Here is a 55,296-nt window from a genome sequence, read left to right as displayed (position 1 = left end):
AGCATATGCATATTCGCCTGCCTGAAAAGAAGCCGCTCCTACGTTTGGTCTGCCATATCGCAGATAATGAGCCTCAATGCCGCCATCCATTTCACGAGCAAGCGCGTCAAAGTCTTCTTGCAGATAGCGTCGATCCGCAGGCAACAGGCACCCGGCCTGCGCCAAAGGCGTCCCGTATTCATCCATTGCCGCCCCACGCCAGCAGTCCCCACGCATTGGAAGCGGCGCGGCGGGCCAGACGTGGGGTTCCGGCGTTCGGCGGCCAGACCTAGCCGCGCCATCGACCAGAATGGAAAACATAGGCAGAACTGGCAATAGGAATCGGGGCGAGGATAGCTGCATCATGCGAGCGCCCTGACATCACGGGCTAGGGAGAGAGCGAGTTGAATCTCGGGATCGTCGCCCTTGCCCTCATGAACCTTGAGATAATGCTCCAAATGAGGCTGCACTATCTTGGCTTTGGCCATGATCTCATATGGCGTTTTCGCCTCTACCGCAGCGAGATCGCGGATAACCGCATACTTGCAGTCAAAAAGCTTCCTAAACTCGCGGTCCGAGGCAAACGGCAATCCCTCTATGGAACGGGAAACCTCGTGATAGGCGTAGCAAAGACCTAGGATGCCCATGGTTTTGACCGCAGCCGAAGCAGCGAGCGCTGAAGCGCAGATTACGGACGCAGGAGCCAAACGATGTTCGTGTGACCGCGCCTCACGCAACGCACTGGAGAATTCTGAATCTTGGGGCATTCGAAAGTGGCCTTCTTGAATACTGCATAGGGATTTCGCAGCCGATAGCTGCATCAGCCTAGGGCTCTTGCATCGCGGGCAAGGGAAACGGCGAGCCGTATCGGGGCTGAATTGCTATCCAGATCGAAGCTATCGACTTCGCGCGGCAGGACTCGCTCCACGATGGCGGCCTTTAGGCTAAGGGCGGCATGAGTCTGTGCGGGGATACTCGCAAGACGCGCCAGCGCAGCTTCCTGCGCCGCAGTCAGAGCATCCCGCTGGGCTTCATGACGCTGATTGACCTCACTTCCGAACGGTCCATCAGGGACGCGCTCCAACGCCTCCAATCTCGCCTCGCAGTCCCAGAATACAGCACTGGCGTGATGCAAAGCGTCATCTGGGCGCATGACACCCTCACCGCCTAATGCCGTGCCAACGGCCAAACCGGAGAGCATAAAGGCGCCAGCAAGAGCCCCGCGTCGGGTCAGGCCAGACGATGGCGTACTCATGGCACACCTGCCGTCATCGCGAGAAGGTCACGGCACAAGGACCAGACGACAGCCTCAGGGCTCTCCGGATCAGCCAGGAGCGTCGGTTGTTGGCGCTCCCCGATAAGTGCCAGACGCGCCTTTGCCTGCACCCCCGCCATCGTGTTTGCTGGCATGAGCGCAGCCTCAGACCTTAGCCGCATAAACTGTCGCAGATGCGTGCCTGAAGCCTCCCACACCTCATCCGGTTCCGCTCCCGCGCTACCATCCTGCCACGGGGCCATGAGGGCATCGCTCCGAGCCATCTCACGCATCGCCTCGGCTACAACACCCAGGAGAGCGGTATCATCGGCAGGAGGGGAGGCTAGAGTATCAGCACGAGTCCCTGTGATAAGCGGCAGAGCCACGAGACCAGTCAGGGCTCTCCGGCGCGTTAGATCGAGCGGTTTCGCACTCATGCCACACCTCCCGTCTCGACCGCGTGGGCCATACCAGTGCAGGCACCGAAACGCGCAACATCGTTGAGCAGGGAGAGAAGCGCCCTATACTCAGGGCTCGCCTCATTCAGTTCCATGTCCGCAAGATGACGTGGCAGGTAGCCCTTTATCGTCACGGCCTTTTCGGCCAGCCCGCGTTCTGTCATGGCAGGCAGACTGGCGAACTCTTCAAGGAGCACCTGCTCTCTATCCATTAGCAGACCGATCTGCGCCTCACGGGATCGGTTTTCAGGAGACCCGGAGATATGCGCGGGGATGGCATCAAGGGCAGCTATAGACGCCCATATGGCTCGATGCTCCTGGCAGACCTCTATGAGGCGACTGTCGGCAGATCGCCCGGCAGCGAGAGAGGGCGCGACCGCAAGCGCAGCGATGGGCAGTAGCCCTGTGAGCGCCAAACGGCGCGTGACACCGGCATTCATCGCACGGCCTCCACTGCGTAAGCATGGCCGGACGTGACTGGATCGGGCGTTTCCAAGCCGATGACCGCGATGGCCAGCAGAAATGAGAGTGCGATCCCGGCCACAAACTGGACGCAGATCGACGCTGCCCGCGATGGCGCGGACATGCTATGGGCGTGTTCAGCCATTGCCGAAATTCTCCTTCGGGTTTGGTTAGGCCGAGTGTGGAAGGTGCAATCTCCGCACTCGGTCGCCTGACATTGTAATGATGTCAGAACACGGTTACGATAATACCGCACTCATAACAGTGCAAGGGTATCGTAACGGGGTAACGATGATTTTGCCTGTGCAATGTAAAATGGCACGAGTCGCTATTGGCTGGGGAGTGCGGGAGTTAGCCGCTAATGCGGGGGTCTCTCCTGACACGGTTTCACGGCTTGAGCGCGGCGAGAACCTCAACCTCCGTACCATTGAAGCCATACGCGCCGCCCTAGAAGCCGCTGGCGTCGAATTCATCGCGGAGAATGGTGGGGGTCCAGGGGTTCGCCTCAGGGAGCGGCTACATGATGGACTTTGACGACCAGGACGATGAGCGAACGCTCAAGGAGAAGGTCGAAAAGTTTCAGATGGGCCTCATATGCCGGGCAACAGGCGAGACACCATTGGACGACTTTGTCTTCATCCGTCTCCGACAGGAACTCTTGGAAGAGCCCACTATCGCAAGCCGTTTGCCCGACTTTGTGCGCCTCAATCGAAACAACAGCCAATTCTGGCAGTTTATCAAAGCCAAGTTTTCGACCTACGCAGAGCGACGAAAATATATCTGGGATAGCTTTGCGCCAACGTTTGAGCATCTTGAAGCACAGCATCGCGGAGTGGCAATCCCGCCAATCTCAGAGGCGCTTCAGACCTTCGATCCGGCGCATGTGACCGACATCTGGCAAAAGGCCCTTGATCGTCGCCTATCCGATCCCGATGGCGCGATCACCGCCGCGCGCACCCTTCTCGAAACCGTATGCAAGCATATCCTCGATGATGCGGGTGAGGCTTACCCCTCGAACGCAGACCTTCCAAAGCTTTGGTTGTTAGCCGCAACGCGCCTGAACCTTGCCCCCAGCCAACATCAGGAAGAGACCTTCAAAGCGATCCTGGGCGGCTGTCAGACTATCGTGAATGGGCTTGGAACCATAAGAAACAAGATTGGCGATGCTCACGGGCAGGGTAGAAACCCCATAAGGCCGCAGCCCAGGCACGCGGAACTCGCAGTCAATCTTGCCGGCACGATGGCGTCCTTCCTCGTTTCGACTTGGAAGGAAAAGTATGAGGGTCAGAAGTGAAGGCTACCCTCACTTACCCGTCAACGCACCCTTAACAGTATCCACCAGGTCCTTGGCAGAATCGAGCACCTTGGACAGAGAGCCCAGAACCGGCGCGTCTCCCGCCAGATCACGTTCCTGCTCCTTTTGCACCAGGCGCGCCAATGTCCAGAATATTGAGAGCGGGATAAACGCAAGCAGGACGAAAATCGCATCTGCCGCCAGAAGTGCATGCCAGTCAGCTTGCTCTGCCAAATCCAAGAGGAAGCGGCCTCGGATATAGTAGAGCGCCAGGCATACTATGATCAGTATGAAAAGGACGGCGACCAGACCAGAGCCAACAAAAAGGACAAACCGGTACCTTATGAGCTGCTCTTTCTCCTTTGTCAGAGTGGCGAGCGCATCGGCTCTCAGCTTGGCGAGAGCCTGATCCTGCTCGGCAATCTCACCATCTCCTATTCCGGAAAAATCCGCGTCTTCTGGCCGTTCAGACATCAATCGTGCGATATCCGAGGTTTTTCAAACGATACCCCATCGCTTCTTCGGATACGCCAAACTGCCTCGCCATCTGGTAAACTGGGGTGGCACTGCGAACTGCCTCCCTCACATGATCTTCAGGCATCAACAACTCGGCTGCGAAGCGATTTGCCGAAAACTCTACAGGGTCACGCTTCTGTAGCTGCGCCTTAGTATCTCGGGCGCGCGGCCCATGCCCCATGAAAAAGTGTCCCAATTCATGAGCAAAGGTGAACCTCTGATGGCTTGGCGCGCGCAACGGATTGATCAGGATAACAGGACGATCATTCCTTAACAGGAACTGCCCACTTGCCCCATCCCGGATTGCGTCGTCCTCGTCCATGTAATGAACCTGAACGCCCCATCTTTCGGCTATGGCATCAAGGTCTATCGCTGGCACGTCAGGCAGACCTGCCTGGCTACGAACGAGATCGGCAACTTTCTGCTCGTATGTGCTCATGACATGCTCCCCTGAACGGGAACGCGATTCATCATGGCGTGCATGGTCAATTCCTTCATTCCGTGGTTGCAGGGGGCCCCATGAATCAAAAAAGCATCACCCGAAGAATGACGCTTGACTCGTGAGGCATGTCTCTAAACGCAATATGCGTGGTAGATTTACGATTCGCAAGATACGTAGATGGAAACAAGAAGCTAAATCGGGAACGCCCGTTACGGCTCAAGCGGTGAGGGATAGGACTATCGCTGATCTATCGAGACACATCTGAACCTGAAGGCTCTGGCAGATCGGCGGGAGTGCTATCCATGTAACGCAGCCAGTTCTCCCAGACCTCGTGAGTGCGCTCGACCGTCAAACGATCAAGACAGGACAAAGCCATTGTGTTGGCGATTGAGCCGGGTTGCCATGAGAGAGCGACGGCATTGCATTCCTGATTGCGAAAGTTCGTCCAGGCCGCTTGAGAAGCCAAAAAACTTTGTAGCGTCTTATCACCACCCTCACGCTTAGCGCGTGTAACCGCGGCACTCACATACCGCTTTAAGACATCTTCGCTCGACCCAAGCCTCAAGCTCTTACATGCCTCAACCTCAGGCGTCGTCGTGCCGGGACAGGGTTGAGCGATGGCGGGCGGTATAAGGCATAAGCCAGCCATGAAGCCGCTAACTGAGATGATCACGAAACACCGCATGGCTTGCTCTCGCTGCCCCTCTTGGAGGTCACCTATAGTTCGTCCGGTAATAGGCATACGCTCAGAGTACATACACTCCGACAACTCCTGCGCAGCTTTCTCGAAAACATGCTTTCCACCGGGAGTGAGCCCAAGCCAGGCATTCCGGCAACATAAGCGCCCGTCTTGCGGATGGCAGGAATGACCTCGCCGGTAAGCCATCTTTTGAAGCGCTTCGCCTCAGGCTTGCGGCTGGTCAATACGGGCAACCAAAGGCCGGACTTGCTTATAGCGACTGCCTCTTGCGCGCGCCCAAGGGGGGCCACTACTCGCGACCCCTTTTGTCATCATCCAGTCGAGTAGCGGCGTCGCGCAGCTTGCTGATTTCAAGCACTGCGCCGATGTCGGACATGACCCACCGACACCGCGAACAGTGTCATCCGATGTCGATGTAACGAGACGCTCGTCAACCCGCGCCTGCAAATCGCAGACCCGATATGCGACCTTCTTGCTCGTCGTCCGGATGAAGTGTGGCCCCCAGCCATCAAGGCGCAGGCGCTGCAATGTGCGGCTGCTCAACCCCGTGTAAAGCTTGGCGTCGTGTTCACTCACAATCAGGGCCTTCGGGTCGATAGTCGCCTGCGATAGCGACACAGACCCCCTATTTGATCGACGGCCTACCGCGCTTGCGAAGTGAGATACCTCGCTCCTCGGCCTTGACCCTCAAATTTCGCCAAAACTCACCTTCGAAGCGACTGCTTGACAGGCTAGGGCGCATATCACGAGCAATCTTGCCGATGGCTGATTTTGTCATGTCGCCTATATCGGAGCGACGAAGAAGCGCCTCAATGACGCCGCCTTCGCTCGGACAGCTTACTCGACTCTCTGCCTCCGCAGGATTGACGGGCCTTATCGCTGTCGACCCCTCAAAAACATCAGCCACATGTCCGCTGGCCGATTTACACGCAGTATCCGTCACCCGCGTCATACCACTGTTACTCAGCAAAGCATGAGACGCCGACTCGCTTACCGTTGTCAGCAAGCGTACATCATACCAGACCACGTTTTCCACCTTGCACTCCGAACGCGCGAATGCTTTCTCATCGATGAGCTTGATATAAGGAATTATGTGCTTTTTAATTAATATTGGTTCGGTATAAATGGATCTCGGCCTACCTATTAGGCATAGGTTAGAATTTATCAACATATCTAAAATGGCGTTGAACATTTTAAAAAGAGATAACTTATAGTCGTGCCTCATTCTCGCAAGACCAAGATTTCTTATGCCGGTCCGGCCTAACCTTTCCTGCTTGAGATTGAATATATAGAAATGATTGAACAAAACCCGCAGATCGTCAAACTCTCTCTGAAGATGACGTTTATCTTCCTCTAGTAGGCATCCAGCCTGCGCTAAAGGCACCCCGATTTCATCCATTGCCGCCCCATGCCAGCAGTCCCCACGCACTGAAAATGGCGCGGCGGGCCAGACGTGGGGCTCCGGCGTTCGGCGGCCAGACCTAGCCGCGCCATCGACTAGAATGGGAAACATAGGTGGAACAGGCAATAGGAATCGGGCGGAGGATAAGTGCATCATCTCAGCGCCCTCACGTCGCGGGCGAGAGAAACGGAAAGCCGTATCGGGGCTGAATAGCTATCCAGATCAAAGCTATCGACCTTACGCGGTAGGATATGTTCCACGATGGCGGCCTTGAAAGCATGGGCCGCGTGATTGTGCGGGGATGCTCGCAAAATGCGCTAGCGCAGCTTCCTGCTTCGCAGTCAGGGCAGAGAATGGCATGCTCATGGCACACCTGCCGTCATCGCGAGAAGGTCACGGCACAAGGACCAGACGACAGCTTCAGGGCTCTCCGGATCGGTCAGGAGCGTTGGTTGTTGTGGCTTTCCGACAAGTGCCAGACGCGCCTTTGCCTGCACCGCCGCCATCGTATTTGCTGGCATGGAAGCAGCCTCAGACCTTAGCCGCATAAAGCGTCGCAGATGCGTGCCCGAGGCCTACCACGCTTCATCCGGCTCCGCTCCCGCGCTGCCATCCTGCCACGGGGCCATGAGGGCCTCGCTCGGACCCATCTCACGCATTGCCTAGGCTACAACATCATGGCACGAGTCGCTATTGGCTGGGGAGTACAGGAGTTAGCCGCTAGCACCAGCGTCTCTCCTGACACGGCTCCATGGCTGGAGCCGGGCAAGAACGCTTACCCCCTGTACCATTGGAGCCATACGCACCGCCCTAGAGGCCGCTGGCGTCGAATTCATCGCTGAGAATGGCGATGGTCCAGGAGTGCGGTTAAAAAAGGACCGAGAGGCATGAATTCAGGACAAATCATTCTCTATACGACCGAAAACGGCGAGATTGACATCCAGCTCCAATCCGTTGGCGGTACTGTTTGGCTCAGCCAGAAAGATATGGCGGACCTTTTTGACAAGGATGTCCGAACGATCAATGAGCATGTCCGAAACGTCTATGCCGATGCAGAATGCGACCCTGCGTCAACTATCCGGAAATTCCGGATAGTTCAAACTGAAGGCTCCCGTGATGTCGAACGCGAGATTGATTTTTACAATCTCGACGTGATCCTGGCTGTAGGCTTTCGTGTGAAATCGCCTCGTGGGGTGCAGTTCCGCCGCTGGGCAAACACTACGCTGAAAGAGTATCTGATCAAGGGCTTCGTCATGGATGACGCCCGACTGAAAGACCCGAAATTCGACTATTTTGATGAGCTTCTTGAGCGCATTCGGGATATCAGGGCATCCGAGGCGCAGTTCTACCGCAAGCTTCGAGATATCCTTGCGCTAAGCGAGGATTATGAGACGGGCACAAGAATCGTCGATCAGTTCTACGCCACAATTCAGAACAAGATGCTCTACGCCGTCACGAACCATACAGCGGCTGAACTGATCGCGGCACGATCCGATGCGTCAGCCCCGAACATGGGCCTCACCACATGGAAACATGGGCGAGTGCGCAAATCAGACGTGACCGTCGCCAAGAACTATCTTGGCGATCTTGAAATTCGAGAACTGAACCTGATCGTCACCATGTTCCTCGACACGGCCGATCTCCGAGCCAGCCGCCGCCAGACAATCCGCCTTGCTGAATGGGAGGGCATTCTTGATCGCTTTCTGGTGAGCAATGAATTGCCGGTACTGCACGGGCACGGCAATCGCTCCAAAATCTCTGCCGAAAACATCGCCCACGAGCGCTACGCTGAGTTCGATACGTCACGACGCGATGCAGAGCGCGCGCGCGCGGTGCAGGAACCGGATATCGATGTGAGCGCCGCTTTAGCTCAGGTCGAGCGCGGCGCACGACAGGCACGCCCTGCGCGCAAGCTCAAGACTTAAACGCCATCGTCGCGAAGGGGGTGGCTGTAACAGCCACACCCTTGCGTGCAGGTCTCATCTGAATCTCCTTTACGGAGATACAGAGACGGGCCCGTTGCTTTCCCATTCTGGAAAGCAAACCGACGCAGATGCAGCCGCCTTGCTTGCTCGCCAAGTGCTGCGAGCGCACTTGGTTGATTTCCTTGCTCTTCCTAATCGGCCATCAGAGTGAAATCGATTTATTCTCTGGGGGCGTACCCCTATCTCAAATCGATAAGCTGCAAGGCTTTTGCTTCAATATGAAGCAAAAACCATCCTTCTCTTGGTTCGCCTTATAATCCTCAAAGGGACCTTCATAAAAGAGGTCCCTTTGACTGTTTATGCCCCCAGCCGTAAGGTATCTCCGTCAAGGAGATACCTGCCCCCACCATTCAGGGGGGCAGAGTTGCTGCCGAGCCCACATACCCATTGCTGTAACAGCAATACCCTTTTCATCAGGGGGGTATCCCTCGTAATCCGATGCTCTGCATGGCTATAACAGCCTTTCAGGCGCCAGAGGCCGCACTTGCTCTTCCTTTACCGCGCGCAGTCAGTGCGCAGGCAACATCTGAATTGCTCTCACAGCAATTCAGAACAAACGCGACCGGCACACAGGCTTAAAGCTTGAGTAGAGGTATGGTCATGATGACCACACCTTTAGAACAGACCGGCCCATGACATATCTGCACCTCCATTATGGAGGCTGAGATCAAGCATTACACCGAAAAAAGGGTGCCACCATTACGGTGATACCCCCACGAAAAAGCTTGTGAACGAAAAGCCGTTTACACACCCACCATCGTAAACTCAGGACTACCATCCCATTCGAGGTCCCATTGCGCACCAGGTCGCACATTCTGGATTGCAGAGGGACTGAACACGACCAGACATTGCCCGTCTGGATGCCGAACCGAAGGATAAATCAGGCCTCTCGCACCCTCCCTCTGCAAGTCGAGGGCAAGCTTTTGACCGGCAGGGTAGCCTATATTCGCGTCAGGCGAGAGACAGGGACTATCTGCCTCGTCGGTGATATCAGGAAACTCACCAATGAAGTCAGCCAGAAGCTCGACGTAGCGTGTCTTGTCCTTGAACACGTTGACATAGGCGAGTTCCCTGACCTTGTGAAAGGCCACCTCGTCGATGGCGGTCGGTAGTGTCCAGGCACAATACCAGGCACCACGGGCCTCGGAATTAAATCTGCTTCCGCCCGCTCGTGTGTAGGTAAACGCTGCGTTGATGTGGCTGACACCATAAACCCGAAGATCGTTATTCCGCCGTTGCCAGGCAAGCTCACGACTATCCAGATGCCGATTGCGGCCAGCCTCAGCAACCAACCTACCACTGGTCATAGCCTCGACCTCAGCTAACAGTGCTGCTTCCGCATCGGTATCGACCAATCCCCGAAGAGTAGGCGGCTTGTGATGGGTGGCCGGTATCAGACGAATCAGACCGCGTTCACAGATCGTGGTCGTTTTCACACGCCACCCCTTAGGGCATCGAGATAGCCCCGTACGCTCAGGAAATGAGGCAGGCCATATTCGATCAATGAGTCAACTGGCGCACTGCCACCAAATAGCGGCCCTGCGTTGGGAAGTTTGATCCATGATAAGGCCAGATCGTCATCGAAATAGAGCTTAAGGGATTTGTAGATACCTATGAGGGCGCTCAGTCTGAGCATCTGATCTTGCGTAAGCTCACCTGCGAAGCCAGGCTTGCGCGCGCGCTTCCATGTGCTGTCGGACATGTCGCACAAGAGTGCGGCTTTAGAAGCGGGCACAGCCCACTCTGTCAGAATGCGGTTGACTGCTTTGAGAGCGACGCTGGTCAGGTCTCCAGCAGGCGCACGAATGGACGGGGCCGTCTGCATGGTAGCTCCTTGTATCATGAGCGTATATATCGGACCATATGAACCACTTAGCAAGGCCATATGATCCAATGCGCTAACTCATTTTTGTTATAAGTGTTTCAGGGGACGATACCCTTATTTCGTCTTCGCCGAACAACAGGACTATTGTTGATCTGAACGAGTCTCGCGAGCGTGGAAAACTCGACGCCGCGAGAAGGACGAAGGCCGGTAAGCCTACTCAAGTTCATAGCACAAAATAGCGTTTTGGACACGTTCGATCATGCTCTTGGGTGTTCGCCTTCAGCGTCGGAATGGCACCACGTTTCCGTGAACCTCGACCAGCCCGGACGCGATGGCCGTCCTTTCAATGTGGGATGCCCAGACGTTCAACGCCTGCGCCCGCTCATCCATGAACTGATGCCTTTGATAGATCGCGGCAACACCTTTGAGCGACGCCGGAACGTGATTGAGGGTCAGGTCCGCAACATGCGGCGGAATGCCCAGCCGCGCCATCGTCGTCACGCCGGTTCGACGCAAGTCATGCAGGGTCCAGCTTGGGGCTGGGGCAGGCCCATTCTTTCCCGCCATATTTTGCTCTTGAGGAGCCCGCTCGGCTATGTCCGCAGCCATCAAACGCCCCAGGCGTTCGGTAGCATCTGAGAAGCCGGAAATTGGGCTGTGGCCGGTTGTCGTGAATACCAGAGGCGAGAGAGTGCCATCAGCAAGCTCACGTCGAGGCACGTCCGCCAGTTCGCGCCGTGCTGCCTCCGACAGATGAACGATATGAGCCTTCCCGTTCTTGGATCGGCCAGCGGGCACGGTCCAGGTCGAGCGGTCTGGAGCGATTTCATCCCACCTCATCCCGGCAACCTCACGCAGCCTCTGCAATGTCAGAGCCAAAACCCGGAAATACGGCCCAAACGGATAGCCCATGGCCCCAGAAGCGCGCCAGAATGCGCCTAGCTCAGCATCGTCCAGAACGCGGTCTCGGCTGGTATCTCGACTATCGAGCACGACTTCTGCAAAGGGGTTGTCGCTCACCAAACGTCTCTTGACCGCCCAGCCGAACATGGCCCGCCCGTAAGCATGGACACGCCGCGCTGTAGTAGGGTGCGCTTCACTGATGTCATCAAGCCGGGCCTGAACGTCACCCACGGTAAGCTGGCGAGCAGGTAGGCCGAGGCTTGGCCCGAACGCATAGCGCAGACGGTGCGGGGCCTCTCGCCTGTAGTTCTGGCTCCGGTCACGCAACGCGCCGTCCTGCCAACGGCCAATCAGAACGTCGAGCGTGAGGGCATCAGCGATGGCGTCGCGCGCCTCCTGCACCTCAGCCGCAAGGGTGGCCTGTGCCCTGACCTTACGCTCACCCACCGGGTCACCACCCGCCAGGACACGCCCACGCGCTTCCTGCGCCATACGCCTTGCCTGCGCAAGCGTGATCTGCCCGTAGGTCCCGAGGCCAAGACGGCGGCTCTTTCCGCCATACCGGTATTCGAACAGGAAGGTTTTCGATCCTGTGGCGTTCACCCTGACCCGAAGGCCCTTTACCTCATCATCGGCATACATCACGTCCCGCTTGTCGGGCGGACATGTGAGGCCATCGAGAACGGGCTTGGTGAGCTTCATTGCGATCGGTTCCGGGGCTCCCCACACCTCCCACACCTTGGAAAATCAGAGGTGTGGGAATTGTGTCAGACGGCGGGAAAGGGAGGGATAGGAAAAAAGATAAGGAAAACAGGTATATATGTGTGTTTGTGTTAAACACATATATATTTCCCACACCTCCCACACCTCCCACACCTCAAAAACATAGCCTCCCGGATTTTTGACCCCTTTTACCCCCGGAGTAACCAGCCTTTCACCCACTGACCGAGTTTTCCGGAGTCAATCCGGAGTCATTCAAAAAGGTAATACGGGCACCTTCTGGCACCTCGCGGCACTAGAGCCCCGCATAGGGAGCGTCCTAAGTCATTGATTTGGCAGGATGTGGCATTTCTTGGCACGTTTAAGGTATGATACCTGACGTGTTTCGTAATCAGTAGGTCCTCGGTTCAATTCCGAGTGTCGGCACCATCTCCCCCTCTCTGCATTTTGCGCTCGATCAGTTTGATGCATGACCAGACTTGGTTTGCCTGCGCCCAAGCAACCAGCCAGCGACGCAATACAACGCGAGAAACCCTAGAGGGATCCACTCGCCGCGCAGGGTTTGCGCGGTCAGGTCGGTCAGCACTGTCGCCAGATTGATCAGGCAGGCCAGTATGGCCAGAACCGGCACAATCCCGATCCAGAGCCCACCGAAACGCATACCGCCCAGCGGCACCCGGAACCGTGCCTGAGGCAGGCCTTCATCACCACGTAGCTTCATGACGGCGAAGGCGATCACCAGAAAACCGATCATCGTGCCGATACTGACGAGATCGGCCAGCAAGGTAATGGGGAGGAGCGCGGCCGTAAGCGCGGTCAGACCTGTGGTCAGCGCAATGGCGAGCACTGGCGCACCCGTCCTGGCATCGACCAGACTGAGGCGCGGGCTGATAAGGCGATCATGGGAAAGGATGTGGCAAAGGCGGGACTGACCATAAAGACTGACAAACAGCACCGAGCCCAGACCGATGACGGAACCGAATTGGAGCACGAGCGCCAGAGCAGGCATGGCGAGTGCCTGTACCGCCAGCGCAACAGGGCTTGCCGTGCCAAGCTCGCGAAACGGCACAAGCCCGGTCATCACCAGTGAGACCATGACGTAGAGCACCGCGCTGATCGCCAAAGCGCCAATAAGCCCGAACGGCACATCCCGCCCCGGTTGCCGCGCTTCAGAAGCCGCAATCGAAATCGAATCGAAGCCAAGATAGGCAAAAGAGACGACAGCAACCGCACGCAGCAGCCCGGCAATGCCAAAATGGAATCCGCCTTCTGAGGCGGGCAGGAAGGGGTGCCAGAGAGCCGGCTTCACCTGCGAACAACCCACCCCGACAAAAACCACCAGCACAGCGAGCTTCAGCAATACAAAGGCGACATTGGCCCTGCTTGCCTGGCGGATGCCGCGTGACAGGACCAGGCCAAGAACAAGCACCAGAAAGAACGCCACCGCATTGATCTGCGCCACGAGATGGAAACCGCCATCCTGCCAGATGACGGTCGACGCGCTGAGAGAGGCAGGAAGCGTGATGCCACAGCCCGACAGGAATTTGGCGAGATAGCCCGTCAGCCCAACCGAGACAGCTGATCCGGCCAGCGCATATTCCAGCACCAGCATCCAGGCGACCCACCAGGCAGGCCCCACGCCCAGCACCGATCGTGCATAACCGTAAGCCCCGCCCATGGAACGCGGAAGCGCCGAGGCAAGCTCGGCATAGCAGAGCCCGATGAAGCCGCAGCTGATGGCCGCAAGAACAAAGGAAAGGGAGACAGCCGGACCGGCATATTGCGAGGCGGCGACACCGGGGAGAACATAGATGCCCGCACCCACGACGCTACCGATCCCCATCATGAGCAGACTGAATGGACCGAGCTGGCGATGAAGAGTGCGAGACGGGCCGTCTGTCGCCATGAAAGAGTTCCTTGAAGCGGGATAAGCGCCAAGCTGTGGCGTGGTCTCGCATCCAAGGCAAGCCCCTGTTCGGGCGGCTGCACTCCTGCCGGAAGGCGCCTGCCTTCCATTTCGCAATCAGAACATCATGTTAACTGCGATCTGCGGTGCAACATTCATGTTGGTATTATGGCCGGCATAGAAAACCGAAGCGCCTGCAATGACGCCGAAACGGGGCGACCAGCTGAATTCGAGTGCCGGTGCCACCATCCAGTCGCCTGATGACCCATTGATTCGATCGATACGCCGCCCCCTCGCGTCAGAGCCCCAGATGCGCGCGCCATTGGCCCAGTCGCGCACCATATCGACAGCAAGCACCCAGCGCTGGTTGAAGCCATATTCGAGTGAGAAGCCAGTCTGGCCACTCATGCCAGGGCGCCCACGCCCCACGAAACCCTTGGTGGTGCCATAGCTCGTCACGTTATCAAGGCGGGCCGAGGTGACAGCGCGCCGAAATGTCGCCCACATACGCAGCCGCAACGTGTGATCATGCGGCAAATCATAGGTTGATTGCTCTACCAGTGCCGTGCGGAAAACATAGGCGCCATTGCCCACGCCGTCCTGACTTCGGCCCAGATTGGAATAATCACCCGTCGGCATGAGCATGCCGACAAACAGGCTCAGTGACGGAATATACCGTTTGGGGTTGGGGTCCAGAAAGCGCCAGAGAAAGTCGACCGGCATATCGCCGAATTTCAGACTGCTGGTCGTGCCATCTCCGCGCTTCCAGCCATAGGAGATGGCAGGGAATATCTGGATACTGACATTATCGGTCAGCCCGTATTTGACCATCGTTGAATTGCTGATGGTTCTCTGGCCCGGTCCGGACGACATGGAGCGCCCATTGGACCCGAGATAATCCACGGGCTGATTATAGGTCAGATAGGGTTCGATCCCGAGCACACCTGCCTTGAACTGCGGGCCAGACGGCGAAATGAGAGAGCCAGTGTACCATTGCTCGCGCTTTGGCTGAGGCTCGGCATCAGATGCCCAGACCTTGCTGCCCATGCCGCAGGGAAATGACAGGGCGGACATCAGGCCCGCAATAGCCGGAACTGATCGCAAAAAGCGCTTTATAGTGGGAAAATGTCTCAAAATCTCGCCGCGTTATTTTTTTGTTACCCTGAGACGGTTAAAAACCTTCCGAGGGTGACGCAACCTGTCCAAAGCGAGATTTTACTGATCAAAGAGTCAGGTTCATTGGTATGCAAAGCGTTTGAGCGCAGAAGATCACAAAGAATTCAGGGAAGTAATTCCCGATCTTTGTAGAGTTCTCATGATTTGCTTTGATATTTCGGAAGCGCCGCTCCAGATAAATCAGAAGATTATCTGGAGCGGGCGATGGGATTCGAACCCACGACCCCAACCTTGGCAAGGTTGCATATACTCTACCATCCCACACTCTACCTTTCGCTTCCATACGATAATATCGTTTTATAACAGAGTATTATTTGGCGGCGCTTTGTAAGGCGTTCGCTCCAATTTGCCAGAGTTTCTCTCTACGGTGGACACCATGTGGACACCATTTTATGGTGGTGTCCACCCGAGAACTCAATACGAGGCGTGCGATGAAACGATCGTCCAGCGTACGTTTGACCAAGCCCGTCGTCGACAAGGCCGAGGTCCGAGATAGTCGATATGACTTGTGGGATCTCGATCTCGCTGGCTTTGGACTACGCATCGAGAAAAGCGGCACGAAAACTTTCATCATACGCTATCGCATTGAGGGCGGTGGCCGATCGGCACCAAGGCGATTCCTGGCGCTTGGACGATTCGGAGCACTTACCGTCGAACAGGCGAGAAGGAAGGCTAGGGGCCTGCTGGGCGCGGTCGCACACGGCGAAGACCCAGCGGGTGACGTGCAGGAGAAGCGGCGCGAAAAAACGATTCGGGACTTACTCGACTTCTACGAGGAGCATGGATGCATCGTGCAAAGGGGTATTCATAAGGGCAAGCCCATGAAACCTCTCACCAAGCAATACACCATGTCACGGCTTCGTCACCATGTTGAACCACTTCTAGGGGGACGTCGTGCGAGCGAGATCACTTCGGGCGATGTCGAGCGATTTGTGGCCGACGTAACAACTGGCAAGACCGCGAAAGACATAAAGATTGGGCCGCGCAAACGTCTTATCGTTCGGGGCGGTGAGGGCGCAGCACGGAAGGTCGTTCGTGATCTTTCGGCCGTATTCAGTTTCGGCAGGCGGCACGGCTTTATCGCCCAAAATCCCGTCGAAGGGGCTTCCGTCAGAAAGACGGATAATCGTCGCATGCGCTTTTTGACGTTGGAGGAAGTAGCCCGACTAGGCGACGCGTTCAACAAGGTCGAGACACGAGGGGCAAATCCTAAAGGGGTCGCAATCGCCCGGCTTTGGGCGCTTACCGGATGTCGTCGAAACGAAATTGCGGCGCTCAAGGTTGAGGAAGTCAATCTAGAGGATAACCTCTTCGAGTTCGAGGATAGCAAGACTGGGAGATCGATTCGCCCCATCGGCCCCACGGCGAGAGCAATGCTCGAGAATCTCCTGAAGGACCGCAAGAAAGGCTATCTTTTTCCGGCGGAGAGAGGCGAGGAAGGACATTACCAAGGCACGCGCAATATCTGGTCGGAAGTTATCAAACTTGCCGATCTACCGGGCGTAACGCCTCACACCCTTCGGCACACTCTTGGCTCTACTGCGACGTCAAGCGGCGAAGCATTGGCCCTGACCGGTGCTCTTTTAGGACACGCCAACCTCAAATCGACCGCCATTTACGCCCATGTCCAACGCGATACTTCGCTCGAGGCTGCCAAGCGTGTAGAAAAATTACTTGCAATGGCACTAGAGGGAAATGTTATTGGGGAAACAAATTCCGCGCAGGAGATAAAACCTAAAGAATTGGATGCAGATTTGATCCGAGAGCTATCTAAAAGGTTGTCAAAAGAAAATGCAGATACAGCAAGACTTCTAGGAATTATAGCTGACAGCATTTCTAGTACTCTATGAATCTCCGAGTTATTTTGCTCTTTAATCTCCGTACACTAGTTCCACATACCGATGATGCCGCACCGTATTCTCTTCGCGTCTGTCAGACTGGGATCAAGATGAAGTTCCTCCAGATAACGGCCGCCTCGCAGATCGCGGCGAGGTCGTTCAGTTCCAGAACGGGAACGGTGCAGGCTGGATTAAAGGCACAGAACGCAGGCGCATACACGCGCGACATTAGGAGCGGTCGGACAATCATAAAGCTTCATGGCAATGCTGGGCGCGGGTGGTGAGAGGGCGGAGACTCCGACTGTTCCCGGATAGCCGTGAGCATGCGACGGCGGATCAGGCCGCTGACCGGGCGGATCAGATACCAATAGGGGGCGAAGCGACGCCTGGCCCGGTCCGTGACGCAAAACACGCGGGTTTCCGTCACCAGCCGCTGGGTGCCGTGTGGTCCCCGCTGGATGGAGAAGCCCAGAGCGAGCTTGCAGACGTCATCTTGGCGAGGGATGAGAAAAGCGCCGGTCGTAGGAATGTCGCACAATCCGTAATCCGTCCGCCAGAACGCGCCGATGAGGCCATAGACCAGGGCGGCATCGCCCCGCCGTTCCAGCACCGTGAAGTCGGTGAGGTCCAGATGCCGTTGCCGCGCATGGCCTAACAGCCGGGCGGGCATTTCGCGCAGGCAGATGGCGGCACGAACCAGCGGATCGTCCTGATTCCGCCATGCAGCCACCGCGTTCATGATGCGACTGGCCGGGGCGGAGATATCGACACTGTGTCGCTCGCTGAAATCGAAGCGCGGGATGAATTCGTCCAATAGGTTCATCATGCTTCCATTTCTCTCCGGCGAGGTGGTACATTAGCGCACTATGCCACAAGAGCATTTCGCACCGTAGTGCGGATACTGCGATGGCTTCATGGCGAAGCCAGACAGTAATTCCATAATATATTGTGAACGAAATATGATTGCAGACTTGAAAGCACGATGACTGGATTTTGGCACGTCATGCCGAAGGTCTTCAAAAAATCGGGATAGACAGAAAATGTCGGTTCGGCGACCACCTCTCGATCTGCGGGAATTGCTGTTCGTGCGTGTCATCGCGAGGGAGGGAAGTATCCACGGAGCCGCACGGGCGTTGGGAGGCAAACAATCTGCCGTAAGCCGGTCTTTGCGATTACTGGAAGAGCGACTTGGCGTCTCCCTCTTTCGACGCACGTCGAGCGGTGCCAGACTGACCCCGGCGGGAGTTGCCTTTCTGCGAGAGGCTGAGAAGCTGCTCGATGGAACTGTCGGACTGTACGAGCGCACGCGGCGTTGGAGCCGGGGCGAGACCGGCGTCATCTCCGTGGGCGTCCAGGGCAGCATCCCACCCGGCCGGATCTCGGCGATACTGGAGTCGTACAGCCGTGCGCAACCCGGTATCTCCTTCATTTATCGGGATAATGCGAAAAAAGAACTGCTCCAGGCCCTGGAACAGGAAGAGATCGACCTCGCGATAATGACGCTGCCCTTGCCCGGCAGCATGGCGGCCACGATCCCGCTCTGGAGCGATCGTGTCGTTGCGATCATGCCGGTCGAACATCCGATCGCACAGGTCGGAACCGCGTCATGGGCCGAGTTGCACGACGGAATCTTTCTGATCGGGAAGGATGATACCGGCGACGAACTGCTCGCGCTCCTGATGCGCAAGATGCGGCAGGCGGGATTTGTTCCTGTGACACGTCAGGAGGCGGTCAGAAGCCTGCGGGTCGTCGCATTGGCAGCAAATGGAAGTGGCATTGCCCTATTGCCGGATGCCTGGCTGGGCTTTCTGCCCGCTGCCATCCGGGAGCGGATCGCTGTAGTGGAAGTCATCGACGGGGACGGGTTTTCCCACTTCGCGTATGGCGCGGCCTGGCACCGTGAGCGCTGCCCACCGGCCGCGAGAACAGTCATTCGTTTTCTGGAGCAGCAGGCGGCTGCGTTTTAACGGCTGCCCGCCGTGGCCCCTGCCGGAGCTTTCGGAACGCGCGGTCGGATGTGATAAAGCCACGGATCATGTGCGGCACGAGACGGGCAGGCTCGACGGGCTGGCCGTTCTGGCTGACCAGGGCAGCATAAGTGACGAGATCGCGATGAAGGTCCGCAGGCAGGTCCACGGTGACGCGGACCGGCTTTTCGTCGGGAATTTCGGTGATGCGCAGCTTCGTCATGGAGCCGGTTCCTTTGGGTGCCAGGGGTTCAAGATCAGGTCGCGATTCAGGATAAGCATGAACGGCAGGCCCGGCCGGTCTGTCAGCGTCGGCTGAATATTCAGGCTGCGATCAATCAGCCGGTTGCCGACCATGGAAAACCCGTTGCTCGCGCCGGAGCGGATGGCCTGCATCAGGTTGTTCTCGTTCCATGACGTGCCCGCTTCGGAGCCCACGCTGAGGAGGGTCGTGACGAGCGCCGCCCTGAAGAGCTGGCCCCAATGATTGTTCACCTCGTCGGACAGGCCGGACTGGCCGATGGCGTCGCCGCCGGGCAGCTTTTCCAGGACGAGGCTTTCGCCGTTCGGATAGATCAGCCGGGTCCAGATGATCTGGGTGCGCTGCTGCCCGAAGGAAATGCCGCTGTTATAGGCCCCGAACAGGGTGCTTCCCTGCGGGATAAGCAAGGACCGTCCGGTCGGGCTGTCATAGACGTTCTGGGTGACATGCCCTACGATCTGTCCGGGCAGATCGGAACTGATCTTCGTATTGAGTGCGCCGGCAATGACGGTCCCAGCCTGGAGGATATAAGGCGAGGCGGGAGATACGATCCGATCCGGGCTGACGGTCATGCGGTCCGGCTGACCCGCCAGGAAGGCGCGATTGCCGGTCTGCTGGTCGGGGCCGGTCGGTGATGCCTGTGCTCCGGGAGCGGTGGCCATGACCGGAATCGTCTGCGCAGTCTGGCCGTCCCGCGCCTCGATCTGGGCGAAGAGCCTGCTGGTGCGGGCCGCCTCGATTTCCTGATCGCCACGGCGGTCTCCCATGCCCGAGACCGGTCCCGCGCGACCGTTCCGCTGTGCGTCGAGGATCGGCTTGCCGAGATCGCCGGGCAAAGGCGGCCCGAGTTTTGGAGTGGCGGTATAATCACTGGGGAGAGCGGCCAGCCCGTCGGCCGAAGGACGGGTGTCGGTGTCCTGTGCCCCCTGGACCGACCCCTTCTGTGTACCATTTTGCAGCGCGTAGCCCAGCGCAAGACCGATCGCGAGCATCCCCGCACCACCCAGCGTCCAGATGACGGGGCGCGAGAGCCGGACCACCGGCGGACGCTGCACGCGCAGCCGCAAATCGGGAGAGGGCGGCGGGGATGATGGTCCTGTTCCGCTTCCGCTTGTGGTGGCTCCCGTATTCCCTTCCGGGCGCTCTTCCGCGCCGCTCATGACTTCCTGCCATCCGTGCGGACGATCCGTACTCGCTGCTCGGAATGTTTATCCCCAAGCCGCAATTCGGCCGCCGCAAACAGGCGATCGACGATCATCCAGTTCTGCCTCACCCGGTAGTTCACCAGTTCCGGGCCGCCATCGGCCCCCAGCACGAACAGCGGCGGCAGTTCGCCCTGCCCGATACCGGACGGAAACGCGAGATAGACTTTGTGGCCATCGTCGAACGCCCGGCTGGGCAGCCAGGGCGGTGTTCCGCCTTTCACACTCTCGATCGCGTATCGGAAATTCAGCGCGTCGAGATTCAGCCCCGCATCCACGGGCGCCGCTTCGTCGGCGTTACTGTCCTGCCGATGCAGGGCAATCAGCTCATCCTCGGGATAGTCCCAGGAGACGGACGCCATATAGGTCGCGGGTGTCGCCCGCAGTTCGGCAAGGTAGGTCCGCCGGTCGGTATTGACGATCAGATTGGTGGTCAGGTCCGGTCGCGTCGGCTTGACCAGGATATGCACCCTTCTGGTCGTACCCGCGCCACTGGTGGTATCGCCGACAATCCAGCGCACGGTGTCCCCCACCGCGACCGGGCCAGTACCGACCAGCTTCTCGCCCTGCTGGAGCATGATGTCGGTGATCTCGCCGGGCGCGGCATAGACCTGATAGAGCGCGCCCGCGCTGTAGGGATAGACCTGCACCGCATTCACATAACCGGCCCGCGTCGGCTGGATGCGGGCGGCAAGATTGGCCTGGGTCACGCGCACGGTAGGGTCAGCCGCCTCGGGCACGACATGGGCACGCCGCAAGGGTGGAAGCGGCTTGAGTTGACCCGGCAGGGGAAGCAGCCGCGGGACTTCCACCACCCGCACAGGCTTCGGCGGATCAGGCAGGAGCATGGCCTGGGCCGCGTCGTCATATCGTATGACGGGTGGATGGTACTGTTGCGCGCAACCCGCCAGGGGCAGGGTCAGCAACGGCAAAGCACGAAGAGCACGACGGATCATTGGCCAAGCTCCTTCGACCAGTTAATGGCGGAGACGTAGATTCCGAGCGGGTTTTTCCGCAGATGATCCGCGTCGCGCGGGGTGCGCAGAACAACCGAGACGATGGCGGTCCAGCGTTCGGTGCCGGTGAACGCGCCGTCACGGTAATGGCGCTCCGTCCAGGCCACCCGGAAACTTCCGGGAGAGGCCCGGATCACCGAGGCGATGTCCACCTCGACCTGCTCGTGCCCGATCCGCGAAAACGGATCATTCAGGCGGGCATAATCATTGAGGGCCACAGCGCCGGACGTGGTGGTGAAATCATAGGCGCGCAGCCAGTTCTGCCGGACAACCACGGCATCCGAAGACAGGGACCGCACGTCATGGACGAACTGCGCCAGATACCAGGCGATCTGCGGATCGGCGGGCATGTAGCCGGACGTGGCCGGGGCAACGACCTGCGCCTGCCCCAGCCGGTCCACCTGCACGACCCACGGCGTGATGGTGCCGCGCGCGGACTGCCAGACCAGCCCGCCCCCGAGACCGGCGGACAGGAACAGGGAGCCAAAGGCCATGAGACGCCAGTTGCGGGCTTGCACGCGGGCCGAGCCGATGCGCTCATCCCAGATCTGCGCTGCCTTCTGGTATGGGGTGACGGGCTCGGGCGTGGTCCCGTAGCGTGTTGTGGAGCGACGGAACATCATTCTTTCTCCGAGAGATCGATGGACGTGGACCCGCCCCCGCCATCGGCGGAGCGGATGATATGGGCGGCCTCGGCGGCATGGGTGGCGGCGTTGCGGCGCTTCATGTTCCGCGCCCAGCGGGGCGGCTTGCCGTCGGAGCCGTCGCCGCTATCGGGGTCGCCTCCCGAGGGGCCGCCACCAGGGTTACCGCTACCGGCAGGCCCGGTACCGGGATCACCTCCGCCGCCGGACGGGCCTGAAGACCCACCGTCACCCGATGGCCTATCGCCTTCTCCGGCGCCGCCCATCGCACCGGCGGCCCAGCGTCCGCCAGCAGAGTAGCTTTCCTTCAACGAGGATGTTGCCGCGCCGACCTTGCTCTTCACGGCGTTCATCGCAGCACCCCCAGCGGCGCGACCGACATTGCCAGCCGCCGATGCCATGCCCGCCGCACCAGTCTGTCCGGCCGCCCCCATGGAGTAGGCTGTCGTGGCGGCACCTGCGACGGCAGCCCCTCCGCGCGCTGCCGCTGCCGTCGCACCGAGGGCCGCCGCTCCGCCAGACGCCACGGCGGCGGGCGCGGCAACAGCCGCAGCCCCCATCGCGCCCACCGCCATCGCGGTTCCCGCTGCTGCCCCGGCACCAAGCTGCGGGGCACCGGAAATCAGCCCATTGGCGAGCGAGCCGCCGAAAATGGCGAGACCCACGATGCAGAGTGACGCCAGCACGACGGACAGCGCCTGGCCGATGGTGGGCGCACTATCACCGTAGGACGTCGTGAACTGCCTGAAGAGCACGGAAGCTATGGCGGAAATAACCGCCAGCACCATGATCTTCACGCCGGACGACACGACATTGCCCAGTACCTTCTCGGCGAGGAACGCCGTGCGGTTGAACAGGGCAAACGGGATCAGCACGAAGCCCGCGAGTGAGGTCAGCTTGAACTCGACGATCGCCACGAAGAGCTGCACCGCGAGGATGAAGAAGGCCGCCAGCACGATGAACCAGCACAGGAGCAGGACGAGGATCTGCACGATGCTGGCCAGCGCACCGAAGGAAAACGCCAGTTTACTCGCCGCATCCAGCAGCGGCTGCGCGGCATCGAGCCCGGTCGCCGCCAGTCGGCCGGGATGCATGAAATCCCCAAGCGCCAGCGTGCCGCCCCCGGCTTTGAGCCCGAGGGCCGCGAAACTGTTGAAAACGATCCCCGACAGGCCGCTGAAATGGTCAATGACGAAGGCAAAGAAGCCGATATACAGCGTCCTCTTCACCAGACGCTGGATGATGTCCTCATCGGCGGCCCAAGCCCAGAACAGGCCGGCCAGCACGATGTCCAGCACCGAGAGCGAGCCGGCCAGCGACACCACACTTCCCTTCACCAGACCGAAACCGCTGTCGATCGTAGTCTCGAAGGTATTCAGGAAACCGTCGATGATGCCGACATTGTCGCTCGCCATTGCTCAATATCCAGAACTTGGGATGGCGACGGCCTGGGGAACATAGGCGTCATACTGCGAAAAATGCTGATATTGGGCTTCCGCCCCTGCCTCGTTCGCCGCCTGTCGCGCCCGTTCGAGGTCCGCAGCCCGGCCATTGGCGGCCAGTTCCGCCTGGATGTCGAACAGTTGCCGGGATTGCAGGGCCATAAGCTGGTTGCCGGCCTGCGCGGCCTGCAACGCCCCGGTTGACGTCTGGCTGGCCGAAACCAGTTGCGTCATGGCCGAACTGTCGCTCGGGATGTTTCCTACCACCCGCGCCTGAAGCTTCAGGGCGTCCTCGAACCCACCCACAGAATTCTGCCAGCGTGTCTGTGCCTGGCTGAACAGGGCACCGTCGGACATGCCAGAGGACACGGACGTGTACGCCTGCTGGTACTGCTGCTCGACGGACTGGACGCTGTAGGCAATATTCTGCGCCTGCGCGAGCAACGCTGTGGTTTGGGAAATCGTCGATTGCAGCGTCGACAGTGTCGAAAGTGGTAGGCTCGCCAGATTGCGACCTTGGTTGACCAGCATCTGCGCCTGATTGGCCAGTGACGTGATCTGGTTGTCGATCTGCTGGAGCGTGCGGGCCGCGATCAGCACGTTCTGGACGTGGTTGGCGCCGTCATAGACCGCCCATTGGGCATGGGCTGACACGACTGGCATGACAAAAGCCAGAGCAGCGCCGAAGACCACGGCACATCCGGGGCGGAAATCTTTTGCCCGAATACGGAAAGGTTCTTCCGTCATGGCATCGCTCCTTCCCGAAGAAGATCGGCCGCCCACATGACGCCACGCGCCTCGAACCAGGCTGGGAGAAAGCCGGCCCGCCCATGTTCCACCAGCATCGCGTCGATCAGCCGGTGGTCGTCCTTGCCGGAGGCGGCGCACAGGGCGAGTGCCACCGGCCCGAGCCCCAGTTCGAAGAGGCGATTTCCCCGCTGGGTCTGGCAGTAATATTCCCGCTTCGACGCCGCGCGGGCGATAATGGCGATCTGTCGGTCGTTCAGCCCAAAATCGCGGTAGATGGCCGCGATCTGCGGCTCAATGGCCCGTTCATTGGGCAGGAAGATCCGCGTCGGGCAACTTTCCACCACAGCCGGGGCAATGCGGGAATTGGCGATGTCCGACAGGGACTGGGTGGCGAAAATCACCGACGCATTCTTCTTGCGCAGGGTTTTCAGCCACTCCCGAAGCTGGCCAGCAAAGTCCCCGTCATCCAGAACCAGCCAGCCCTCATCAATGACCAGCAGGGTCGGACGGCCATCCAGCCGTCCTTCGATCCGATGAAACAGGTAGGACAACACGGACGATGCCGCCCCGGACCCGATCAGCCCTTCCGTTTCAAACACCACGACATCGGCGTCACCCAGCCGCTCGGTGTCCGCATCCAGCAGGCGGCCATAGGGACCACCCAGGCAATATGCCGCCATTGCCTGCTTCAGGGCGTTGGACTGGAGAAGTGCTACCATACCTGACAGGGTCCGCTCCTGAACGGGCGACGACGCCAGGGAGTTCAGCGCCGACCAGAGGTGAGACTTCACCTCGGGGGTCAGCGTTACCCCTTCACCGACAAGGATCTGCCCCAGCCATTCCGTGGCCCATTTGCGCTCGTCGGGATCGTCAATCCTTGCCAGCGGCTGAAGGGAGACGGCGGAATGCCCATCGCCCTCGTCCGTCAGCCCGCCTCCAAGATCGTGCCAGTCCCCGTCCATCGCCATCGTCGCCGCACGCATGGACCCGCCGAAATCGAAGGCGAAAATCTGCGATCCCGCATAACGCCGAAACTGGAGCGCCATCAGCGCCAGCAGCACGGATTTGCCCGCCCCTGTTGGTCCTGCGATCAGCGTGTGGCCAACATCGCCGACATGAAGGCTGAACCGGAATGGTGTGGCGCCCGCCGTCCTGCCGTAGAACAGCGGTGCTGCCTTGAAATGCCCGTCCTGCTCCGGCCCTGCCCAGACGGCCGACAGCGGAATCATATGCGCCAGATTCAGCGTCGAGACCGGGGGCTGACGAACATTGGCGTAGACATGGCCGGGCAGCGAACCCAGCCATGCCTCCACCGCGTTGAGGCTTTCCGTCATGCAGGTGAAATCGCGGCCCTGGATGATCTTCTCAACCAGCCGAAGCTTTTCGGCCGCGATGGAGGCGGAACCGTCCCAGACCGTGATGGTCGCGGTAAGATACGCCTGTCCGACATCGTCGGCACCGAGGGACTGCAAGGCCAAGTCAGCATCGGCAGCCTTATTGGCAGCGTCGTTGTCCACGAGAACGGATGCCTCGTTGGTCATCACCTCCCGGACAATGGCTGCGATGCTCTTACGCTTTGCAAACCACTGCCGGCGGATCTTCGTCAGCACCTTGGTGGCGTCGGTCTTGTCGAGCAGGATGGCACGGGTTGACCAGCGATAGGGCATCGCCAGCCGGTTCAGGTCATCCAGGATTCCGGGAAAGGTCCGCGACGGGAAACCGGTGATCGTCAGCGTTTTCAGGAAGGCATCGCCGAGTTTCGGCTCCAACCCGCCCGAAAGCGGCTGATCGACCAGCAGCGCGTCAAGATGCATCGGGATTTCCGGCACCCGGACACGCTGGTTCCGCGTCGAAATGGTCGAATGTAAATAGGTCAGCGTTTCACCGTCATTGAGCCAGGTGGCCTCGGGCATGAAACCGTCCAGCAACGCCAGCATCCGGTCGGAGCGATCCACGAACGCATGGAGTATGCCGTGTGGGTCCGGCCCTTCGCGCTCCCTGCCCTCGAACAGGAACCGGGCAGCCCGGTCGGACGATTCCGCCGGTGGCAGCCAGACCAGGGTCAGGAAATACCGGCTCTCGAAATGCGCGCCCTCATCCTCGAACTGCTCACGCCGTTCCAGATCGACCATGTGCGAGGCGGCATCCGGGAAATCGCTCTCGGGATAGAGTGTGGCCGGGACGCGCTGCGCCTCGACGAACACCGCCCATCCGGAGCCCAGACGGCGGAGATTACTGTTGAGCCGTGCGGTGACACCGACCAGTTCGGCAGGCGTGGCGCTATCCATATCGGGACCACGGATGCGCGCCGTGCGCTGGAAGCTGCCGTCCTTGTTCAGGACGACGCCTTTCTCCACGAGCGCGGCCCATGGGAGAAAATCCGACAGGAGGGCGGCGCGATTGCGATATTCGCCAAGGGACATCATCGCCCTGCCCTCCCTACGCCCGCAGCCAGGCGGGGTAACGGAGATGTCGCCGCCCGACCTCGATGAACAGCGGATCACGCTTCGCCCCCCAGACCGCGAGCCCGTGGCCCACGATCCAGAATGCGGCTCCGATCAGCCAGAGCCGCAGGCCCAGCGCGATCGCGGCGGCCAGCGTGCCATTGGCGATGGCGACGGCACGGGGCGCACCACCCAGCAGGATGGGATCGGTCAGCGAGCGATGCACCGGGACATGGAACCCCGGCAACGCGTCATCGTCATATCCCGCCATCAGATCAGTGCTCCGCCGGAGAACGAGAAGAACGACAGGAAGAACGAGCTGGCGGCGAAAGCGATGGACAGGCCGAAGACGATCTGGATCAGGCGGCGGAACCCACCCGATGTTTCCCCGAACGCCAGGGTCAGACCCGTGACCGTGATGATGATCACCGAGATGATCTTGGCGACCGGTCCCTGCACGGATTCCAGAATCTGGTTGAGCGGCTCCTCCCACGGCATGTCGGAGCCCGACGCCAGGGCCGAGGAGCACCATGCGATGGACAGCAGCAGCATGGTGGAGAGGACAGGCGCGTGCCGACGCACACGGAACAGCGTGAGGTTCATTTCTAATCTCCATCGGTATCGATTGAATGAATGCGATAGGCACCAGTGCCGGGATCAATCCCGTCCACGGTGGCGAGTTCGGACAGGCGACGGGCCGTCCCGCGTCCAGACAGGACAGCGATCACGTCAATGGTTTCCGCGATCATGGCGCGTGGCACCGTGACCACCGCTTCCTGGATCAGTTGTTCCAGACGATACAGGGCAGCCAGCACCGATCCGGCGTGCAGCGTGCCGATACCGCCCGGATGGCCAGTACCCCATGCCTTGACCAGATCAAGGGCCTCGGCCCCACGTACCTCACCGATGGGGATACGGTCGGGACGCAGGCGGAGACCGGACCGGACGAGATCCGACAGGGTGATGACGCCCTCACGGGTGCGCAGGGCGATGAGATTGGGCGCCGTGCATTGCAGTTCGCGCGTGTCCTCGATCAGCACGATGCGATCGCCGGTTTTCGCAACCTCGGCCAGGAGGGCATTGACCAGCGTGGTCTTGCCCGTCGATGTGCCGCCCGCGACCAGAATGTTCCTCCGTTCCGTGACAGCGCGGCGCAGGAATGCCGCCTCGTCCGTTGTCATGATCGCGGCCTCGACATAGTCGTCGAGGGTGAACACGGCGACAGCGGGCTTGCGGATCGCGAAACTTGGGGCGGTCACAACGGGCGGCAGCAATCCCTCAAACCGTTCGCCAGTCGGCAATTCCGCCGATACGCGCGGGGCTGCCTCATGCACCTCCGCCCCGACATGGTGTGCGACCAGGCGGACGATGCGCTCGGCATCGGCTGGTGCAATCACATCACCCGTATCAGCCAGCCCCTCAGACAGACGGTCGACCCACAGCCGCCCATCGGGGTTGAGCATCAGCTCGACCACAGCCGCATCGGCAAGGTGCCCGGCGATCGCAGGCCCCATCGCCGTACGCAGCATGGAAATGCTCCGTACCCTTGCCCCTTGGTTGATGGCGGAAACCGACATGATCTTCCCCGGTATAAGCCGAGCGCGATGGGCGCACGGCGACGGGGATCATTAGGAAAGGCAGGAAACGGGGCGGTTCAACAAGAATTCAGGCGTCGTAGAAACGCAGCGAGACGGAGGGCAAAAATACTTGCGGGGTGCGAAAATTACGACTCCGGATCATCCTGTGCGGCGGGGTCCGAAACGTCCTCCGGAATTTCCTGCTGGAGTCGTGGTCCCTGAGCCAGCCTGCGGCCGAGGGCCGCGACGAAATTATCGTAGCGCGCTCCGGCTTGTGCCCGCGCTGCCTTGGCGGCCGGTTCGGGAAGTGGCGGGGTCGTGGTCAGCCAAAAGCGGATGAACAGCGCCAGGGTCTCCACCGTGATGCCAATATCACGCTCCAGCCGCGCGAGGCGCCGGTCCTGCCGGTCGAGACGCTTCGATGTGGCAGCCTCGCGGCGCTCCTCGCCATCGGGCGAAAGGAAGGAGGCGACAGCGGCCTCGACGATCAGCGACATCGGCTGCGCGCGTCGCGCGGCATAGGCGGACAGAGTCTTCATCACCTCGGGATCGAGATAGACGGAGATCTGGGCCTTCTTTTTCGGCATTGCCATTGCGGCCTCACAACTCAAGCTCATCGCCACGGTCGAGCGACGCCTGCCGGGCGACACCGCGCATGAGATCATTCATCCGGTTGTTGCGGGGCGCGATGTCGTCGAATTCATCGACCGGATCGGGCGTGAACTCGTTCTCCATCGGCTCCTTTTTCTCGACAGTGCCTTCGTCCAGTTCGGGCTGATGGCGCCGGGCGGACTGCTTCGGGTCTTCTTCCTCGTCCTCCACTGTCCGCGTTTCGGCCGCCGCATCGGGTGCCGGCGGCCTGGGTGGGAGGGGGCGGCGGCTCCAGTCGTCCGGGCACCCGTCCTTCGGGGGCGTAGGCTTTGGCGGTGGCAGAATGCGTTCCTGGAAGCGCGCATCCTCGAAGTAACGGGCCTTCTTCGCACGGATCGGATACAGCCCGGAGACCATGACGATCTCGTCCGCTGGCGGGAGCTGCATGACTTCTCCCGCCGTCAGCAGCGGGCGTGCCGTCTCCGAGCGCGAAACCATCAGATGGCCCAGCCAAGGCGAAAGACGGTGGCCCGCGTAGTTCTTCATCGCCTTCATCTCGGTGGCGGTTCCGAGCGCGTCGGAGACACGTTTGGCCGTCCGTTCGTCGTTGGTGGCGAAGCTCACGCGGACATGGCAGTTGTCGAGGATCGAATTGTTCGGCCCGTAGGCCCGCTCGATCTGGTTGAGGGACTGGGCGATCAGGAAGCTCTTGATCCGGTAGCCCGCCATGAAGGCCAGCGCCGATTCAAAGAAATCCAGACGCCCGAGGGCCGGGAATTCGTCGAGCATCAGCAGCACACGCCGCCGCCGCGCCGCAGCATCAAGATCTTCTGTCAGCCTCCGGCCGATCTGGTTCAGCACCAGACGGATCAGCGGCTTGGTGCGGCTGATGTCAGACGGTGGCACGGTAAGGTAGAGCGTCACCGGGCGATCGGCGCCGACGATGTCGGCGATCCGCCATTCGCAGCGCCGCGTCACCTCCGCGACCACCGGGTCGCGATAGAGGCCGAGGAAGGACATGGCTGTGGACAACACGCCCGAGCGCTCGTTGGGGGACTTGTTCAGCAGTTCGCGCGCGGCCGAGGCCACGACGGGATGCGGGCCGGCATCGCCAAGATGCTTCGTCCGCATCATCGCTGACAGCGTGGTGGCGATCGGGCGCTTCGGGTCCGACAGGAAATTGGCGACACCGGCCAGAGTCTTGTCGGGCTCGGCATAGAGGACATGCAGGATGGCGCCGACGAGAAGGGAGTGCGAAGTCTTCTCCCAGTGGTTGCGCTTCTCCAGGCTGCCTTCCGGGTCTACGAGGATATCGGCGACGTTCTGGGCATCACGGACTTCCCACTCCCCGCGCCGAATCTCCAGCAAAGGATTATAGGCGGACGAGGCTGCGTTGGTGGGATCGAACAACACGACACGTCCGAAACGGGCGCGGAATCCCGCCGTCAGCTCCCAGTTCTCACCCTTGATGTCGTGGACGATGGCCGAACCGGGCCAGGTCAGGAGCGTGGGGATGACCATGCCGACACCCTTGCCGCTGCGCGTTGGTGCGAAGGTCAGGACGTGCTCTGGCCCGTCATGCCGCAGGTACTCTTGACGATAGCGGCCTAGTACCACGCCGTCGGGGTCAAGTAGGCCGGCCTGGGCGATCTCCTTGGCGTCAGCCCAACGGGCCGAGCCATATGTCTCGATCCGCTTCGCCTCGCGCGCGCGCCAGACCGATAGCCCGATCGCAGTGACCGCAGCCAGGATGCCGCCCGACGCGGCGATATAGGCACCCCGTACGAAGACCTCCGGCGCATAGGCGTCATACGCATACCACCACCAGAAGAACGCGGGCGGAAAGTAGAATGGGAACCGCAGGATTACGAACCAGGGTCGCCCGAGTTCAGCCTGGAAGGCCAGCTTCCAAGCGATCCATTCGGTCGCAGTCCACATGGTCAGCAGGACGATCGCCAAGACGACGATGATCTGCCCCCAAAGAATCTTGGTGCCCGACATCGGGAGCCCTCCCTTTTAGAGGAGGAAGGAACGGCGGATTCCTGCGTTCAAGTGCTTTTAAGCGTTGTTCGCAGCCGGGCAAACCAGAGCGAAAAAATACTTGCGCTGTGCGGACAAGGTCCGCCCAGCCGATCCTGGGACACACCGGTAGCAGGCGATTCGGAGATAGGGCTGAGCTTCAAAATTACGGTGACGGCAATGACAATGAGGAATGGACGATCGGCAGCGCAGCCTGCATCGGATGGAAAATATGTTAAAAAGAATAGGAATTATTGGAAATATAGAGACATGGAATTTCTTTTTAGAAGAATGGCAGAGTATAGGAACTTCTGAATACAGTGTTGGTCAAAGCAGAGAATGCTACGACTTCATTAATCAATACTCGCTTCATCTCCAAACTTTTTGCCGAGTTGACGGATATGCATCGCGAAGGTGCAGCGCGCACGCGCGCTTACGTAAGGGTGACATGGGGATATCCCATGTGCTATCCTGAAATCAGCGTGTCGAAACGCTTTTTTGCAACTGGGCGGCCTCCTATGTCGGGTGGCCTGCCGAATAGAACACCCGGACCTACGGTCCTGCGGTGAACAGCTTTGGCTGTTCTCAGCAGGGGAATAGGCAGGAGGTGGCTACGCCCAGTGCAAAACACCTTTCGACCCGCCCGACGCCAGGCGGGTACGGGGAGTCACGCCCTCAATTCGCTTCCGTCGTCGTCATGTCGTGCGAGACGGAGAGCGGATTTGGCGATAGAAAACGATGACGAAACTTCCGATAAGTGTTCTGCGTCAGACATGGCAGACGCCTTGATCCGATCCTTCGGATGGAGTGGAGCGCGGAACAAAGCGCATACGCATGTCTTGCGATGTGTTGACGCGGGTCAGAGCGACAGCGCGCAATTCTGGATGAATGTACGAAATATCGTGGATCACCTCATGACGTTGGGGCCGCAGGACCGTGACTTAATTCACTGATCGGTCATGGAAGGTATTCGGAGATGGACATCGAGTCTGAGGACCAGATCGTCAAATTCTGGATAAAACAGCATTTTCGTGCGCGGTTTGGTAGCATTATCAATGAGCCCGTTCCTGATGCACTTCTAGGTCTTCTTCGTGAATCGAACGAGTGTACAGACTTTGAAATTCCTGATGATCGGCCGCATCCTAACCGACCGACATCCACCGCACAGGAAGGTTAGTGTGGGATGCAAACGCCATGGTTGGCGGCAACGGTGAAATGAAGTAGTCACAAAAGGCTCGTATGTCCTCTGAATTCAGCGCTTCCGAAACAGGCTAGCATAAAGGGTTGGTAGAACAAGCAAAGTGAGCAGGGTCGATGTCACAAGACCTCCAATCACAACAGTCGCAAGCGGCCGCTCGACCTCCGCGCCCATGCTTCCCGAAAACGCCATCGGGAAGAAGCCCAGACTAGCGACGCTTGCGGTCGCGATGACAGGCCGGAATCGGGCGCGTGCTGCCTCGAATGCCGCCGTTGCCGCATCAATGCCGGCTTCCTGAAGCGCGCGGATCTGACTTACAAGAACGACGCCATTGAGAATGGCCACACCAAACAGCGCAATGAAACCGATGCTGGCAGCAATACTAAACGGCAACCCACGCAAGGTCAGTGCGAAAATTCCTCCCGTCGCTGCTATAGGGAGATTGATGAATACCAGGGAGGCCGCCCTGAATGATCCTAATGCTGCAATCAGGAGCGCAAATATCAACAAGAGAGCGATGGGTAGAACCAGACCCAGACGTTGCATTGCCGATTTCAGGTTCTCGAACTGTCCGGCCCATTCAAGACGATAGCCTGACGGGAGTCTGACCTTCTCCGCAACCGCTTTTTGCGCCGCTGCGACAAAGGAACTGACGTCCCGCCCCCGGACATTGGCCTGAACAATGACGCGCCTATGAATACGGTCCCGATCAATCCGGGAAGGGCCGTCTATCACCTGTAGTTTCGCAATATCCGACAGCAAGACCCACCCTTGTCCGTCCAACCTGCGCACGGGCAGATTTCCGATCATCGAAACTGACAGGGTCGAAGTCGGATCAAGGCGGATCTGAGTTGGTATGATCGCGTTGCCCACAACAACAGGTTTTCCGATCAATCCACCGATAGCCGTGATCTGGGCAAGAGCGTCGGACACGGCCACCCCACGTCTGGCTGCGGCATCCCGATTGATGTCGATATGCATGAAGGGCACTGTTCCGTCGCCCTGTGGGGCAACATCCGCAGCCCCCGGAACCGCCGCCACGGCTGAGGTCACTTCATCGGCCAGTTTCGCCAGTTCCTCCAAGTCATCGCCATAAACGGAGATAGCTATTTGAGTGCGAACACCTGAGAGCAATTCATCCATTCGCATCTGGATCGGCTGTGACCATTCGTAATTGGCACTGGGGAGCTTCGCCTTGAGGGTGTCGGCCATCGCCTGAACCAACTGATCCTGGGTCCGCCCGGTCTTCCACTGCGAGAGGGGCTTCAGAATGATGAAACTGTCTGACTCGTTGGGGCCCATAGGATCTGTCGGAACAGCCGGTGTGCCAATATTTGTTACCACCGTCTGAACTTCAGGGAACGAACGGATGATTCGTTCCTGTTTCCCGATTTCATCAATGACGGTAGGCAGTGAGGCGCTCGGCCAGCGCGTGACCGTTGTCGTCAGGGAGCCTTCTTCCAGCGTCGGTATAAACTCCCCACCCAACCGCGTGGCCAGGCCAACCGAAACGAGGAACACAGAGATCGTGACGATGATCACTGTCCTGCTATGCTTTTCGCTCCAGGCCAGCATCGGCTCGTAATAGCGTCGCACAAACTGCACGAACCTCGTCTCCTGGTGAGACTTCGGATCACGCAGGAGTACTGCTGCAAGGACGGGGATGCAAATGAAGCAGTAAATCAGTGATGCCAGCAACGCCATGGCGACGGTCTGCGCCATGGGGCGGAACATCTTGCCCTCGATATCTTCCAGAGTGAGGATCGGCAGGTAGACCATAGTGATCACGAAAATCGAAAATGTCACCGGCCTGACGACAGACTTCGCCGCTTCAATAGCTGTGTCCCGCATGGAACGCTTTGTGCCTTCAGCCTCCCTCAACGTCATGAAGTGCTCGACGACAACGAGAGAGCTGTCGACAATCATACCGAAATCAATTGCGCCGAGGCTCAGCAGGTTGGCCGAGACCCCGAAAACCCTCATGCCGATGAAGGCTGACAACAGCGCGGCGGGGATGGCGGAGGCAATGACCAGCGACGCGCGCCAGTCACCCAGAACCACGATAAGAACGACAAGCACCAGAGCCGCGCCGATCAGGAGATTTTCCTTGACGGTGGAAATGGTTTCTCCCGTTAGCGTCGAGCGCATATAGTAGGGGTCAAGCGTCACGCCGGCTGGCAACAACTTCTGGATACCAGGAAGTGCTTTGCGGATATTTGCAAGAACGGCATTCGAGCTTGCTCCGTCCTGCATCATTACCGCGCCCTGGACGATCTCTCCGTTTCCGTCCCGGGTCGCCGCGCCGAGGCGCGTCCGCGGACCCAGTGCGATACTCCCCACGTCCTGGACCCGGATGACATGCCCGTTCCGGCCGATTCTGACCGGGATCAGACCGAAATCATTCAGGTCGCCGACCAGGGCACGGCCAACAATCACCTGCTGCTCGGCCTGGTGGGCAATCCAGCCACCACCAGCCGAGGCGTTATTACGGTCAACTGCCTGATAGACGTCTGTCACCGTGACTCCGTAGGTACGCAGCCGAAGCGGGTCGAGCGTGACCTGAAAGGTCTGTTCCGCGCCACCATTGATATTGACCTCGGCCACGCCCGCTAGAAGTCTCAGTTCAGGCGCGACCGTCCAGTGCATGATGCGGTTGAGGTCCATGAGCGAATAGCCAGGTCCGCGGATCTGGAACTGCATGATCTCGCCCATGCCGGTCGTCCGCGGCCCCATCTGAACGCTGACACCCGGAACGGCGACACTCTCACGAGCGGCCGGCAGACGTTCGGCGACACGTGCGCGGTCCAAGTCGATGTCTGTCGCATCGTCGAATTGTAGATAGACCGCAGATACACCCGTCCTTGATACCGAGCGCAAATCAATGAGACCCGGAAGAGCAGTCAGACTGGTCTCGACCGGAAAGGTAATCAACTTTTCGACTTCCTCGGTCGCAAGCCCGGGAGCAGTAACCGTCACCATGACCTGGCGGGGTGAAATGTCGGGAACAGGCTCGACAGGAAGCCCTTCGACACAGGCCAGTCCGGTTATCAGGAGGGCAAAAATCAGACCGAAAACAAAAAAGCGTTGCTTCTGGAAGAATTCAAAGAGCATTTTCAGTCTCCATCGAGACCGGACAGAAGCGCCATCGCCTTGAGCGTAAAGCTCCCCTTTGCGACGATAGTGTCATCAGGCTTGAGATCTCCGGACACCACGCTCTGCTCTGGCCCTTCGAGGAGCACACGAACGGGAACAGGTTGAAACGTATCGGCGCCGGTCTGCCGGTACACCACCATATGCCCGTCGACATTCTGCGGGGCGGCGGACGGCACGATCAGACCGCTGGCCTGCTCCTGCGCAGGAAGCCAGGCATTGAGCTGGGTGCCGGGCCGGAATCTCCGACGCGGATCCGAAAATGTCGCGACAACCTTCACCAGCCCAGTTTCGGGATCGGCAGTACCTTCAATGGTCTGAACCTTTGCCATCGCGGCTTGCGCGGGATCGGCTCCCACGGGCATGAACGTCATCTCAGTGCCAATTGAAATGTCTGATGCATCTTCGGGGCGGACGTTAGCCACGACCCATACGGTTTCCAGACTCGTAATCCTGATTACGACGTCTGTGGGCGAAATATCATTATCGACAGCCGTACCGACCTGTTCGACCATGCCATCAACCGGCGCGATCAGGACCGAATTTTCGAAGTCCACGATCCGTTCCGTTGGCGAGGTGAATTCTTCCTCAAGACGATGGGTCAGGGTTTTGACCGCAGCGTCCTGAAAGTGGACAGCGTTCTGCGCCTCGTGCATCACGGCAAGGCGACGCGACACTTCGCCCGCGGAGACTGTGGCCCCGGCCAATGACTTACCACGACGGTACGCCAGTGCAGTATCAGCGAGGTTGGCCTGGGCGCTGGCCAGACTAGCTTTCGCCTGGGCAAGCTGGAGATCGACGACATGCAATGAGTGATCAATATAGGAGACGAGCGTCTGGCCGACGGTGACTTGCTGGCCGGGCAGGACGTAGACCGCGCGGACTTTGCCATCGCCTGCCGGCCGTATGGACACGGAACGCGCGATGTTCTCCGTTACACTCGCCATCGCCTGAATTCGGGGTCTTACGGAGCCTTTTTTAACCTTGACGGTTTCAAGACCCTCGGCCTGCCGGGCTTCTGCATCCATGGTCACGGTCTGCTGCCACCCCTCTGTTTCTTCCGCCAAAGCCAGGTGAGGTAAAGCCACGAATAGGGCTGCGACAACGAGGATACAGGTCGATCTCATGGTATGTACCCCAAGGCGATAACAGTTCTGACGATCGCAATGCGATGATCGATTTCGGCCTGGCTGAAGGTCAGCAGGGCGTTATAGGCATCCATGCGGGCACGAAGCGCCTCTATGAGTGATGTTTCACCGGATCGCCACGACCGCTCCATGGCGTCCGCGCGCGCAAGCATCTCGTGCGCGGCCTGAGCCGTACTGACGATCGAGGCCGATGTGTTTTTCAGATGTGCCTGGACGCGCGCCATCTCGGCCCTGACGGTCCTCTGGGTGGCGATCTCCTGCCGGATGGCGGTGGAAAGCGCACTCTGAGCGGCCGTTCTCACGGGAACCGATGTGACGTCACTTGGGATCGGCATCCTGAGACTGACCCCAACCTGCGTGTCCCATGGCGAACCGTACTGGCCCTGATTGATCACGCCGACGCCGATTTCCGGATTGGGCATATAACTGTGAGCGGCAAGATGATCCTGTTCCGTGGCGACCGTGACGCTCTGGTGAGCCGCACGCACGCGCGGGTCGTTCGCCTCGCTCCATGGCCGCGCGGTCGCTCGCAGGAATAGCGGCCAGTGCGTGTCGATTTCCGACAGACCGGCTTTCGTCGGATGGCCGGTCAGAATATCCAGATTGGCCTGGCTGGCCTCGACTTCCTCGTCGATGGCATTGCGATCGCTTTCCGAAAGAGCGATCCGCGCATCCACCGCCTGCTGTTCCGCCGATGTGCTTTCTCCTGCATGGCTCGATGCCCGCACGGCCCTGGCCATGCGTCGCAACGCAGCCAGTGTGGAATCCATGGCAGATCGCCGTCGCTCGGCGAGCAGGACAGCCCCGATGGCATCCGTGGCACGAATGGCCACCGCCATATGGGCGACATCCTTCTGTACTACAGCGGCCTGTGCATCGGCTTCAGCCACATGCTCAGTTGCCGTTCCTTGTCCTGGCAGCCAGAGAGGAACGGAGAGACCCACCTGTGTCGTGCGGTACGCATAGTTACGGCCGCTGGGTCTGTCGTCATAATATTGAGCATCGACCGATGGCCCACCTGCGAACCAGGATTTCGCGGCACGCTGGCGTTTCTTTGCCCCAGCTTCCTGAGTCGCGAGATCATTCTGGGCAGGATCATTCGTCCATGCTGCTGCGATGACATCATGCAAGGTGGCGGGAATCGCTGTCGTATCGTCGGCTGTGGCCACGCCACCCGACACCAAAGCCATTGCGAGGCTCGCCGCCACAGATTTCCACCGACACCGAACACAACACACGGACATTCGACTGAAAATTCTCATAATATTTTACGATGTTGCATCGAGGCTGCGGGAGCGCAGCAGCCTCAGCGCGTTGAGGGTGACGAGAACGGTTGCCCCGGTATCGGCCGCAATGGCGATCCAGAGCCCTGTCAGCCCCGCGATGGTGGCAATCAGGAACACTCCTTTCAGCCCAAGAGCGATCGAGACATTTTGACGAACATTTCGCATGGTCGAACGGGCGAGGCGGATCAGCGCTGGAATATCGGAGACTCTGTTCCGCAGGATGGCGGCGTCGGCTGCCTCCAGGGCAACATCGGTCCCCGAGCCGATTGCGACCCCGACAGTTGCCTGTTTGAGTGCAGGCGCGTCGTTGATGCCATCTCCGACCATCATAACACCGCCCTGCGCGGCCAGAGCCCGTATTTCGGCCAACTTCTGCTCCGGCAGCAGTTCGGCCTTGTAATGCGCCCCCAGCATTGAGGCGATCGCGGCGGCTGTCCGGCTATTGTCGCCCGTCAGGATGACCGGCGTAATACCGAGGTTGCGTAACTGGCGCATGGCTTCTGCCGCGTCCGCGCGCGGCTCGTCACGGAGGGCAATCAACGCGAGTGCCTTGTCACCATACAAGACGGCAACGGTTTTTCCTTCCGCCTCAAGTTCGGTGGCACGTGCGGTGTCAGTAGCTGACAACGCGCCGTCGCGTACCGCCTGAAGGGGGCTGGAGATCGTGAAATCCATTCCGTCAATGCGGCCTGTCACCCCTCTTCCGGGAATTGCCCTGCTCTCCTGTGCAACGGGAATGTCGATACCCGGCCCGTTACTCTGGGCTCGGCGCAGGATAGCCTGGGCCAATGGATGGCTGGACGCGCCTTCAACGGCGGCGGCGACAGCAAGAACCTGAGTTTCGGGCAAGCTGTCCAGCACGATGATGTCGGTGACGTCAGGCCGTCCCAGTGTGAGGGTTCCAGTCTTGTCGAGTGCGACTGTCTTCACCCGCGCAGTGGCCTCGATGACCGCTCCTCCCTTGATGAGCAGCCCGTTATGTGCCCCCAGGGCCAGCGCGGACGCTATGGCTGCGGGAACCGATATGACGAGCGCGCAGGGGCAACCAATCAGCAGAAGGGACAACCCGCGATAAACCCAGACCGACCAAGCCTGAGCAAACGCCAGTGGGGGAAGGCATACGACGACCGCCGAAAGCACGACGATCGTCGGCATGTACCAACGGCTGAAGCGGTCGATGAACCGTTGAGTCGGTGCGCGTGCCTCCTCGGCCTGCTCTACAAGATGGATGATGCGGGAGATGGTGTTGTCCGCCGCAGTGCGGGTCACGCGAACCCGCAACGCAGCTTCCGTGTTGACCGAGCCGGCGAAGACGGCATCCGTCGGCCCACGCGACACTGGCACGCTCTCACCAGTGACCGGACTTTCATCAATGCCACTTACGCCGGAAATAATCTCTCCATCCGCCGGAATGCGGTCTCCCGGCCGGACCAGGACCACATCGCCTAGTCGGAGTTCGACAGCAGGAACCTCCCGGATACCGGCAGTGTCTTCGCGCAAGGCGATTTTCGGTACCAACGCTCCGAGCGCGCGGATACCATCACGGGCATGACTGACGGCAACGCCCTCAAGGAGTTCCCCGACCGCGAAGAGGAAGACGACGAGTGCAGCCTCCTGGGCCGCGCCGATAAATAGCGCACCGATCGCCGCGATCATCATCAGGGCTTCGATGGAAAACGGCTGAGCAACCCGGAGCGAGGCTAAGGCGCGGCGGGCAACCGGAAAAAGCCCTACCAGGCAGGCCCCGACAAATGGCCAGGGTTTCATCTCGTTTGGTGCGATCAGGCTGATACCCCAGGCCAGCACCAACAAAATACCGGTCGTGACAACAAGTCGTCCCTTTCCGGTTTTATACCAGGGCGTATCAGGCGCGCCGGCGTCATTCGTCGCATCCTGAGCAAATACAATGTCAGCTACAGTGGCAGGATTGAGGCGCCGGATACCATATCCCAGGCTCCTGACCATCTCTTCGACTTTGGTCACGGAAATCGCATTCTCATCCATGGTCAGTCGCAGTTTCTGAGACACCAGGGAAATCTCTACATTCTGGACGCCTGCGATTTGACCAAGCGCGCCCTTCACCTTGCTGACACAAGCAGCACAGTCCATGCCCGTGACATCCCACTCGCGCCTGTCCGGCATCCGGATTCTCCTGTTCACCCAGCAGCGAATCCGTTATCTACTTCCTCTAGTCGCTAGAGGTTCAAGGGGGCTTTTATGTTCAGTATCGGAAAATTATCCGGGTCAACTGGCGTCAAGGTGCCGACCATCCGCTATTACGAGCAGATCGGCATCCTTGAGGAGCCCGACCGAAGTGAAGGAGGGCAGCGTGTCTATGGAGAGGAAGCAAAAGAGCGCCTGAGTTTTATTCGCCATGCGCGGGAACTTGGATTTTCACTAGATGAAATCCGTAAATTACTAGATCTTGCTGACGATCCCAATCAAAACTGTATGGCCGCATATGAGATAGCAAAACGCCAATTGATCGAGGTCAGGAACCGTATTGCCCGCCTGACGGCTCTCCAGGGCGAATTGCAACGCATGTTGGATCAGTGTTCATGCAACACAATCGGGACCTGTCGGATCATTCAGGTCCTGAGCGATCATTCTTTATGCACGTCAGAACATCTCGGCACGGAGGCAGGGTGCAAAGCGTCGTAAACAAATCATCGAGTATCGCAAACGGGTCGCAGCATGCAGGAGTAGTCCCCATGAACCGCACCATAAAGACCGCATGGGGCACACTTGCCGTCAGTCTGGTCGTTCTGGCCCTGAAGCTTGCCGCCTACTGGATGACGGGCAGCATCGCGCTTTACTCGGATGCGCTGGAAACAATCGTCAATGTAGCGGCCGCCGTCGGCGCGCTTATCGCCCTGTGGGTCAGCGCACAACCCGCAGACGCAAACCATCCCTATGGCCACCAGAAAGCGGAATATCTGAGCGCGATCATCGAGGGTGGCCTCGTGCTCGCAACGGCAATTCTGATCTTCCAGGAAGCCTGGATCGGCTGGCAGCACCCGAAAGCACCGGACACGCCGCTTCTGGGCTTGGCCCTGAATGGCAGCGCCGGGGTTATAAACCTGTTCTGGGCGCTGCTACTGATCCGCAATGGCAAGCAGTGGAAGTCGCCCGCGCTCGTCGCGGGCGGCCGGCACATCCTGACGGACGTCTGGACGACCATTGCGGTCCTGATCGCTTTTGCGCTGATCCCGGTGACTGGTTGGCTCCGGCTTGACCCGGCCATCGGCGGCCTGGTCGCAGTCAATATCCTTTGGGCAGGTTATGGTGTCGTGCGGGAAGCCGTCGCCGGGCTGATGGATGAAGTCTCCGATCCCGAATTGATTTCACGCCTGGACCGGACGATCGCAGGGAATGCATCAGGGGCGATCGAAGCCCACGACGTGCGGGCGCGTGTCGCGGGCAACACGACATTCATTGAATTTCATCTCGTGGTCCCGACGGGGATGACCGTCGGCAGGGCGCATGAGATCTGCGACCACATCGAGCACGCACTCAGGACACAGCTCGGGCAGGCTGTGATCAACATTCACATCGAGCCCGAGGAGAAGGCGAAGCATGGCGACGTCATCATTCTGGACCGACACGCACACGTCAAAAATCGCGAAGAACTGATTTAGCCGCAGCAGGACTTTCGCTCGGCCTGAACCGCCGGGCGCGGAGCCGCTCCGTAATCCGCAGCGTATCCACTCCAAAGCCGCGTTTGCCAAACCTTGTGGTGTCTGCCCCGTGGCGGCATCGAACTGGCCACCTCTAAATGGGTCAATTGGATCAATAATCGTTGCCTTCTGTCATCCATTGGAAACATCCCGCCAGAAGTGGCTGAGGCACGTTTCCATGCACAACAGAAATCGCATGCATTGGCCGCTTAAACCGGATAGAAAACGTCTCCGAAAACCCGGGGCCATTCAAATGGCGGGATATGGTGATCGTGGAGTGGCTGCTTCACGATCCTGACTGGAAAGTATGTAACAGTGGGGTTTGTGCTACCTTTCATCATCTATGTCGTCGCGGGTTTTGCAGAGATCGGCGGATGCTTCGCCTTCTGGAGCTGGCTCCGGCTGGGGCGTTCGCCGCTGGTTCTCGTTCCGGGCATGGTGTCGCTGGTCCTGTTCGCCTTTCTGCTGACCCGTATCGATACGGATACGGCGGGGCGGGCCTATGCAGCCTATGGCGGCGTCTACATCACCGCCTCGCTCATGTGGATGCGACTGGTCGAGGGGCGCACCCCGGACCGGTGGGAGATTGTTGGTGCCCTAGTGTGCCTCGGCGGGGCCAGCCTGATCCTGTTCGCGCCCCGGACGTAAATTGAGGGGGCTATGCTGCCGCGCGGTGCTCATTGCGCGCGGCCTGCCAGACTTCGCGGGCGGCGTCGGCGTTCATCGCGGCGATACCGAGCCCGACAAGTAGGTCCGGCCATGCGGCGTGCCACAGAAAGGCCGTGACCAGGCCTGCGACGATGATCGCGATATTGGCCAGCACGTCGTTGCGCGCCGACAGGAAGGCAGCGCGCGTCAGACTGCCTGCATGATAGCGATAGCGGGTCAGCATGAGCGCACAGGAGAAATTTACCACAAGCGCCCCCAATCCTGTCACCGACAGGACGAGCGGCTGGGGCGGTGTCGGAAGATTGAATTTTTGCCATGCGGTCCAGAGCGTCGCGAGCGCCGGAACCAGCAGGATAGCGGCAAGGGCCATTCCGACCCGCGCCCGGCTGCGCGCCGTCCAGCCGAGTGCCGCTACGATCAGGAAATTGACGGAGGCGTCTTCCAGGAAATCGACGCTATCCGCGAACAGGGAGACCGAGCCGATGGCAAGCGCTACCGTGAATTCGATGCCAAAATAGGCAAGATTCAGAAGTCCCACGAGAGAGATGACCCGTCGCAGGGTGCCGGCCATGTCGTTCGGTGGTGTGGAATTCATCGTTTTTATCTCTTTCGTTCTATCAGGTTTCTCCCATCCGAAGATGGATTATAGGCGAAGATCAGACCGCACTTTCGCAGCATGCGCGGTTCCCCGCCGGCTCGATGGTGGCAAGTTCGTCAAGAATCACGCACTCGGAGCCGGGACCGCCGGCGCATTGTGCGTCGCAGGTCGCGACGAACCCGGCGATGCTTTTCTCGAGCGCCTTCAATTCGCGCAACTTCGCCCGGACGTCCATCAGGTGAGTATGCGCGAGGTCGCGGGCTTCCGCACAGGATCGCGTACGGTCCTGTACCAATTCGACCAATGCCCGAACCTGATCGATCGAAAAGCCAAACGCCCGGCAGCGCCGAATGAAGGTAAGCCGTCGAACATCGTCTTCAGCATAACGCCGCTGATTGCCTTCCTGTCGTTCCGGACGTGGAAGCAGGCCGATCTCTTCATAATAGCGGATCGTGGGGGCATTGGTACGGGTGCGCTCGGCCAACTCGCCGATCTTGTATCCGGGCATGGGGGGAAACTCGCGTAAAAAATATCTTGAACCTCAAGTTACTTGAACTCGTAAACAAGCGCCAGACCGTCACGCGAACGGGCGGAACGGCATCGAAGTAGTATCGTGACGAAGCCAAACGAGCCTGCCCCACTTGCCTGCACACTGGAGAACAGCGATCTGGCGAGGCGGCTGGAGTGGATCGCCAGTCTCAACGCCAGGGCGCTTCGGTCAGCGCACCGAGATGGTCTTCATCTCGTGCTGGATTATGATCCTGCCGCACGGGACGATATCGCGCGTATGGTCGAAGGCGAACGAACCTGTTGCGCGTTCCTCGCGTTTGACATCGCTGAACGTATGGATGCGCTGACTCTGACGATTACTGCCCCGGAGTATGCGCGTGAGGCTGCGGAAACGCTGCTTGAGCAGTTTGCGTCGCGCAGTCAGCCAGCAACCGCGCCGATGAAAAAGACCTGCGGGTGCGCGGCGGAGTGCGGCGCATGAGCGAGGCGAGCGCATCGGGAAACAAGGCGGCCAGCGCGGTTGCCATGACGGCGTCCAGTGCGGCGCTGGCCTGCGGCGTGTGCTGCGTCGTGCCGCTCGCGCTGCCGGCCGCGATCCTCGGGTCAGTAGGCGGTATTCTCGCCTGGTTCGCCAACGCCTATCGCTGGCTGACGCCGGTCGCGATCCTGGCGGTTGCTGTCGGTTGGTTCTGGGTGGGTTATCAGGCGTACCAGACAGGACACAGGCCTGGCTGGCAGACGCTCGGCATCATGGGGTTCGCCACGATCATGGGGTGTCTTGCATGGCTCTGGCCACGGATCGAGCCGGTGGCGATTGGGTTCTTGCGCGGGTAGCCTGCCGCGGATCGGACGCCATTATTGGACCCACGCCAAGACCTTAACCGCCTCCCGGAACGATACGTCACGGGTTGGGCGTGCTTCCGATCGCAGAGGCACCCAGCATATCGAGCACCGGGCAAGTCAGGGCCTCCGACTCACGGCATTGTTCGATGCTTGTTGTCAGGAGCGATGCGAGCCGTTGCAGGTCGGAGATCTTGCTCTGGATGTCGCCCAGATGAGCTATGGCGAGTGTTCTGACCTCGTCGCAGGAGGGTAGGCCGGGTTCTGCCAAGGCGAGCAGGGTTCTGATTTCCTCGATGTCGAAACCAAGATCCCGCGCGCGTCGGACGAATGACAGGCGCCTGACATCCTCGGCCCGATAATGGCGATAGCCATTACGCGCCCTTCGCGGCGCGGGAATGAGGCCGATGCGCTCATAGTAGCGCACCGTCTCCAGATGAACGCCGGTTTCCGATGCCAGCTTGCCGATCGTGATGGCGACCATGCGTCACTCCTGCTCTTGAGTCCGTAGCCACTACGGGGTGTAGCATGAAGCGCGACGCAATGGGAAAGTGACGATCATGGATGAGACGGCGGACCTGCCTCAACGAACATCACGTAGCCGCATGGGCATGGAAAGAGGTGGAGTCCTGTGTGTCGCGGGCGGTATGGCCGCCGGTGTGGGTGCGCTGATCGCGTCGTCCTGCTGCCTCATTCCGCTCGCCTTCGCTTCTCTGGGCGCCGGTGCGGGGGTTTTCAGTGTTCTGTCGAGACTTGCGCCATGGCGCGTGCCATTGATTGCGCTGGCGGTCGCGGCGCTGGTCAGCGCCTGGGCGCTCAATCGGCGGCAGGCCAGGGTCTGTTGTGCGGGTGTGGAAAGTGGGTCTATCCGGCGACGCATCGGGGTTATCCAGATGCTATCCTTTGCCACCGCGCTCATCGTGCTGGCGGCATTGGTGTGGCCACGCCTGGAACCCGTCCTGCTCAGGAGCCTGTCTGTAAGATGATTCGGCCTGCCTCGCTTCTGACCTGTCCCGCATGTGGCCAGCAATCACTGGAAACCATGCCGACCGATGCCTGCCAGTTCTTTTACGATTGCCCGCATTGTGGCGTCGTCTTGAAACCGAAGCCGGGGGATTGCTGCGTCTTCTGCTCCTATGGCGACGTTCCTTGCCCGCCGGTTCAGGAACATGGGCGACTGGCATGCTGCGGAGACGGTTCGACATAGACCTGGGGCGGCAGCGGCGATGAAGTAATGGTGTCGTCCTGGCCAGTAATGTGACGATCGCCGTTTGACGGTGCGGTCCATGCATCGTGTATCCATTTGGAAAACCGGCACGTTATCATCAAAATCGAAGCGTAGAGCGCGGGCGGTAGTCTGCTCATCGCTTGCAGCGGGGCCCATTCTCGATTGAGCCACCGTGCGGTAGGATCGGGCCATGAACCGCATTGGCATCCTTTTCGCATTATTGTCCGCGATCCTGTTTGGAGCCAGCACACCGTTCGCCAAGCTTCTCCTTGGCTCCGTCGATCCGTGGATGATGGCCGGGCTGCTCTATCTCGGTTCCGGGATCGGTCTGGCGGCGGTGCATCTGTTGCGCTGGATGCGTGGACGCCCCGTTGCGGAAGCGCCGTTGCGGCGTGGGGACTTGCCCTGGTTGGCGTTGGTGATCCTGGCGGGTGGGATTGCCGGCCCATTGCTGTTGATGCTGGGGCTGGCGCGCACCGACGCGGCCAGCGCGTCGCTGTTGCTCAATCTCGAAGGGCTGGCGACGATGGGGATTGCCTGGATCGTATTCCGCGAGAACGTGGACCGGCGGCTTCTGCTGGGCGCCTTCGCCATTCTCTCGGGCGCCGCGTTATTATCATGGCAGGGGCATGCGATGCTTGACCAGGGCGCCCTGTTCATCGCAGCGGCCTGCCTGTGCTGGGGGATCGACAACAACTTGACCGGCAAACTTTCTGCGGCCGATCCGATGCAGATCGCAATGCTCAAGGGGCTGGTCGCAGGGACGGTCAATCTTCTGCTGGCGTTCGGGAGGGGCGGTGTCCTGCCGACTGTCGGGGGACTCGGCGCCGCTGGAGCCGTGGGGTTCATGGGTTACGGGGTGAGCCTTGTCCTGTTCGTGCTGGCCCTGCGCCATCTCGGTGCCGCGCGCACGGGGGCCTATTTCTCGCTTGCGCCGTTCGTCGGCGCGCTGCTGGCGGTTGTGGTGCTCCACGATCCCTTGTCGCTGAGGTTGCTGATCGCCGGCGGCCTGATGGGTTTCGGGTTGTGGCTCCACCTGTCGGAGCGCCACGATCACGAGCATGCGCACGAGGCCATGGAACATGAGCACCGGCATCGCCATGACGAACACCATCAGCATGCGCACGGGCCTGGCGATCCGACGGGCGAACCGCACACGCATCGGCACCGGCACATGCCGATGGTCCATCGGCATCCGCATTATCCCGACCTGCATCATCGGCACGGCCACGCTCACTGACGCGGTGCCAACGCCTCAATGATACGGCAGTCGGCGACGGTGCCATGGTGGCATTGCCCGATCATCGCGACCAGTTCCCGACGCAGGGCCTGCAAGTCACGCATCTTGCCGTCGATCTCCGCCAGATGCGTGCGGGCGATGACGTCGTTCTTCGCGACGTGCGGGGAACGCATCCGGGAATGCCCTTCTTGGCATTGAAAACAGTCGGGACAATGCCAACGTCGTCATGGTTCGTGCGGATCGCCATGGCGGGCCGCATCATTGCCTCATGGGAGGCCGTCATGATGACAAACTGCATGCAGGGCATGGGATGGGGCATGGGCCTGTTCGGCCTGCTCACGCTGATCGTGCTCGTGCTCGCGATCGCGGCACTGGTCAAGTATCTGTGGTGCGCGGAGGGATGGAGGACGCGGATCGGCCGAGTCCCTTCCGCAGATCGGACATTCAAGTGAGTTGCCCGGCCTCGCGTGGCGAGGGATGTCCCAGCCCAAACGACCGGCCCAAGAGCGCGGCATGACTTCCGCTCCGTGCATAAGAGATTGCCCCCTTTGCCTGTTTGCGAGATGATGGCCGGTATGCGGTGGTGCTTTCTCCGACGTCTGGTATTCGTTATCGTTGGTCTTGCCTTTATGGGCGCGGCCACCGTGCAGGCTATGCCGCCGCAGAATGCCGAGCAGGCCACGAGCCTGGATGCGGCCATGCCATGCTGTGATGGGTCGGTCTCGATGCATCCCGCCGGAACGACCGCACCGTTCAAGGGCATGACGCCGGAGTGCCTGAAAACCATGCAGTGCCTCGGCGTGCCTGATCGCCCAACGCAGGCCGCGGCGATCGGAAGCCCGGTCCGCTACAGCATGATCGCCTATAGCCTTGCCGAACGTGTTCCTGTCGGCCGCTCGCCCGAGCCGCTTTCCTTCCCTCCCAGAACCGCCTGATCCCACCGGCGCCGTGACGGCGTTGGTTTCCGCACGTCCTGCGTTCAGGAGCGCGCGTATTCGCGCGTCCTGACCGCAACCGGACGTCGATCAGCGCTCTATCCCCGGATTTCCGGGGCGGGAAGGATTCCATTATCATGCGTACATATCTGATCGCGGGTGCGTTGGCGCTCGCCTCCTGCGTCGTCGTGACCGGTGCCTTTGTGTCACCGACATTCGCGGCAGCGACGGATTATCGTTTCGAGGCTGCCGGCAAGCAGGCACATCTGAGCGGTGACAAGGCTGTCATGATCGTGCGGCTTGTGCATGTGCCCGACGGCAAGCCGGTCATGGACGCCGTCATCTTCGAGAGCAAGGCCGACATGAGCCCCATGGGCATGGCGACGATGACCTCGCCCACGACCATCGAGCCGGCGTCAGGCGATGGGCTCTATCGTATCGACCTCGATGCCGGTGCTCCCGGCCCGTGGGCGATCACGCTCGCGGCCAAGGTGCAGGGTGAAACCGAGACGGTGCGCGGTTCCGTTGTTGTCACGCTGGAGAAATAGCATGGCAACCCGGCGGAACCGTGACGCGGCGGGGCGCCTGCTCCTGGCTGCGGCTGCTCTTATCGTTTCATCCGGGGCTGCTCGTGCGGCTGAAGGGCCGCCGGGTGCCACCGTAGAGAGCCTGCTCGCGCTCGGCGAGCGCCTGAACCCCGCGGTGCGGGCCGCCGGACTCGATACGACCGCCGCTGCGGCCCAGGCGGAAGCGGCCGGTGCGCTGGACGATCCGGTGCTGACGGAGAATTACCAGAATTATCACTCCGGCGGCCTGTTCAGCATGAACTTCATCACGATCTCGCAAACTTTCCCGCTCTGGGGAAAGCGGGATCTGCGTCATCGTGCGGCGCTGTCCGAGGTGGACGCGGCGCGCGGCCGGGAGCGGGCCGCCCAGGACGAACTCGACGCGCAGATCAAAATTGCCTTCGCGCGCTATTACGCTTTTACCCGCGCGCTGGTGGTCAACCGGCAGATCCAGACGCTCGCCCGCAAGATGCGGCAGGCGACCATGGTGCGCTACGGCCAGGGCGACGGTGCCCAATCGGGCGTGATCCAGGCCCAGGAGGAGGAGACGAACACCGTCATCGAGGCGAGCCGGCTGGAGGCCGAGCGAGAGTCCGCCGCCGCCCAACTGAATGCGCTGCTGGCCCGCCCCCCGGGCGCCCCATTGGCCGAGCCCATGCGGCTACGTCCGATCCCAGCGGTTCTGCCGCGCGTGGAGAGCTTGCTCGACCGGGCGCGCAGCGGGAATGGCGCCGTCCATGCGAACAGCGCGGCAATCGACGAGGCGGAAAGCCGGAGACGGCTGGCCGAGCGGGCCTGGTATCCCGATGTGACGGTCGGCGGCGGCCCGGTCGTGCAGACCAATGCCCCGACGGGGTTCAGCGCCATGGTCTCGCTGAGCATCCCCGTGCAGTTCGGTGCCAAGCGCGCCGACGAAGACGCGCAGACCGCGCGCCTTGATGCCGCCGAGCGCCGTCGCGACGGAACGATGGCGACCATCCAGGCAGCCTTGGCCGAAGCCTTGGCCCGCCTCAAGGCGGCGCGCGATGTGGAGAGCCTCCTCCGTCGCCAGCGTATGCCGCAGGCGGACGCGCTCTCGCGGACGACGCTGGCCAGCTACAGCCAGGGGCATGGCGATCTCGCGGCAGCGATCGCGGCGGAACATCAGATGCACGACACCGAGCTGGAGCTTCTCCGGACCGAGACCGACGAACAGACGGAACTGGCCACCATCGAGCGCCTGATCGGGGGTGATCTGTGAAGGTGCGTCTTCTGTCCCTGGTCCTGGCGTTGCTCCCGCTTTCGACCGCTACGCCAGGACCGGCGACGGCGACTGACCGAACGCCACTCTATTACCAGGATCCGGACGGCAAGCCCGCCTATTCCGCCAATCCGAAGAAGACGTCGGAGGGTCGGGATTATGTTCCGGTCTATGCTGACGGGTCACAGGGGTCTGGTGCCGCGTCCTCGCGATCCTCCGGTCCCTCGGCCCGGTCGGCGGATCGTGGCCGGGTGCTATTTTATCGCAATCCCATGGGGCTGCCCGACACTTCGCCGGTGCCGAAGAAAGATGCCATGGGGATGGCGTACCTCCCTGTCTATGAGAACGAGATCCGGGATGCGGGAACGGTTTTTGTGCCGCCCGGTCGTTTGCAGATCCTCGGCGTGCGGACTTCCGTTGCCGCAGTGCAGCCGGTGCTGAACCGCAGCGTGCATGCCACCGGCATTGCCCAGTTCGATGAACGGCGCATCGCCTTGGTGACAAGCAGGGTCGGCGGCTGGGTCGAGCATCTCGATATCGCTGCCACAGGCGATCCTGTCTGGCGTGGCCAGGTCATGGCCGAAATCTACGCGCCGGATCTGGTTGCATCCGAGCAGGAATATCTGATTGCCACCAGTTTGGACCCGGCTATGGCAACGGCCGCGCTGGAGCGCCTGCGCTCTCTTGGGGCGCCTGAGACCGAAATCGCGCGGCTGCGACGCACCCGGCATGCCGTGCGGCACATCCCGGTCGTTGCGCCGGCGGACGGGGTCGTGACCGAAAAGATGGCGGTGGAGGGCGCGCGCGTCGGGCCGGATCAACCGCTGTACCGGACGGCGGCGACCGCACCGATCTGGCTGATTGCCGAAGTGCAGGAGCAGGATCTGGGCGCGGTGCGGGTCGGTCAGCAGGCGCACGCCAGCCTTGTCGCCTTTCCCGGTCGTCGCTTCGACGGAACCGTCGATTTCCTCTATCCGAGCGTCTCCACCGAGACGCGAACCGGACGTATCCGGATCGTGTTGCCGAATGCGGATAGTGTGCTGCGGGCAGGCATGTATGCCGATATCGCGATCGATGTCCCTGCGTCCATGGCGGGGCCGGTGCTGGTCGTGCCGTCCTCGTCGGTTATCGACAGCGGCACCCGTCAGGTTGTGCTGGTCGAAACGGGGGAGGGCCGTTTTGCACCCCGTTCGGTGCGCGTCGGCGCGCGTGGCAATGACGAGGCTCAGATCCTGGATGGCCTGAAGGCGGGGGAAAGCGTGGTGGTCGGCGCCAACTTTCTGATCGATTCCGAAAGTAATCTGCGCGCCGCCCTACAGGCCTTTACCGTGCCGGACAGCAAGCCTGCCCGGGCAGGGAGTGCCGGTCGATGATTGCCAGAATCATTGCGGTGTCGGCGCGTAACCCGCTGCTGGTGATACTGGGAACGTTGTTCCTCGTGGGGGCTGGTGTCTGGGCGGTGATGAACACGCCGCTCGATGCCATTCCCGATCTCTCGGACACGCAGGTGATCGTCTATACCGACTATCCCGGCCAGGCGCCGCAGGTCGTCGAGGATCAGGTCACCTATCCCTTGACCACGGCGTTGCTGGCGGTGCCGCATTCGAAAGTGGTGCGCGGTTTTTCGACGTTCGGCACGTCGTTCGTCTACGTCGTCTTCGACGACGGTACCGATCTCTACTGGGCGCGTTCGCGCGTGCTGGAATATCTCAATTTCGCGCAGAAGCGCCTGCCCGCGGGTGTCACGCCGTCGCTGGGGCCGGATGCAACCGGTGTCGGCTGGGTCTACGAATATGTCGTCCAGGGTAAACAGCGCACGCTGGCGGAATTGCGCAGCCTGCAGGATTGGGTGATCCGCTTTCAATTGACCAAGGCGTCCGGCGTCGCCGAGGTGGCCGCCATTGGCGGGTTCGAACGGCAATATCAGATCGTCGTCGATCCCCGGAAGCTCCAGGCCTACGGTATCCCGCTGTCGCGCGTGGGCGATGCGGTGCGGCAGGGCAATCAGGATGTCGGCGGTCGCACCATCGAGCTGACCGAAACGGAATATATGGTGCGCGGTCGGGGCTATGTGCGCGATGTCCGCGATCTGGAGCGGATCGTGCTGAAGGTCGACGCCGTCGGAACGCCAGTCACGGTGGGAGACGTCGCGCGCGTCGAACTCGGCCCCGACGAGCGGCGCGGCATCGCGGAACTGGACGGTGTGGGAGAGGCGGTCGGCGGCATCGTCGTCAAGCGCGACGGAGCGGATGCCTTGACGACGATCCGGAGCGTCAGGCAGCGGATCGCCGAGCTGCTGCCTAGCCTGCCGCCGGGCGTTTCCATTGTGCCGGTCTATGATCGCTCGGCCCTGATCCTGCGTGCCATCGCCACGCTCCGGCACACGCTGATCGAGGAGAGTCTCATCGTCTCCTTCGTCTGCGTCGTCTTCCTGCTGCACGTCCGCAGTGCGCTGGTCGCGATCGTGACCCTGCCTGTCGGCGTCCTGTTCGCTTTCCTGGCCATGCACATGATCGGTGTCGGGTCGAACATCATGAGTCTGGGCGGCATCGCCATCGCGCTCGGGGCGATGGTGGATGCGGCGATCGTGATGATCGAAAATGCGCACAAGCACGTGGAGCGGCTGGCGCCCGGTGAAGCGCGTGGCCCGGCGCTGCTGGCGGCGGCGAACGAGGTCGGGCCGTCGCTGTTCTTCAGCCTGCTGATCATCACCGTGTCCTTCCTGCCGGTGTTCGCCCTGGAGGGGCAGGAAGGACGATTGTTCAAGCCGCTCGCATACACAAAGACCTTTTCCATGGCGGGCGGCGCGCTGCTCGCGGTGACGCTGGTGCCGGTCCTGATGCTGGCCTTCGTGCGCGGCCGCATCCTTCCCGAAGCGCGTAATCCGATCAATCGCGTGCTGATCGCGCTCTATCGTCCCGTAATCCGCGTCGTGCTGCGGGGACCGGTCCTGCTCGTCCTCCTTGCGATCGGGATTGGCGCCGGTACGATCTATCCGGCGGCCCATCTGGGCAGCGAGTTCATGCCCGATCTGAACGAGGGGACATGGCTCTACATGCCGGTCACGCCGCCAGGTCTCTCGGTCACCAAGGCGGTCGAGCTGCTGCAGGGTCAGGACCGCATCATCAAGAGCTTTCCCGAGGTCCAGTCGGTGTTCGGCAAGGCCGGGCGCGCGGCGACGGCCACCGATCCGGCGCCCACGGAAATGTTCGAGACGGTGATCACTCTCAAGCCGCAAAGCGAATGGCCGGCCGGCATGACCCCGGACCAACTGAAGGCCGACATGAACCGGGCGCTTGACCTGCCGGGGGTGAGCAACGCGTGGACGCAGCCGATCCGCGCCCGCATCGACATGCTCGCCACGGGGATTCGTACCCCGGTGGGGGTGAAGGTGTTCGGGCCGGATCTGGGACAGCTCGCCAGAATTGCGGAACAGGTCGAGCAGGTCGTGCGCACCATTCCCGGAACCACCAGTGCGTTTGCCGAGCGCCTGGAGGGTGGCCACTATCTGGAGATTATACCCGACCGGAACGCGATCGCGCGCTATGGCCTGTCGGTCGACGATGTGATGCAGGTGGTGGCCACGGCGCTCGGCGGCCAGACGGTCACGACGACCGTGGAAGGGCGCGAGCGTTACGGCGTGAGCGTCCGCTACCCGCGTGACCTGCGCGATGACCCGCAGGCGATCGCCGAACAGGTGCTGCTGCCGACGCCGGGCGGGGCGATGATCCCGCTGGGGCAGGTGGCGGTGATCCGTCTCACCGGGGGACCGCCCTCGATCCGCACCGAGGATGCCCAGCTTGTCGCCTATGTCTATGTGGACCTGAACGGACGCGATATCGGCGGCTACGTCAACGACGCGGCCCGCGCCGTGCGCGAGCGGGTTACGCTCCCGCAGGGATACCGCGTCGCGTGGAGCGGCCAGTTTGAATATATGCAGCACGCCATGGCGCGGCTGAAGCTGGTCGTGCCGGCAACGCTGGTTCTGATCTTCGTGCTGCTCTATCTCAATTTCGGACGGATCACGGAGACGCTGATCGTGCTGCTGTCGGTGCCGTTTGCGCTGGTCGGTGGGATCTGGCTGACCTGGTGGTTGGGCTACAATGTCAGTGTCGCTGTCGTGGTGGGGTTCATCGCCCTCGCGGGTGTCGCGTCCGAGACGGGCGTGATCATGCTGATCTATCTCGACAATGCCTTGGCAGACGTCAGCGGCAGGGCCCAGGCCGAAGGGCGCGCACTGACGCGCGCGGACTTGAGGGCTGCGATCATGCACGGCGCGGTGGAGCGCGTGCGGCCGAAAATGATGACGGTCACGGCGATCATGGCGGGCCTTGTGCCCATCCTGTGGAGCGCCGGCACCGGGTCCGAGGTCATGCGCCGGATCGCGGCCCCCATGGTGGGCGGCATGGTCTCGTCGACCGTGCTGACCCTGCTGGTTATTCCGGCGCTCTATGCTCTCGTGAAGGGATGGCGGCTGTCGCGTGGGTAAACATGGCAGACGTGTCGGCATATAATAGGGCATTATCTCCATGCCGTCTTCCGCCCTCATCCTGATCATAGAATGAAGACCTTCAAGTTTTCTACAAACGGACATCCTGTGTTGGCGACGCAAGCCAGGCCGCCAGTTGCCGGACCATGGATCTCGCGACACGGCCCGCCCCCAGCAGGGTGGCGCATGCGGGGCCGCACCAGGAGCCATAACCCAGCAGCCAGAGACGTGGCTCCCTGATGGCCTGCTGGCCGTCAACGCGGATCAGCCCGTCCGGCTCGATCACGTCGAGCGGCGCAAATGCACCAAGCGCGGGTCGGAAGCCGGTACACCAGATGATCGCGTCAATGGCCTCTTCCTGGCCATCGGGCCAGACGACGCCCGTAGCCGTCATCCGCACAAACGGGCGCACCGCGTGGAGCGCGCCTCGCTCCCTGGCGGCGCGCACGGGTGGTACCATGACGATATCGCCAAAGCCGCCAGTGGGCATGGCCGACGGGCCGCCGAGAACGCGAGCGGTCGCCCGCTCGAACAGGACTCGTCCGTCCACGTCATCGGGCAGGAAGACGGGATCATGCAGCGTGACCCATGTTGCCTGGGCGACAAGCGACAGTTCCGCCATAATCTGCGCACCGGAGTTGCCCCCGCCCAGCACGAGCACACGGCGACCGGCAAAGGGTACCGCGTTGTGGTAATGGGAGGAGTGGATTTGCGCTCCCGCAAACAACCCTTGGCCCGGATAATCGGGGATGAAGGGCGCAGACCATGTGCCGGTGGCGCCGATGACCGCGCGGCTTAGGAAATCACCCACGCTGGTGCTGACATTCAGGAATTTCTGGTCAGTGCGTTCCACACGTCCGACCATTACGGGGCGGTGGATCGGCGGCGCATAGCGCGCTTCGTAGCGGTGCAGATAGTCAAGCACCTCGTCGCGGGTGGGGTAGCTGCCATCCGGCGTGTCGGGCATCGGCCAGCCGGGGAGAGAACTGTAGGACGCGGGCGAGAACAGATGCAGGGAGTCCCAGCCATGCACCCATGCACCACCTGCCTGGGTCCCGTTATCGAGAATGACGTAACGCAGTCCGGTCCGTCGTAGAAAATACGACGCGGCGAGGGCCGCCTGACCGCCCCCCACGATCACGACATCGAACTGCTCGCCCATTGCCCGGCTCACAGGCTTTCCGGGAGACGGAATTCCGTCTTCCGTTCGCTATAGCGGTCCACGAGGTAGTCGGCCCGGTCGCGCAGCAGCCATGTGAACTTCATCAGTTCCTCCATGACATCTACCATCCGGTCATAGAGGGGGGACGGCTTCATGCGGTCATCGTCACCGAACTGCGTATAGGCCATTGGCACGCTGGACTGGTTGGGGATGGTGAACATCCGCATCCATCGGCCCAGAACCCGCAGGGCATTGACGGAATTGAAGCTTTGCGATCCGCCTGAGACCTGCATGACCGCCAGCGTGCGGCCCTGCGTCGGACGGATCGAGCCTTCGGACAACGTCCTATATCGGGAAGCATCCGGTCGATTTGGCAACACGTCTCCATCGGCAGTTTGCACTGTCGTTGAAAAATACTGCAAGCAAAAACCAGGCGGTCTCCACCGCAAAATAAAGGTGCTCCCTGCCATAGCAAACACAGAGTCCAGAGCGGCGTGATGGCGCCGTGGCTCTAACCGTCCTGAAGATGGGATGCGATAACCCAGGTGGAGGACCCAAACATTGTCTACAGGGTCGCTGAAGCGC

General features: G+C 60.5%; 58 protein-coding genes and 2 pseudogenes (1 of these 60 only partly in view). 20 read left to right on the top strand and 40 right to left on the bottom strand.

The window, feature by feature from the left end:
• The 6 genes from ED655_RS01920 to ED655_RS15415 all read right to left on the bottom strand — a co-directional run.
• Positions 1 to 186: the start of a hypothetical protein gene (locus ED655_RS01920; protein ID WP_162993344.1), read on the bottom strand. It extends 558 nt beyond the left edge of the window; 186 of the gene's 744 nt are visible here — the first part of the coding sequence; its start codon is at positions 184 to 186; the stop codon falls past the left edge of the window.
• Between the two features lie 155 nt (positions 187 to 341).
• The gene (locus tag ED655_RS01915) at positions 342 to 800 is read right to left on the bottom strand and encodes a hypothetical protein (protein ID WP_122048755.1); all 459 of its coding nucleotides are present in this window, start codon (positions 798 to 800) and stop codon (positions 342 to 344) included.
• Complete coding sequence (locus tag ED655_RS01910; RefSeq protein WP_162993343.1) at positions 800 to 1,234, bottom strand: hypothetical protein; 435 nt, start codon at positions 1,232 to 1,234, stop codon at positions 800 to 802. Before ED655_RS01910 ends, ED655_RS01915 begins: the two co-directional genes overlap by 1 nt.
• Positions 1,231 to 1,671 carry a hypothetical protein gene (locus tag ED655_RS01905; RefSeq protein WP_122048753.1) on the bottom strand — a complete coding sequence of 147 codons (441 nt, stop codon included), beginning with the start codon at positions 1,669 to 1,671 and terminating at the stop codon, positions 1,231 to 1,233. Before ED655_RS01905 ends, ED655_RS01910 begins: the two co-directional genes overlap by 4 nt.
• The gene (locus ED655_RS15420; protein ID WP_162993342.1) at positions 1,668 to 2,132 is read right to left on the bottom strand and encodes a hypothetical protein; all 465 of its coding nucleotides are present in this window, start codon (positions 2,130 to 2,132) and stop codon (positions 1,668 to 1,670) included. Before ED655_RS15420 ends, ED655_RS01905 begins: the two co-directional genes overlap by 4 nt.
• Positions 2,129 to 2,299, bottom strand: a complete 171-nt coding sequence (locus tag ED655_RS15415; RefSeq protein ID WP_162993341.1) for a hypothetical protein — start codon at positions 2,297 to 2,299, stop codon at positions 2,129 to 2,131. The genes ED655_RS15420 and ED655_RS15415 overlap by 4 nt, the downstream gene beginning before the upstream one ends.
• 170 nt (positions 2,300 to 2,469) lie before the next feature.
• Here ED655_RS15415 and ED655_RS01895 point away from each other — a divergent pair, with 170 nt between their 5' ends.
• Together ED655_RS01895 and ED655_RS01890 are read left to right on the top strand one after the other, a co-directional pair.
• On the top strand, positions 2,470 to 2,688 hold the full coding sequence (locus tag ED655_RS01895; RefSeq protein WP_122048774.1) for a helix-turn-helix domain-containing protein: 219 nt from the start codon (positions 2,470 to 2,472) through the stop codon (positions 2,686 to 2,688).
• Complete coding sequence (locus ED655_RS01890) at positions 2,675 to 3,448, top strand: abortive infection family protein (RefSeq protein WP_205835963.1); 774 nt, start codon at positions 2,675 to 2,677, stop codon at positions 3,446 to 3,448. Before ED655_RS01895 ends, ED655_RS01890 begins: the two co-directional genes overlap by 14 nt.
• Before the next feature lie 9 nt (positions 3,449 to 3,457).
• Here the strand turns inward: ED655_RS01890 and ED655_RS01885 are convergent, their stop codons facing one another.
• The 6 genes from ED655_RS01885 to ED655_RS15410 all read right to left on the bottom strand — a co-directional run bounded on the left by ED655_RS01885 (position 3,458) and on the right by ED655_RS15410 (position 7,029).
• Positions 3,458 to 3,922 carry a hypothetical protein gene (locus ED655_RS01885; RefSeq protein ID WP_122048751.1) on the bottom strand — a complete coding sequence of 155 codons (465 nt, stop codon included), beginning with the start codon at positions 3,920 to 3,922 and terminating at the stop codon, positions 3,458 to 3,460.
• On the bottom strand, positions 3,915 to 4,403 hold the full coding sequence (locus ED655_RS01880; protein WP_122048750.1) for an ImmA/IrrE family metallo-endopeptidase: 489 nt from the start codon (positions 4,401 to 4,403) through the stop codon (positions 3,915 to 3,917). Before ED655_RS01880 ends, ED655_RS01885 begins: the two co-directional genes overlap by 8 nt.
• A 250-nt stretch (positions 4,404 to 4,653) precedes the next feature.
• Positions 4,654 to 5,055 (bottom strand): lysozyme inhibitor LprI family protein, encoded by a 402-nt coding sequence (locus tag ED655_RS16035; RefSeq protein ID WP_408735637.1) that lies wholly within the window; start codon positions 5,053 to 5,055, stop codon positions 4,654 to 4,656.
• 68 nt (positions 5,056 to 5,123) lie between these two features.
• Positions 5,124 to 5,396 (bottom strand): BRO-N domain-containing protein, encoded by a 273-nt coding sequence (locus tag ED655_RS01870; protein WP_122048748.1) that lies wholly within the window; start codon positions 5,394 to 5,396, stop codon positions 5,124 to 5,126.
• A 335-nt stretch (positions 5,397 to 5,731) separates the two neighbouring features.
• Complete coding sequence (locus ED655_RS01865) at positions 5,732 to 6,505, bottom strand: hypothetical protein (RefSeq protein ID WP_122048747.1); 774 nt, start codon at positions 6,503 to 6,505, stop codon at positions 5,732 to 5,734.
• A gap of 365 nt (positions 6,506 to 6,870) precedes the next feature.
• A complete protein-coding gene (locus ED655_RS15410; protein ID WP_162993339.1) occupies positions 6,871 to 7,029 on the bottom strand; it encodes a hypothetical protein in 159 nt (52 codons plus the stop codon).
• Between the two features lie 156 nt (positions 7,030 to 7,185).
• Between ED655_RS15410 and ED655_RS15800 the strand changes: the two are divergent.
• Positions 7,186 to 7,399, top strand: a pseudogene (locus ED655_RS15800) (transcriptional regulator).
• Positions 7,396 to 8,433, top strand: a complete 1,038-nt coding sequence (locus tag ED655_RS01855; protein WP_122048746.1) for a virulence RhuM family protein — start codon at positions 7,396 to 7,398, stop codon at positions 8,431 to 8,433. The pseudogene ED655_RS15800 and the gene ED655_RS01855 overlap by 4 nt, the downstream one beginning before the upstream one ends.
• Positions 8,434 to 9,236: 803 nt before the next feature.
• Here ED655_RS01855 and ED655_RS01850 read toward each other — a convergent pair.
• The 5 genes from ED655_RS01850 to ED655_RS01830 form a co-directional block, all read right to left on the bottom strand.
• Positions 9,237 to 9,929, bottom strand: coding sequence for an RES family NAD+ phosphorylase (locus ED655_RS01850; protein WP_122048745.1), 693 nt, complete (start codon positions 9,927 to 9,929; stop codon positions 9,237 to 9,239).
• Positions 9,926 to 10,318 carry an antitoxin Xre-like helix-turn-helix domain-containing protein gene (locus tag ED655_RS01845; protein WP_122048744.1) on the bottom strand — a complete coding sequence of 131 codons (393 nt, stop codon included), beginning with the start codon at positions 10,316 to 10,318 and terminating at the stop codon, positions 9,926 to 9,928. Before ED655_RS01845 ends, ED655_RS01850 begins: the two co-directional genes overlap by 4 nt.
• Before the next feature lie 279 nt (positions 10,319 to 10,597).
• Positions 10,598 to 11,923, bottom strand: coding sequence for a tyrosine-type recombinase/integrase (locus tag ED655_RS01840; RefSeq protein WP_205835962.1), 1,326 nt, complete (start codon positions 11,921 to 11,923; stop codon positions 10,598 to 10,600).
• Positions 11,924 to 12,398: 475 nt separating this feature from the next.
• Entirely contained in the window at positions 12,399 to 13,847 is a 1,449-nt protein-coding gene (locus ED655_RS01835) for an APC family permease (RefSeq protein WP_122048743.1), read from the bottom strand.
• 117 nt (positions 13,848 to 13,964) lie between these two features.
• Entirely contained in the window at positions 13,965 to 14,921 is a 957-nt protein-coding gene (locus tag ED655_RS01830) for a hypothetical protein (protein WP_240993446.1), read from the bottom strand.
• 494 nt (positions 14,922 to 15,415) lie between these two features.
• Here ED655_RS01830 and ED655_RS01820 point away from each other — a divergent pair, with 494 nt between their 5' ends.
• Complete coding sequence (locus ED655_RS01820; RefSeq protein WP_018308104.1) at positions 15,416 to 16,873, top strand: site-specific integrase; 1,458 nt, start codon at positions 15,416 to 15,418, stop codon at positions 16,871 to 16,873.
• A 244-nt stretch (positions 16,874 to 17,117) separates the two neighbouring features.
• Here the strand turns inward: ED655_RS01820 and ED655_RS01810 are convergent, their stop codons facing one another.
• Complete coding sequence (locus ED655_RS01810; protein ID WP_010667187.1) at positions 17,118 to 17,687, bottom strand: hypothetical protein; 570 nt, start codon at positions 17,685 to 17,687, stop codon at positions 17,118 to 17,120.
• A 214-nt stretch (positions 17,688 to 17,901) separates the two neighbouring features.
• Between ED655_RS01810 and ED655_RS01805 the strand changes: the two genes are divergently transcribed.
• Complete coding sequence (locus ED655_RS01805) at positions 17,902 to 18,828, top strand: LysR family transcriptional regulator (RefSeq protein ID WP_010667186.1); 927 nt, start codon at positions 17,902 to 17,904, stop codon at positions 18,826 to 18,828.
• On the opposite strand, the gene ED655_RS01800 is transcribed toward ED655_RS01805, so the two are convergent.
• From ED655_RS01800 to ED655_RS01720, 16 genes are all read right to left on the bottom strand, one after another.
• Positions 18,791 to 19,051 carry a DUF2274 domain-containing protein gene (locus tag ED655_RS01800; RefSeq protein ID WP_010667185.1) on the bottom strand — a complete coding sequence of 87 codons (261 nt, stop codon included), beginning with the start codon at positions 19,049 to 19,051 and terminating at the stop codon, positions 18,791 to 18,793. The genes ED655_RS01805 and ED655_RS01800 overlap by 38 nt on opposite strands.
• Positions 19,048 to 20,250: a TraB/TrbI/VirB10 family type IV secretion system protein gene (locus tag ED655_RS01795; RefSeq protein WP_010667184.1), complete on the bottom strand. Its 1,203-nt coding sequence runs from the start codon at positions 20,248 to 20,250 to the stop codon at positions 19,048 to 19,050. Before ED655_RS01795 ends, ED655_RS01800 begins: the two co-directional genes overlap by 4 nt.
• Positions 20,247 to 21,248 carry a P-type conjugative transfer protein TrbG gene (trbG, locus tag ED655_RS01790; RefSeq protein ID WP_018308105.1) on the bottom strand — a complete coding sequence of 334 codons (1,002 nt, stop codon included), beginning with the start codon at positions 21,246 to 21,248 and terminating at the stop codon, positions 20,247 to 20,249. Before trbG ends, ED655_RS01795 begins: the two co-directional genes overlap by 4 nt.
• Positions 21,245 to 21,928: a conjugal transfer protein TrbF gene (gene trbF, locus ED655_RS01785; protein WP_018308106.1), complete on the bottom strand. Its 684-nt coding sequence runs from the start codon at positions 21,926 to 21,928 to the stop codon at positions 21,245 to 21,247. Before trbF ends, trbG begins: the two co-directional genes overlap by 4 nt.
• A complete protein-coding gene (trbL, locus tag ED655_RS01780) occupies positions 21,928 to 23,367 on the bottom strand; it encodes a P-type conjugative transfer protein TrbL (protein ID WP_018308107.1) in 1,440 nt (479 codons plus the stop codon). Before trbL ends, trbF begins: the two co-directional genes overlap by 1 nt.
• 3 nt (positions 23,368 to 23,370) lie before the next feature.
• On the bottom strand, positions 23,371 to 24,141 hold the full coding sequence (gene trbJ / locus ED655_RS01775) for a P-type conjugative transfer protein TrbJ (RefSeq protein ID WP_010667262.1): 771 nt from the start codon (positions 24,139 to 24,141) through the stop codon (positions 23,371 to 23,373).
• Complete coding sequence (gene trbE / locus ED655_RS01770) at positions 24,138 to 26,570, bottom strand: conjugal transfer protein TrbE (RefSeq protein WP_010667263.1); 2,433 nt, start codon at positions 26,568 to 26,570, stop codon at positions 24,138 to 24,140. The genes trbJ and trbE overlap by 4 nt, the downstream gene beginning before the upstream one ends.
• Before the next feature lie 13 nt (positions 26,571 to 26,583).
• Positions 26,584 to 26,859 (bottom strand): VirB3 family type IV secretion system protein, encoded by a 276-nt coding sequence (locus ED655_RS01765; RefSeq protein ID WP_010667264.1) that lies wholly within the window; start codon positions 26,857 to 26,859, stop codon positions 26,584 to 26,586.
• Complete coding sequence (locus tag ED655_RS01760; RefSeq protein WP_018308108.1) at positions 26,859 to 27,191, bottom strand: TrbC/VirB2 family type IV secretion system protein; 333 nt, start codon at positions 27,189 to 27,191, stop codon at positions 26,859 to 26,861. The genes ED655_RS01765 and ED655_RS01760 overlap by 1 nt, the downstream gene beginning before the upstream one ends.
• Before the next feature lie 2 nt (positions 27,192 to 27,193).
• Entirely contained in the window at positions 27,194 to 28,117 is a 924-nt protein-coding gene (gene trbB, locus ED655_RS01755) for a P-type conjugative transfer ATPase TrbB (protein WP_018308109.1), read from the bottom strand.
• 194 nt (positions 28,118 to 28,311) lie between these two features.
• Positions 28,312 to 28,758: a hypothetical protein gene (locus ED655_RS01750; RefSeq protein ID WP_026200111.1), complete on the bottom strand. Its 447-nt coding sequence runs from the start codon at positions 28,756 to 28,758 to the stop codon at positions 28,312 to 28,314.
• Positions 28,759 to 28,765: 7 nt separating this feature from the next.
• Positions 28,766 to 30,757, bottom strand: coding sequence for a conjugal transfer protein TraG (locus tag ED655_RS01745; protein ID WP_122048741.1), 1,992 nt, complete (start codon positions 30,755 to 30,757; stop codon positions 28,766 to 28,768).
• 1,270 nt (positions 30,758 to 32,027) lie between these two features.
• Positions 32,028 to 35,084: an efflux RND transporter permease subunit gene (locus tag ED655_RS01735; RefSeq protein ID WP_122048740.1), complete on the bottom strand. Its 3,057-nt coding sequence runs from the start codon at positions 35,082 to 35,084 to the stop codon at positions 32,028 to 32,030.
• A gap of 2 nt (positions 35,085 to 35,086) precedes the next feature.
• On the bottom strand, positions 35,087 to 36,151 hold the full coding sequence (locus tag ED655_RS01730; RefSeq protein ID WP_231867349.1) for an efflux RND transporter periplasmic adaptor subunit: 1,065 nt from the start codon (positions 36,149 to 36,151) through the stop codon (positions 35,087 to 35,089).
• Positions 36,152 to 36,246: 95 nt separating this feature from the next.
• On the bottom strand, positions 36,247 to 37,461 hold the full coding sequence (locus ED655_RS01725) for a TolC family protein (protein WP_122048739.1): 1,215 nt from the start codon (positions 37,459 to 37,461) through the stop codon (positions 36,247 to 36,249).
• 78 nt (positions 37,462 to 37,539) lie between these two features.
• Positions 37,540 to 39,699 (bottom strand): heavy metal translocating P-type ATPase, encoded by a 2,160-nt coding sequence (locus tag ED655_RS01720; RefSeq protein ID WP_010666083.1) that lies wholly within the window; start codon positions 39,697 to 39,699, stop codon positions 37,540 to 37,542.
• Positions 39,700 to 39,774: 75 nt separating this feature from the next.
• On the opposite strand from ED655_RS01720, the gene ED655_RS01715 reads away from it, so the two are divergent.
• The 3 genes from ED655_RS01715 (at position 39,775) to ED655_RS01705 (ending at position 41,882) form a co-directional block, all read left to right on the top strand.
• Complete coding sequence (locus ED655_RS01715; RefSeq protein ID WP_061508554.1) at positions 39,775 to 40,218, top strand: MerR family transcriptional regulator; 444 nt, start codon at positions 39,775 to 39,777, stop codon at positions 40,216 to 40,218.
• 50 nt (positions 40,219 to 40,268) lie between these two features.
• Positions 40,269 to 41,195: a cation diffusion facilitator family transporter gene (locus tag ED655_RS01710; RefSeq protein ID WP_018308112.1), complete on the top strand. Its 927-nt coding sequence runs from the start codon at positions 40,269 to 40,271 to the stop codon at positions 41,193 to 41,195.
• A gap of 363 nt (positions 41,196 to 41,558) precedes the next feature.
• Entirely contained in the window at positions 41,559 to 41,882 is a 324-nt protein-coding gene (locus ED655_RS01705) for a YnfA family protein (protein WP_023979793.1), read from the top strand.
• 10 nt (positions 41,883 to 41,892) lie between these two features.
• Here the strand turns inward: ED655_RS01705 and ED655_RS01700 are convergent, their stop codons facing one another.
• Both ED655_RS01700 and ED655_RS01695 read right to left on the bottom strand, forming a co-directional pair.
• Entirely contained in the window at positions 41,893 to 42,498 is a 606-nt protein-coding gene (locus tag ED655_RS01700) for a cation efflux transmembrane domain-containing protein (protein WP_010667497.1), read from the bottom strand.
• Between the two features lie 61 nt (positions 42,499 to 42,559).
• The gene (locus ED655_RS01695) at positions 42,560 to 43,009 is read right to left on the bottom strand and encodes a MerR family transcriptional regulator (RefSeq protein WP_010667496.1); all 450 of its coding nucleotides are present in this window, start codon (positions 43,007 to 43,009) and stop codon (positions 42,560 to 42,562) included.
• A 105-nt stretch (positions 43,010 to 43,114) separates the two neighbouring features.
• Here ED655_RS01695 and ED655_RS01690 point away from each other — a divergent pair, with 105 nt between their 5' ends.
• On the top strand, positions 43,115 to 43,492 hold the full coding sequence (locus tag ED655_RS01690) for a hypothetical protein (protein ID WP_010667495.1): 378 nt from the start codon (positions 43,115 to 43,117) through the stop codon (positions 43,490 to 43,492).
• Positions 43,489 to 43,845, top strand: a complete 357-nt coding sequence (locus ED655_RS01685; protein WP_023979792.1) for a hypothetical protein — start codon at positions 43,489 to 43,491, stop codon at positions 43,843 to 43,845. Before ED655_RS01690 ends, ED655_RS01685 begins: the two co-directional genes overlap by 4 nt.
• Before the next feature lie 67 nt (positions 43,846 to 43,912).
• Here ED655_RS01685 and ED655_RS01680 read toward each other — a convergent pair whose 3' ends face one another.
• Complete coding sequence (locus tag ED655_RS01680; protein WP_018308113.1) at positions 43,913 to 44,335, bottom strand: MerR family transcriptional regulator; 423 nt, start codon at positions 44,333 to 44,335, stop codon at positions 43,913 to 43,915.
• A 76-nt stretch (positions 44,336 to 44,411) separates the two neighbouring features.
• On the opposite strand from ED655_RS01680, the gene ED655_RS01675 reads away from it, so the two are divergent.
• The 3 genes from ED655_RS01675 (at position 44,412) to ED655_RS01665 (ending at position 46,319) form a co-directional block, all read left to right on the top strand.
• Complete coding sequence (locus ED655_RS01675; RefSeq protein ID WP_231367962.1) at positions 44,412 to 44,837, top strand: hypothetical protein; 426 nt, start codon at positions 44,412 to 44,414, stop codon at positions 44,835 to 44,837.
• Complete coding sequence (locus tag ED655_RS15950) at positions 44,834 to 45,058, top strand: GDCCVxC domain-containing (seleno)protein (RefSeq protein ID WP_035979039.1); 225 nt, start codon at positions 44,834 to 44,836, stop codon at positions 45,056 to 45,058. Before ED655_RS01675 ends, ED655_RS15950 begins: the two co-directional genes overlap by 4 nt.
• A 211-nt stretch (positions 45,059 to 45,269) precedes the next feature.
• On the top strand, positions 45,270 to 46,319 hold the full coding sequence (locus ED655_RS01665) for a DMT family transporter (RefSeq protein ID WP_010667673.1): 1,050 nt from the start codon (positions 45,270 to 45,272) through the stop codon (positions 46,317 to 46,319).
• Here the strand turns inward: ED655_RS01665 and ED655_RS01660 are convergent.
• Positions 46,313 to 46,492 carry a MerR family DNA-binding protein gene (locus ED655_RS01660; RefSeq protein WP_010667674.1) on the bottom strand — a complete coding sequence of 60 codons (180 nt, stop codon included), beginning with the start codon at positions 46,490 to 46,492 and terminating at the stop codon, positions 46,313 to 46,315. The genes ED655_RS01665 and ED655_RS01660 overlap by 7 nt on opposite strands.
• 72 nt (positions 46,493 to 46,564) lie before the next feature.
• Here ED655_RS01660 and ED655_RS01655 point away from each other — a divergent pair, with 72 nt between their 5' ends.
• The 6 genes from ED655_RS01655 to ED655_RS01630 all read left to right on the top strand — a co-directional run bounded on the left by ED655_RS01655 (position 46,565) and on the right by ED655_RS01630 (position 53,549).
• A complete protein-coding gene (locus ED655_RS01655) occupies positions 46,565 to 46,771 on the top strand; it encodes an SHOCT domain-containing protein (RefSeq protein WP_235075533.1) in 207 nt (68 codons plus the stop codon).
• Positions 46,772 to 46,846: 75 nt separating this feature from the next.
• Positions 46,847 to 47,254, top strand: a complete 408-nt coding sequence (locus ED655_RS01650) for a hypothetical protein (protein ID WP_156473849.1) — start codon at positions 46,847 to 46,849, stop codon at positions 47,252 to 47,254.
• A 137-nt stretch (positions 47,255 to 47,391) separates the two neighbouring features.
• Positions 47,392 to 47,802: a FixH family protein gene (locus tag ED655_RS01645; protein ID WP_010667677.1), complete on the top strand. Its 411-nt coding sequence runs from the start codon at positions 47,392 to 47,394 to the stop codon at positions 47,800 to 47,802.
• A 1-nt stretch (position 47,803) separates the two neighbouring features.
• Positions 47,804 to 49,060 (top strand): TolC family protein, encoded by a 1,257-nt coding sequence (locus ED655_RS01640; RefSeq protein ID WP_010667678.1) that lies wholly within the window; start codon positions 47,804 to 47,806, stop codon positions 49,058 to 49,060.
• Between the two features lie 2 nt (positions 49,061 to 49,062).
• Entirely contained in the window at positions 49,063 to 50,433 is a 1,371-nt protein-coding gene (locus ED655_RS01635; RefSeq protein ID WP_231367964.1) for an efflux RND transporter periplasmic adaptor subunit, read from the top strand.
• Complete coding sequence (locus ED655_RS01630; protein ID WP_018308116.1) at positions 50,430 to 53,549, top strand: efflux RND transporter permease subunit; 3,120 nt, start codon at positions 50,430 to 50,432, stop codon at positions 53,547 to 53,549. The genes ED655_RS01635 and ED655_RS01630 overlap by 4 nt, the downstream gene beginning before the upstream one ends.
• 91 nt (positions 53,550 to 53,640) lie before the next feature.
• Here ED655_RS01630 and ED655_RS01625 read toward each other — a convergent pair whose 3' ends face one another.
• Both ED655_RS01625 and ED655_RS01620 read right to left on the bottom strand, forming a co-directional pair.
• Positions 53,641 to 54,711 (bottom strand): ArsO family NAD(P)H-dependent flavin-containing monooxygenase, encoded by a 1,071-nt coding sequence (locus tag ED655_RS01625; protein WP_018308117.1) that lies wholly within the window; start codon positions 54,709 to 54,711, stop codon positions 53,641 to 53,643.
• Positions 54,712 to 54,719: 8 nt separating this feature from the next.
• Positions 54,720 to 55,052, bottom strand: a pseudogene (locus ED655_RS01620) (NADPH-dependent FMN reductase family protein); the annotation flags it as partial.
• Positions 55,053 to 55,296 lie beyond the last annotated feature (244 nt).

This window comes from Asaia bogorensis (assembly GCF_900465345.1).
Classification (GTDB): domain Bacteria; phylum Pseudomonadota; class Alphaproteobacteria; order Acetobacterales; family Acetobacteraceae; genus Asaia; species Asaia bogorensis_A.
This window is presented reverse-complemented; position numbering and strand designations above follow the sequence as displayed.

Excerpts from the sequence above, each read along its gene's own strand:
- ED655_RS01915 (WP_122048755.1), bottom strand. The coding sequence starts at position 800 with ATGCAGCTATCGGCTGCGAAATCCCTATGCAGTATTCAAGAAGGCCAC.
- ED655_RS01910 (WP_162993343.1), bottom strand. The coding sequence starts at position 1,234 with ATGAGTACGCCATCGTCTGGCCTGACCCGACGCGGGGCTCTTGCTGGC.
- ED655_RS01905 (WP_122048753.1), bottom strand. The coding sequence starts at position 1,671 with ATGAGTGCGAAACCGCTCGATCTAACGCGCCGGAGAGCCCTGACTGGT.
- ED655_RS15420 (WP_162993342.1), bottom strand. The coding sequence starts at position 2,132 with ATGAATGCCGGTGTCACGCGCCGTTTGGCGCTCACAGGGCTACTGCCC.
- ED655_RS15415 (WP_162993341.1), bottom strand. The coding sequence starts at position 2,299 with ATGGCTGAACACGCCCATAGCATGTCCGCGCCATCGCGGGCAGCGTCG.
- ED655_RS01895 (WP_122048774.1), top strand. The coding sequence starts at position 2,470 with ATGGCACGAGTCGCTATTGGCTGGGGAGTGCGGGAGTTAGCCGCTAAT.
- ED655_RS01890 (WP_205835963.1), top strand. The coding sequence starts at position 2,675 with ATGATGGACTTTGACGACCAGGACGATGAGCGAACGCTCAAGGAGAAG.
- ED655_RS01885 (WP_122048751.1), bottom strand. The coding sequence starts at position 3,922 with ATGTCTGAACGGCCAGAAGACGCGGATTTTTCCGGAATAGGAGATGGT.
- ED655_RS01880 (WP_122048750.1), bottom strand. The coding sequence starts at position 4,403 with ATGAGCACATACGAGCAGAAAGTTGCCGATCTCGTTCGTAGCCAGGCA.
- ED655_RS16035 (WP_408735637.1), bottom strand. The coding sequence starts at position 5,055 with ATGGCTGGCTTATGCCTTATACCGCCCGCCATCGCTCAACCCTGTCCC.
- ED655_RS01865 (WP_122048747.1), bottom strand. The coding sequence starts at position 6,505 with ATGGATGAAATCGGGGTGCCTTTAGCGCAGGCTGGATGCCTACTAGAG.
- ED655_RS15410 (WP_162993339.1), bottom strand. The coding sequence starts at position 7,029 with ATGCCAGCAAATACGATGGCGGCGGTGCAGGCAAAGGCGCGTCTGGCA.
- ED655_RS01855 (WP_122048746.1), top strand. The coding sequence starts at position 7,396 with ATGAATTCAGGACAAATCATTCTCTATACGACCGAAAACGGCGAGATT.
- ED655_RS01845 (WP_122048744.1), bottom strand. The coding sequence starts at position 10,318 with ATGCAGACGGCCCCGTCCATTCGTGCGCCTGCTGGAGACCTGACCAGC.
- ED655_RS01840 (WP_205835962.1), bottom strand. The coding sequence starts at position 11,923 with ATGAAGCTCACCAAGCCCGTTCTCGATGGCCTCACATGTCCGCCCGAC.
- ED655_RS01835 (WP_122048743.1), bottom strand. The coding sequence starts at position 13,847 with ATGGCGACAGACGGCCCGTCTCGCACTCTTCATCGCCAGCTCGGTCCA.
- ED655_RS01830 (WP_240993446.1), bottom strand. The coding sequence starts at position 14,921 with ATGTCCGCCCTGTCATTTCCCTGCGGCATGGGCAGCAAGGTCTGGGCA.
- ED655_RS01820 (WP_018308104.1), top strand. The coding sequence starts at position 15,416 with ATGGTGGTGTCCACCCGAGAACTCAATACGAGGCGTGCGATGAAACGA.
- ED655_RS01810 (WP_010667187.1), bottom strand. The coding sequence starts at position 17,687 with ATGATGAACCTATTGGACGAATTCATCCCGCGCTTCGATTTCAGCGAG.
- ED655_RS01805 (WP_010667186.1), top strand. The coding sequence starts at position 17,902 with ATGTCGGTTCGGCGACCACCTCTCGATCTGCGGGAATTGCTGTTCGTG.
- ED655_RS01800 (WP_010667185.1), bottom strand. The coding sequence starts at position 19,051 with ATGACGAAGCTGCGCATCACCGAAATTCCCGACGAAAAGCCGGTCCGC.
- ED655_RS01795 (WP_010667184.1), bottom strand. The coding sequence starts at position 20,250 with ATGAGCGGCGCGGAAGAGCGCCCGGAAGGGAATACGGGAGCCACCACA.
- trbG (WP_018308105.1), bottom strand. The coding sequence starts at position 21,248 with ATGATCCGTCGTGCTCTTCGTGCTTTGCCGTTGCTGACCCTGCCCCTG.
- trbF (WP_018308106.1), bottom strand. The coding sequence starts at position 21,928 with ATGTTCCGTCGCTCCACAACACGCTACGGGACCACGCCCGAGCCCGTC.
- trbL (WP_018308107.1), bottom strand. The coding sequence starts at position 23,367 with ATGGCGAGCGACAATGTCGGCATCATCGACGGTTTCCTGAATACCTTC.
- trbJ (WP_010667262.1), bottom strand. The coding sequence starts at position 24,141 with ATGACGGAAGAACCTTTCCGTATTCGGGCAAAAGATTTCCGCCCCGGA.
- trbE (WP_010667263.1), bottom strand. The coding sequence starts at position 26,570 with ATGATGTCCCTTGGCGAATATCGCAATCGCGCCGCCCTCCTGTCGGAT.
- ED655_RS01765 (WP_010667264.1), bottom strand. The coding sequence starts at position 26,859 with ATGGCGGGATATGACGATGACGCGTTGCCGGGGTTCCATGTCCCGGTG.
- ED655_RS01760 (WP_018308108.1), bottom strand. The coding sequence starts at position 27,191 with ATGAACCTCACGCTGTTCCGTGTGCGTCGGCACGCGCCTGTCCTCTCC.
- trbB (WP_018308109.1), bottom strand. The coding sequence starts at position 28,117 with ATGCTGCGTACGGCGATGGGGCCTGCGATCGCCGGGCACCTTGCCGAT.
- ED655_RS01750 (WP_026200111.1), bottom strand. The coding sequence starts at position 28,758 with ATGGCAATGCCGAAAAAGAAGGCCCAGATCTCCGTCTATCTCGATCCC.
- ED655_RS01745 (WP_122048741.1), bottom strand. The coding sequence starts at position 30,757 with ATGTCGGGCACCAAGATTCTTTGGGGGCAGATCATCGTCGTCTTGGCG.
- ED655_RS01735 (WP_122048740.1), bottom strand. The coding sequence starts at position 35,084 with ATGCTCTTTGAATTCTTCCAGAAGCAACGCTTTTTTGTTTTCGGTCTG.
- ED655_RS01730 (WP_231867349.1), bottom strand. The coding sequence starts at position 36,151 with ATGGATGCAGAAGCCCGGCAGGCCGAGGGTCTTGAAACCGTCAAGGTT.
- ED655_RS01725 (WP_122048739.1), bottom strand. The coding sequence starts at position 37,461 with ATGGCTTTGGTGTCGGGTGGCGTGGCCACAGCCGACGATACGACAGCG.
- ED655_RS01720 (WP_010666083.1), bottom strand. The coding sequence starts at position 39,699 with ATGCCGGACAGGCGCGAGTGGGATGTCACGGGCATGGACTGTGCTGCT.
- ED655_RS01715 (WP_061508554.1), top strand. The coding sequence starts at position 39,775 with ATGTTCAGTATCGGAAAATTATCCGGGTCAACTGGCGTCAAGGTGCCG.
- ED655_RS01710 (WP_018308112.1), top strand. The coding sequence starts at position 40,269 with ATGAACCGCACCATAAAGACCGCATGGGGCACACTTGCCGTCAGTCTG.
- ED655_RS01700 (WP_010667497.1), bottom strand. The coding sequence starts at position 42,498 with ATGAATTCCACACCACCGAACGACATGGCCGGCACCCTGCGACGGGTC.
- ED655_RS01695 (WP_010667496.1), bottom strand. The coding sequence starts at position 43,009 with ATGCCCGGATACAAGATCGGCGAGTTGGCCGAGCGCACCCGTACCAAT.
- ED655_RS01685 (WP_023979792.1), top strand. The coding sequence starts at position 43,489 with ATGAGCGAGGCGAGCGCATCGGGAAACAAGGCGGCCAGCGCGGTTGCC.
- ED655_RS01680 (WP_018308113.1), bottom strand. The coding sequence starts at position 44,335 with ATGGTCGCCATCACGATCGGCAAGCTGGCATCGGAAACCGGCGTTCAT.
- ED655_RS01675 (WP_231367962.1), top strand. The coding sequence starts at position 44,412 with ATGGATGAGACGGCGGACCTGCCTCAACGAACATCACGTAGCCGCATG.
- ED655_RS15950 (WP_035979039.1), top strand. The coding sequence starts at position 44,834 with ATGATTCGGCCTGCCTCGCTTCTGACCTGTCCCGCATGTGGCCAGCAA.
- ED655_RS01665 (WP_010667673.1), top strand. The coding sequence starts at position 45,270 with ATGAACCGCATTGGCATCCTTTTCGCATTATTGTCCGCGATCCTGTTT.
- ED655_RS01660 (WP_010667674.1), bottom strand. The coding sequence starts at position 46,492 with ATGCGTTCCCCGCACGTCGCGAAGAACGACGTCATCGCCCGCACGCAT.
- ED655_RS01655 (WP_235075533.1), top strand. The coding sequence starts at position 46,565 with ATGGCGGGCCGCATCATTGCCTCATGGGAGGCCGTCATGATGACAAAC.
- ED655_RS01645 (WP_010667677.1), top strand. The coding sequence starts at position 47,392 with ATGCGTACATATCTGATCGCGGGTGCGTTGGCGCTCGCCTCCTGCGTC.
- ED655_RS01640 (WP_010667678.1), top strand. The coding sequence starts at position 47,804 with ATGGCAACCCGGCGGAACCGTGACGCGGCGGGGCGCCTGCTCCTGGCT.
- ED655_RS01630 (WP_018308116.1), top strand. The coding sequence starts at position 50,430 with ATGATTGCCAGAATCATTGCGGTGTCGGCGCGTAACCCGCTGCTGGTG.
- ED655_RS01625 (WP_018308117.1), bottom strand. The coding sequence starts at position 54,711 with ATGGGCGAGCAGTTCGATGTCGTGATCGTGGGGGGCGGTCAGGCGGCC.